The organism is Mycobacterium riyadhense (assembly GCF_963853645.1).
Classification (GTDB): domain Bacteria; phylum Actinomycetota; class Actinomycetes; order Mycobacteriales; family Mycobacteriaceae; genus Mycobacterium; species Mycobacterium riyadhense.
Window position 1 is genome coordinate 3042222 of the sequence record NZ_OY970456.1, and the last position, 57671, is coordinate 3099892.

Sequence of the window (57671 nt, forward strand, 5' to 3'; positions counted from 1 at the left end):
AACACCGTCGCCGTGTCAATGATTGGCCAGGGCTACTACGACACATTCACACCCCAGGTGCTGGTGCGCAACATCCTGGAGAACCCGGCCTGGTATACCGCATATACGCCCTACCAGCCCGAGATAAGCCAGGGTCGGCTGGAAGCCCTACTGAACTTCCAGACTATGGTCACCGATCTCACCGGCCTCGAGATCGCGAACGCATCGATGCTCGACGAAGGCACCGCAGCCGCCGAGGCCATGACGCTCATGCATCGCGCAGCGCGCGGCCCGGCCAACCGGCTGGCCGTTGACGTCGACGTGTTTACCCAGACGGCGGCGGTGCTGGCTACCCGCGCCAAACCGTTGGGCATCGAGATCGTGTCGGCCGACCTGCGCGACGGGCTGCCAGACGGTGAGTTCTTCGGCGTCATCGCCCAGCTTCCGGGGGCCAGCGGCCGGATCACGGACTGGGCCGCTTTGGTGGAGCAAGCCCACGACCGCGGCACGCTGGTGGCCATCGGCGCCGACCTGTTGGCGCTAACACTGATCACCCCGCCCGGCGAGATCGGCGCGGACGTGGCGTTCGGCACCACCCAACGTCTTGGTGTACCAATGGGATTCGGCGGTCCACACGCCGGGTACCTGGCAGTACATGCCAGGCATGCGCGTCAGCTGCCCGGTCGGCTGGTCGGAGTATCCGTCGACAGCGACGGCACGCTCGCATATCGCTTGGCGCTGCAGACGCGCGAGCAGCACATCCGCCGCGACAAGGCGACCAGCAACATCTGCACCGCACAGGTGCTGTTGGCGGTAATGGCCGCCATGTACGCCAGCTATCACGGTGCCGACGGACTCAGGACAATCGCTCGGCGGGCACACGCGTACGCGGAGCGCATCGCCGGCGCCCTCGGCGATGCACTGGTGCACGACAGGTACTTTGACACGGTGTTGGCCCGAGTGCCGGGGCGGGCCGATGAGGTGCTGGCCGCAGCCAAGGCGAACGGTGTCAACTTGTGGCGTGTCGACGCCGACCACGTGTCAGTCGCCTGCGACGAAGCCACCACCGACGCCCACGTGGCCATAGTCCTGGACGCGTTCGGCGTATCGGCGACCAACCCGGCGCGTGTCGATATCGCAACGCGTACATCGGAATTCCTGACCCACCCGGCGTTCACCCAATACCGCACCGAAACGGCGATGATGCGGTACCTGCGCACGCTGGCGGACAAGGATATCGCCTTGGACCGCAGCATGATTCCGCTCGGCTCGTGCACCATGAAACTCAACGCCGCCACCGAGATGGAGTCCATCACCTGGCCGGAATTCGCGCGTCAGCATCCGTTCGCCCCCGCGTCCGACAGTGCCGGGCTGCGTCGTCTGATCGCCGATCTGGAGAGCTGGCTGGTGGCGATCACCGGCTACGACGCGGTCTCGCTGCAACCCAACGCGGGCTCGCAAGGGGAGTACGCCGGACTGTTGGCGATCCACGAGTACCACGCCAGTCGCGGCGAGCCGCACCGCGACGTCTGCCTCATCCCGTCCAGCGCGCACGGCACCAACGCCGCGTCGGCCGCACTTGCCGGGATGCGGGTGGTGGTTGTGGGCTGTCACGACGAGCCTAGTCGGGCTGGCGACGTCGACCTCGACGATCTACGCGCCAAGGTCAGCGAACATGCCGATCGGCTGGCGGCGCTCATGATCACCTACCCATCCACGCACGGCGTCTACGAGCACGACATCGCCGATATCTGCGCCGCCGTGCACGACGCCGGTGGCCAGGTGTATGTCGACGGCGCCAACCTCAATGCGCTGGTCGGCCTGGCCCGGCCCGGCAAGTTTGGCGGCGACGTCAGCCACCTCAACCTGCACAAGACGTTCTGCATCCCGCACGGCGGCGGCGGCCCGGGGGTCGGGCCGGTCGCGGTGCGCTCGCACTTGGCCCCGTTCCTACCGGGTCACCCGTTCGCGCCGGAACTGCCTGCGGGACAACCGGTCTCGTCGGCGCCCTACGGTTCGGCATCGATTCTGCCCATCACCTGGGCGTATATCAGGATGATGGGCGCCGACGGCCTGCGCGCGGCGTCACTGACCGCAATCACCTCGGCCAACTACATCGCCCGCCGTCTCGACGAGTACTTCCCGGTGCTGTACACGGGCGAGAACGGCATGGTGGCCCACGAGTGCATCCTGGACCTGCGCGGTATCACCAAATCGACGGGCATCACCGTCGACGACGTCGCAAAAAGGTTGGCGGACTATGGCTTTCACGCACCAACCATGAGTTTCCCGGTGGCGGGCACGCTGATGGTCGAACCCACCGAGAGCGAGAGCCTGGCCGAGGTGGACGCGTTCTGCGAGGCCATGATCGGCATCCGCGCTGAGATCGACAAAGTCGGAGCCGGACTTTGGCCTGCCGACGACAATCCGCTGCGGGGCGCGCCGCACACTGCTGAATGCCTGCTGGTGTCCGACTGGAACCATCCGTATACCCGCGGGGAAGCCGCCTATCCGCTGGGCACGGCCTTCCGGCCCAAAGTCTGGCCGGCCGTGCGGCGCATCGACGGCGCCTACGGTGACCGTAATCTGGTGTGCTCGTGCCCTCCGGTGGAAGCCTTCGCCTGACTGGTCAACCGAAGCGCTCGATGATCGCCGTAGCGATACGATCCGGCGCATCCTCCTGGATGTAGTGCTTGGCGGTCGGTAACTCGACAAGGACGTGATCCGGAAACGCTTTGCGCATGCGGGGGATTGACGGACCGGGCCTGAACGCCATGTCCTTCATGCCCCAGACCAACAGAGCGGGCTTGGCACCCAACTTGGCGGGCACTTCCTGGGCGAGCCGTGCGAGCAATGGATGGGCGGCCAAGATCTGCTTGGGCATTTCGGCTACGCCCAGCCGTGCCGCGGCGTCGGGCTGCACCGCGCGGTAGTGGGTCATTACCGCGTCGCTTGGCCGGTGCTCTGATCCGGCGGGGATCAGCCGCTCGACGAAGAAGTTGCGCTTCAGGATTGCGTACTGCATCGGTGGGCTGGACATCACCCTGCTGAAGGCCTTCGTCGCCAGCGTGTCCGCCGGCCAGAACCACGTGTTGCCCAACACGACGCCACGTACCCGGTTGGCACGCTCGACGGCGACCGCCAGGCCGATCGGCCCACCCCAATCCTGGCCCATCGTGAGGTAGCCCTGGAGGCCCAGGTGATCGACGAATTCGCCGATCACCTGGGCGTGCTCGTCGATCTTGTACCCGAATCCCAAGGGGCGCTCCGATAACCCGAAACCCAGATAATCCGGCGCGATACAACGGAAACGGTCCCGCAGTGCGACGATGATGTCCCGATAGAGGAAACTCCACGTCGGGTTGCCGTGACACAACAGAATCGGGGGACCCTCGCCCTCGTCGACGTAGTGGACCCGCCCCCGCGAGCTATCGAACCAGCGCGACTCGAACGGATACAGCTGCGGATCCGGTGTGAATGTGACAGTCATTACCCTCCTCTGGTGCGTTCCCGATGGTATGCCCGAAGGGTGACATCAGCGAGTGTTCGAGACTGGCGGGACGGTGGCCGTTGGCTGCACACGCCGATTGGAAAAGTGTTTGTTCGGTCGGGACCAGGCGAAGCGCCGACCGTGCTGCTGTTGCACGGCTATCCGTCCAGTTCGTTTGACTTCCGGGCTGTGCTCCCACACCTGGCCGGGCATGCCTGGGTGACAATGGACTTTCTGGGCTTCGGCTTGTCCGACAAGCCGCGCCCGCACCGCTACAGCCTTCTTGAGCAGGCCGACCTGGTGCAGACCGTGGTCACCCAAACCACGACCGGCCCGGTGGTGGCGCTCGCCCACGACATGGGCACGTCGGTAACCACCGAGCTGCTGGCCCGCGATCTGGCCGGCCAGCTGCCGTTCGAGCTGCGACGCGCGGTGCTCAGCAACGGCAGCGTGATCCTAGAGCGCGCCAGCCTAAGGCCGATCCAGAAGGCATTGCGCGGCCCGCTGGGACCGATCGTCGCCCGGCTGGCTAGCCGCGGTGGCTTCAAGCGGGGGTTTGGCAGGGTCTTTTCATCCGCGCACCCGCTGTCGGCCGAGGAGGCGCAGGCCCAGTGGGAATTGTTGTGCTACAACGACGGCAACCGGATATCGCACCTATTGATCAGCTACCTCGACGAGCGGGTGCGGTACGCGCAGCGTTGGCATGGCGCCGTGCGCGATTGGCCCAAACCGCTGGGCTTCGTGTGGGGACTCGACGATCCGGTGGCAACAACCAACGTGCTCGATGGATTACGGGAATTGCGTCCCAGCGGTGCCGTCGTTGAACTGCCAGGTCTGGGTCACTACCCGCAGGTCGAGGCCCCCAAAGCCTACGCCGACGCCGCGCTGTCGCTGCTCGTCGAATAGCCGCACCCCGTCGCACATCACCAGGCCGCATCCGAGCCGCCGTTCACGATGAGACCACCCCGGCAGACGATCAGCTCAAGAATGTGTCGACCGCGGTGGCGAGCTCAGGGGTGGCCGACGTCGCCAGGTTCTGGTAGCTGCCGCCGCTGAGCCGGGCGACGGTTTCCCAGGTTGGTCGGTCCGGGTCGCCACCGAAGTCGATGACGTTGACCGCGACCGGCTTGGCGGGGTCCGCGCTGGTGCGAATGAAATCCTCTAGGCCCGGCCCGTCAAGGGTCTTGTCCGTGTGCGGCCCGGCGGTAATCACCAGCACCGAATTCTGTTGACCAGCACGGAAATTGGCCTGCATCTCCTGATAGATCATGCGCAGCGTGGTAAACGACACGGCGCCGCCGTTGGACGAATACTGCTTGTCCAGCGCGGCCAGCAGGGCCGCCGAGCGTGGCTGACCGTTGACCTGGTCGGCCAACGGCCCGGCGGACACCTCCGCGCGCCCCTCGTGGCCGTCGAACGTCCACAGCCCCACCACGGAGTTAGGGGGCAACGCCTTGATCCGGTTGTCGAGCGCCGTGACCACGTTGGCCAGCCGGGTCTTGCCGCCCTCATCGTTGGGCATCGACTGATCAAGCATGATCGTTGCGGCCACTCCGGTCGAGGGCATGGCCATCGTGTCGGCCAAGGTAGCCCGCATTCCGTCGTCACCGACGGACAACGTGCCGGGCAGTGCCGCAAAACTGGTGACCTGGCTGCTGGGCGGCTTGACTCCGTTGACGCGGAATCCCGCCTTGGCCAGCTTTGCAAGTTGCTCGGGCTTGTGCATGTACCTGGCGAAAGCGCTGGCCGCGGTGGTCTGCTCCTGCGATAGCCACGAGCCGCTGAGCAGCACGGTGGGGTAGTCAGCCAGTGCCACCGGCCCGGGCGGTAGCCAGGATCCCAGCTTGTTCTTGGCATCGGAGATCGACTGGCCGCGCTGGAACAGCTGCTGTTCGGTGGTGATCACCGCGTGCACTGGGGCCGCCGCCACATCGCCAGGCTTGAGCAGCGCGTTCATCGCCTCGCCCAGGGAGTCGTCGCCGAGCTCGGGTTGCGCGCCCATCAGTGTGCGCACCGCACCGGCGCCGGCGGTTGGTGGCGCACCGGCTGGTACCGACGCGGCTGCAATGGCTTCACCTGCCAGAAACGCGGCGTCGCCATTACCGGTGACCGGCAGCGACAGCCGCAATGATCCCCAGGTCGGCATGTTCAAACCGGCCAAGGAATCGGGGTTCGTTTGTAAGCCGGGCAGCGCGGCCCAGTTCTGGTTGGACAGGGCCTTCTGGAGTTCGGGCCGGATGGCGAGCAACACCGGCGACGTCGCCAGTGAACGGCTGTCGCTAATGATCTTCTGGCCCGCGGCGCCGGCGAGCCGCGCCGCAGAGATCGAACTACCGGGAACCCACAAGCCGGGTCGGCCGCCCAGTTCGGACGGCCATTTGCCGATGAAACCTGCGATCACGGCGTCGGAGCCGGCCGGTTTCACCGCCACGGCGACGCAGCGGTCACCGATTGGGCCGGCGGATGCGTTGTAGCTGTCGGCGAGATCCTTCACCTGGTCGGCGATCGTCGGGTCAGCGATGACAACGACTGTGTCGTTGCCGCCCACACAGCGCGCAGCCGCCGTGTGCGAGCGGTGCGACAACGCGTCACTGAAGAAGCCCCACAGGATCACCCCGGCCACTACCACCACGACAGCAACAAGAGCCACGACCACACCGGTGCTCACGCCGCGTCGTCCGCCTGGGCTTCGGTGACCGCCTTGCCATTCGCCGAGTCCCCGACGGCCGGCGGCACGGAACAAGGGCGGGGGTGCGGCACTTGGCTCCGGACTCGTCGGTTCGGAGCTTGGCGGGCGCGATCCAAAGTCGGGGTACTCGTCTGCACTGGGTGCCGAATACGCACCGAGCGTGGGGTAGTGGTCCTCGTCGGTGTACCACGGGCCGGGCGCACCCTCAGGGAACCCGGCGTCGGGGCCAGGCCCAGCTTCGTGGGCACCGCCCGGGCCTTCGGCTACCTCATCGCCCGCGCCCTGATGATCGGCAGGGTATTCATCAGACGGCTCGTCGGCGTAATCCTCAGGGTCGGGCTTACTGTGCCTACCCATACCGGCGTGTGCGTCCTCTCCTTCGAACGTTGCGCCCCGTCAAACGGAAATCATGCACCAGAGCGGGCCTTAAATTCGCGACGACGGCGATGCAGGATCGGCTCCGTGTACCCGTTGGGCTGCTGCCCACCGGACAAGATCAGATCCTGAGCGGCCAGGAAGGCGACGCTGTCGTCGAAATTCGGCGCCATCGGACGATATGCCGCGTCGCCGGCATTTTGCTGATCAACGAACGGCGCCATTCGTTCCAGGCCGGCACGCACGTCCTGGCTGGTGATGACGCCGTGGCGCAGCCAGTTGGCCAGCAATTGACTGGAGATCCGCAGGGTCGCGCGGTCCTCCATGAGCGCCACGTTGTGGATGTCGGGGACCTTCGAACAGCCGACACCCTGCTCGACCCAGCGCACCACATAGCCGAGGATCGACTGGCAGTTGTTGTCGACCTCTTCGCGGATCTCCTCAGGGGCCCAGGCCAGCTCCTTGGCCAGCGGAATCGTCAGCAGTTGGTCGACGGTGGTGCGGGTCTTGCCTTCGAGCTCCTGCTGCACGGCGAACACGTCCACTTGGTGGTAGTGCATCGCGTGCAGGGTTGCCGCGGTCGGCGAAGGTACCCAGGCAGTGGTGGCGCCGGCCCTGGGCTGGCCGATCTTCTGCTCGACCATGTCGGCCATCAGCTCGGTCATCGCCCACATGCCCTTGCCGATCTGAGCCTTTCCGGTGAAGCCGGCGGCAAGCCCGATGTCGACGTTGGCGTCCTCGTAGGCCTTGATCCACGTGGTGTTCTTCATCGCACCCTTGCGGATCATCGGGCCGGCCTCCATCGATGTGTGGATTTCGTCGCCGGTGCGGTCCAGGAAGCCGGTGTTGATGAACACCACTCGGTCGGCGGCGGCCTTGATGCAGGCCTTCAAATTGAGCGTCGTCCGGCGCTCTTCGTCCATGATGCCGACCTTGAGCGTGCCCTGCGGCAACCCCAGCACATCCTCGACGCGGCTGAACAGCTCGCAAGTAAAGGCCACCTCGTCCGGGCCGTGCATCTTGGGTTTGACGATGTAGATGGAACCGGTACGGCTATTGGTCAACGGCCCGTTGAGGTCACCGGTCTTGAGTCCATGGATCGCGATCAGGCCAGTGAATAGCGCATCCATGATGCCTTCGAAGACTTCATTTTCCTGGCCGCCGGCCTCGCTTACAACAATCGCATCGTTGGTCATCAGATGGCCCACGTTGCGGACGAACAACACGCTGCGTCCCGGCAGGGTCAATTCGCCGCCGTCGGGGGTGCTGTAGGTGCGGTCCGCGTTGAGCACGCGAGTGAAGGTCTTGCCGTCCTTGGTGACTTCCTCGGCCAGGTCGCCCTTGTTCAGGCCGAGCCAGTTGCGGTAGCCGAGCACCTTGTCGTCGGCGTCGACGGCTGCCACCGAGTCCTCGAAGTCCATGATCGTGGTGATCGCCGATTCCAGGATCACGTCCTTGACACCAGCCCGGTCCGTTGCGCCGATCGGTGATTCCGGGTCGATCTGGACCTCGATGTGCAGACCGTGGTTGACCAGCAGCACCGACCAGTTGGGGGAGCCGAGTTCGCCGGTGTACCCGAGGAACTTCTCCGGGCTGGCTAACCCGCTGGCCTCCGCACCGATGGCGATCTGCAGCTGCCCGTCGACGATGCTTACACCCGTCGCGTCGGCCCAGGAGCCCGACGCCAACGGTACGGCCTGATCGAGGAACTTGCGTGCGTAGGCGATGACCTTGTCACCGCGAACCTTGTTGTAGCCGCTGCCCTTTTCAGCTCCATCGTCTTCTGAGATGACATCGGTCCCATACAGGGCGTCGTAGAGGGAGCCCCAGCGTGCGTTGGCCGCGTTCAGCGCGAATCGTGCGTTGAGGACCGGCACCACAAGCTGGGGACCGGCGGTGGTAGTGATCTCGTCATCAACCCCGGATGTGGTGATGGTGAAGTCGTCGGGTTCGGGTAGCAGGTAGCCAATTTCGGTGAGGAACTGACGGTAAGCCTCCACGTCGAGCGGCGCGATAACCCGATGCCGGTGCCATTTGTCGATTTGGGCTTGCAGCTCGTCGCGGGTGTTCAACAGCGCCTGATTCTGCGGTGTGAGGTCGGTGACGACCTTTTCGACGCCAGCCCAGAAGCTGTCCGGGTCAATGTCGGTGCCAGGAAGGGCCTCTTTATTCACGAAGTCGTAGAGCACCCGAGCGACGCGCAAGTTGCCCGCCGACACGCGATCAGTCATGGTTCTCCTCCGTCATGGCCGTCCCCGGCTCCTCCACTGGCTACTACGTCAGCCTACCGAGCTGCAGCCCGACGAGCGTATCCGGCCGACCCGCAACAGCAGGTCACGCCGCGCTAGCAGCTTCGCGCGCGGCGACCCGGTGGGCCACGCGAACCGCTTTCTGGCAACACATGTACATGGGATCGGTACGTTTTCCCCACGCTCCCGTTACCGATGGCCGCCGTTACCCATGGCCGCTCAGATCATACGGGCTGCACACGATGGCGCCCGGCGGCCAGGGCGTCAGTCTCGGTCTATCCCGTCGCGCATGGTGCCAACCAAGTCATCCACCAGATCCTCCAACGCCAACATGGCAACCACCGCGCCGTCTTCGGCAGTCACCAATGCCAGATGGCTGTTGCTGCGACGCAGGTGTGACAAGGCGTCGGGCAGCCCCAGCGAACTGGGAACAAGCGGCAGCGGACGCACCAGGGCAAGGTCGATCACGGTTTGCGGATCATCACCGAGCGCCAGCACGTCCTTGATGTGCAGGTATCCGACGTACCTGCCATCGCGACCCACCACCGGAAACCGGGAGTAACCGGTCTGGGCGAGGGCCTCTTCGATCGCGCCGATAGTAGGCCCGGACCCCGGGGCCGCAACCGGCACTGCGTGTACGTTGACCAGCGGCACCGCAACATCGCCAACCACCCGGGTGCGAACCCGCAACGCCCGGGTTAGCCGCGTGTGCTCCTCGGGATCCAGCAGACCTTCGGACACCGATTCGGCGATCATTTCGCTCAGCTCGACCGTGGAGACGGTGATGTCAAGCTCGTCTTTGGGCTGCACCCCAAGCGCCCGCAGTATCGCTTTGGAACTCCTGTCGTAGAGCCAGATGAACGGGCGAGCGGCCCGCATGTAGATCAGGTACGGCGGCACCAGCAGCATCGCTGTCTTCTCCGGTCCGGCGATGGCGATATTCTTCGGCACCATCTCACCGAGCAGCACGTGCAGGGCGACCACAATCGCCAGTGCGACCGCGAAGGCCAGCGGATGCCGCAGCCCGTCCGGCATGCCGACTAGGCGCAACGGCGTCTCCAGCAGATGGGCGACAGCTGGCTCGCCGATTCGGCCAAGCAGGATCGAGGCCACTGTGATACCCAACTGAGCTCCCGTCAGCATCAGCGCGAGCTGCTCATTGGCCCGGATCACCGTGACAGCGCTGGCCCGGCCCTGCTCGGCCAACGCCTCGAGGCGGTCGCGCCGGGCCGAGATGAGCGCGAATTCTGCGCTGACCAACAACGCGTTGGCGCCCAGCAGCAGGATCGTCAGCGCGACTGCCAGCATGACGTTCATCGGTTGCCCTCGCCCAACCCGGACTTATCACGCCGGCCCAATTGAGTCAGCTCCAGGAGGTCGATCCGGCGGCCGTCCATCTGGACTACCGTGGCCTGCCAGCGCGCCGAATCATCCGGTAGGCCATCGGTATTCAGGGCGGTCAGCTCAACGGTTTCGCCGGCAACCGGGATGTGGCCCAGCTCCCGAAGAACCAACCCGCCGATCGTCTCGTACGGCCCCTCGGCGGCTCGATAGCCGGTGGCGGTTGCCACCTCGTCGATGCGCAACAGTCCCGATACTCGCCAGCCATTTTCCGCCGCCTCCACATGCGGCGTCGCGTCATCGTGCTCATCGCGGACGTCGCCGACGATCTCTTCGATCACATCCTCGACGGTGACCATGCCCGCGGTGCCCCCATATTCGTCGACAACCATCGCGGTCTGCAACGCGTTGGCACGAATTTGCGCCAGCACTGCGTCGCCGTCCAGCGTCGAGGGCACAACCGCAACGGGCTTGGCGACCGTGGTCAACAACGTGTGCGCACGAGCGGCCGGCGGTACCTCGAACACCTGCTTGACGTGCACGATGCCGACGGTTTCGTCGAGGTCAGCCCGGACCACCGGGAATCGCGAGAACCCTGTCGCAGCGACTGCCGCAACCAGATCGGCGATGGTGTCGTCGGTCTGCAATGCCACGACCTTCGACCGCGGCGTCATCAGCTCCTCGGCCGTCAAAGCGCCGAACTGCAGCGAGCGGTGCATCAGCGAAGCGGTGGCGTCATCAAGCGAGCCCCTGCGTGCCGAGCTTCGTACCAGCGACACCAGTTCCTGCTGGGTGCGGGCCGACCGCAATTCCTCGGCCGGCTCGATGCCGAGTCGACGCAAGATCCAGTTCGCCGCGCCGTTCGTCAGCCGGATCGCCGGCGTGAACAGCACCGAGAACAGCCACTGGGGAAGCGCGACCGCGCGGGCGGTCCGCAGCGGCCGAGCCACCGCGAGGTACTTGGGGACCAGCTCGCCGAACACCATCGACACCGAGGTCACGATGACCAGTGCCAGGAACGTCGTAATCGTGTCGGAGATCTTGTCCGGTATCCCCATGGCGTCCAGCCACGGATGCGGCAGCTCTGCCACCAGCGGCTCGGTGAGGTAACCGGTTGCCAGCGTGGTGATCGAGATACCCAACTGGGCCCCGGACAGCTGGAAGGACAACCTGCGGTGGGCACGTTGGATGAAGCGGTCGCGGCTGGCGCCGCTTCGGGCGTTGGCCTCAACCGTGCTGCGGTCCAGCGCGGTCAGGGAGAATTCCGCCGCGACGAACACCGCGGTGCCGAATGTGAGCGCCAAAATGGCCAGCACGCTGACCACGGTGCCGATCAAGATCATGGGCCGCCCGGATGTCGCGCTGCCGCAGCAGCTCGCGGCGTCCCGGATGGCCGCTCGTCCCGGAAGCCTACGGCCTCGACGGGTGCCTGCGGCACGTCATACCTTTCCCTCGATGCCGCGCAACGCGTTGCTGCGGGTGAAATTCACATGGTAGCGAAGATAGACCCGAACCCCGCGGGGACGCAGTCACCAGCCGGTGGGCAGGGGATGCCCTTCGGCGAAGCCGGCCGTCGACTGCACGCCGATCACGACCCGCTCATGTAGCTCGGCGAGGTTCGTGGCACCGACATACGTGCAGGTGCTGCGCACGCCGGAGGTGATGTGGTCGATGAGGTCTTCGACCCCGCCGCGGTCGGGGTCAAGGCCCATCCTCGATGTCGAGATGCCTTCTTCGAACAATGCCTTGCGGGCTTGGTCGAAGGGGGTGTCCGCGGCCGTACGGGCGACGACCGCCCGCTTGGACGCCATCCCGTAGCTCTCCTTGAACGGCTGATCGTCGCGGTCACGCATCAGGTCACCGGGGGACTCGTAGGTACCGGCGAACCAGGACCCGATCATCACGTTCGACGCGCCGGCCGCCAACGCCAGTGCCACGTCGCGCGGATGCCGGATTCCGCCGTCGGCCCACACATGGCCACCGAGTTGTCTTGCAGCAGAAGCACATTCGAGCACCGCGGAGAACTGCGGACGGCCCACACCGGTCATCATTCGGGTGGTGCACATGGCGCCGGGGCCGACACCGACCTTGACGATGTTCGCGCCGGCCTCGAGCAGATCCCGAGTTCCCTCCGCCGACACCACATTTCCCGCCGCCAGCGGCACACCCAAGTCCAGAGATGAGACCACGCTGATTGCGTCCAGCGTCTTGACCTGGTGTCCGTGAGCGGTGTCGATGACCAGCAAGTCGACGCCGGCCTCGACGAGAGCACGGGCCTTGGCGCCCACGTCGCCGGTGATGCCGACGGCCGCGCCAACCCGGAGCCGGCCCGCATCGTCGGTGGCCGGGGTGTAGATGCCGGCGCGGATCGCTCCAGTGCGACTCAGCACTCCCGCCAATGTGCCGTCGGCGCTGGTCAGTACCGCGACGTCGATTGGGGCGTGCTCGAGCAGGTCGAAGATCTTGCGCGGTTCGGTCCCAGCGGGGGCGGTCACGAAATCCGCCACGGCGATATCGCGCACCCGGGTGAAGCGATCCACGCCCATGCACGACGACTCGCAGACCAAACCGATTGGGCGGCCCTCGAAGACCACTACCGCGACACCGTGCGCGCGCTTGTGGATCAGGGCCATCGCATCCGACACAGAATCGTCCGGCGCCAGCATCACCGGGGTGTCGAGCACCAGGTCTCGGCTCTTGACGAAATCCACCGTCTGCTGCACCGCAGGAATCGGCAGATCCTGGGGGAGGATCACGATGCCGCCGCGGCGGGCCACCGTCTCGGCCATCCGTCGTCCGGCTACCGCGGTCATGTTGGCGACCACCACCGGGATGGTGGTGCCCGACCCGTCGGTGGTGGACAAGTCGACGTCGAACCGCGATGCGACGTCGGAACGGTTCGGCACAATGAACACGTCGTTGTAGGTCAGGTCGTACCAGGGTCGGTGCCCGTCTAAGAACCTCATCGCTGCTGCAATTCGTTAGGCCGGTACTTCGCTGCGGTCTCCACTCCATAATGTGTGGAATTTGCCCGGCTCGTCGATCCGCCCGTAGGTGTGCGCACCGAAGAAGTCGCGCTGGGCCTGGGTAAGCGCCGCGGGCAACCGCTCGGTGCGCAACCCGTCGTAATACGCGAGGGCCGACGAGAATCCGGGAGTTGGAATACCCAGTTGAGTCGCCGTGACTACCACCCGCCGCCAACTGTCGATGGCCGCCTCTACGGCGCTGCGGAAATACGGCGCGACGATCAGGCTGGCCAGGTTTGGGTCGGCGTCGAAGGCTTCCTTGATGCGGTTGAGAAACTTGGCCCGAATGATGCAGCCACCGCGCCAGATGGTCGCCAAATCGCCCGGGGTGATGCCCCAGCCGTATTCGGCGCTGCCTGCCTGAATGTGGTTGAAGCCTTGTGCGTAGGCCACGATCTTGGAGGCATACAACGCCTGGCGGACGTCTTCGGTGAAGGTCTCGTGATCGGTGGGTTTCTCGCCGAGCTTGCCCGACGCCAGCCCGATGGTGGCCTTGCGTTGCGCCACCGAACCGGACAGGGCGCGGGCGAATACCGCCTCGGCTATTCCGGTTACCGGCACCCCGAGATCCAGGGCTGATTTGACCGTCCAGCGGCCGGTGCCTTTTTGTTCGGCTTCATCCAGAATCACGTCGACCAGCGGCTTACCGGTCTTGGCGTCGTTCTGGCGCAGCACCTCTGCGGTGATCTCGACCAGGTAGCTGTCCAGGTCGCCCTTGTTCCAGCCGGTGAATACGTCGGCGATCCGCGGTGCATCCAGGCCCAGTCCATCGCGCAGCAGCTGATAGGCCTCGCCGATGAGCTGCATGTCGGAGTACTCGATGCCGTTGTGGACCATCTTGACGAAGTGTCCGGACCCGTCGGGGCCGATGTGGGTACAGCACGGGACGCCGTCGACATGGGCGGAGATCTCCTCGAGCAGCGGGCCCAGCGACTCGTACGACTCGGCGGGACCGCCCGGCATGATCGATGGACCGTTCAGGGCCCCCTCTTCGCCGCCGGAGATGCCGGCGCCGACGAAGTGCAGCCCACGCTCACGCATCGCCTTCTCCCGGCGCATGGTGTCGGTGAACAGCGCATTACCGCCGTCGATGATGATGTCGCCGGGTTCCATGGTGTCGGCGAGCTCGTTGATGACGGCATCGGTGGGGTCACCGGCCTTGACCATGATCAGGACCCGACGCGGCGTCTGCAGTGCGGCAAGGAATTCCGGGATCGTTTCGGCACGGACAAACTTGCCCTCGGACCCGTGTTCTTCGAGCAGGGCATCGGTCTTGGCGATGGACCGATTATGCAGAGCCACGGTGTACCCGTGCCGGGCGAAGTTTCGGGCGATGTTCGAACCCATCACGGCCAGGCCGGTGACGCCTATCTGTGCGGTCGCGGTGTTCGATTCCGACGAGCTCATATCCTGCCTTTCGGTCGGGCGTCGTATTCGAGAATCTTGCCTAGCGCATTTTCGAACGCCATTCGGACACACTGTGGCACAGCGGACTAGTGGTACCCCAAAGTGTCGCGACGCTTTAGATGGTGATCAGCCGTTGCAGCTCGGTGAGCCACGGTACGGCCAGCGCAATGGTGGGCACCACCAGCACCGCAGCGGCGGCGAGGTAGGCGGCCACCGACAGCGCCAGGCTGTTGCCGCGGCCCGAGAGCCGGCGCACCCGTAGCACGGTGGACGGACCTCCCGCCGCCAACGCACCCGATGGCGCCCGCCCGGATGCACACGCCACCAAGGCGCGGGCCAGGGGGGTGCGCCCGGCGGCGCGCACCGCCGCGTCGTCGGCCAGCAGCTCGACGAGCAGCTGCACCGCGCCCAGCGCGTTTGCACTGCGCACCAGACGTGGAAAGGCCGCGTGTACCGCGGTGAACGCCTCCAACACAAGGTCATGGCGGGCCCGCAGATGAGCCCGCTCATGGGTGAGGATCGCCGCGACCTCGGCGTCGCCCAGGGTGTTCAGCGCCCCTTCGCTGACCACCACCCGGCTACGCACCCCGGGCAGGCAGTAGGCAAGCGGCTCGGCCACGTCCAAGACGCGAAGGTCGCGAGTCCGCGTGCCCGGCTGGGCCAGAGCACCGTCGTGCCCGACGTGAACCAGATCAATCACCATGCGGTGATGGGCTCGCCGCCGCCGAGTGGCGATGGCGCCCCTCAGCACCGCGGCCACCAGCCGGACCCCCACCAGCACCGTGAGCGCGAAGACGGCGATGTATGCCGTCCACAACGGCCAGCCGAGCCGGCCCTCGGCTCCGAGAATGGTGGCGGTGGGGCGCCCGTCGGGACCGGGCATGAGCACCCGGCTGGCAATCGCGATGCCTGCACTGAATGCCGATAGCGCTGCAGCGAGCGCAATGGCCTGCCAGAGCACCATCGCGGCTCGTGGGGCGCGCAACGGCCACGTCGCTCGTGCTAGTAAGGCTGGGGTTGGGCCAGCCAGCAGCACCGCGAGGATGGTGAAGGCCAGCGCGGACACGCTGCTAGTCTCTCTCAGTCCTCCGCTGGAGCGCCAGCAGATGACGAATTGCGATGACTTGCTTCCAATTCGGCGAGTGCGCGGCGGAGTGCGTCCGCCTCGTCGGCGCCGACCCGCTCTACGAAGTGCACCAGTGCGGCCTGCCTACTGCCGGAGTCCTCGGCCTGGGCCAGTGCATCGACCATAAGCCCGGCGACTAGTTCGTCGCGGCCATGTACGGGGGCATAGCGGTGCGCCCGATCGTCGCGAATTTGAGAGACCAGATTCTTCTTGGCCAACCGTTGCAGCACGGTCATCACCGTCGTATAGGCGAGGTCGCGCCGCGCCGACAACGCTTCGTGGACTTGGCGAACGGTTTGAGGTTCCGCCGTGGACCACAAGTGATCCATCACGGCGCGTTCCAGATCCCCCAGCCGCGTCAGCTTGGCCATAGTTCACTCATCTCCATCAGGTTGAAACCAGCGTACTCCGGCTTACTACCGACCGTCGTATCCAAAACCGGTCGGTGCCAAACCGAACCCTGCTAGACCGGCACCCGGCAGCCGCTCTCTGTGACCGGCGTCACGGCCGCTCACATCCGAGAATCGGTCCCTCACGTTCGCAACACTACGCACCCGGCGCTTGCGAAATTAGGGCAGCCTTGCCTATTCTAATACCGGTCGAGCGAACAAATGACCGTGGCAGAGTCCTGAGGGCTGCAGCGACCCCCGGTCCACTCGATCGGCGAGCCCCGTGCCTGGTGCACGGGGCTCGCCCGTTTTCGGGGATGGTGTAGACACAAGGTCGTGCAACCGCCGGACACGGTCATCCCGCCAAACTTCACCGCCCCGTTCGACACCGAGTTGGGGCTGCAATTCACCGAACTCAGCCCCGACGGCGCCCGCGCGCGGCTGGAGGTCAAGCCCAAACTCCTGCAGCCGATGGGAATCGTGCACGGCGGTGCCTACTGCTCGATGATCGAGAGCATTGCCAGCGCGGCCGCCTTTACCTGGCTCGCCGCGAACGGCGGCGGAAACGTTGTTGGCGTCAACAACAACACGGACTTCCTGCGCGCGATCAATTCCGGGATGGTGTTCGGCAAGGCTGAACCGGTGCACCGCGGTCGGCGTCAACAGCTGTGGTTGGTCACCATCACCGATGATCGCGACCGGGTGGTGGCCCGGGGCCAGGTGCGGTTGCAGAACCTCGAGCCGTAACCCAACGACGGCTGAGGTTGGCTCGGCATGTGCTGAAGTCGGCGGCGTGGCAGGATCGCAGAGCATGCGCCTGACGCCGCACGAACAGGAGCGATTGCTGCTGTCCTACGCCGCCGAGCTGGCCCGCCGGCGTCGGGCGCGCGGCTTGCGCCTCAACCATCCGGAAGCCGTCGCGGTCATCAGCGACCACATCCTCGAGGGCGCCCGTGATGGCCGCAGCGTCGCCGAACTGATGGTCAGTGGTCGCGAGGTGCTCAGCCGCGAGGACGTGATGGAGGGCGTGCCGGAAATGCTTACCGAGGTGCAGGTGGAGGCGACGTTTCCGGACGGAACCAAGTTGGTCACCGTACACCACCCGGTAGCATGATTCCCGGCGAAATCCTCTACGGCAGTGGCGATATCGAGATCAATGCAGCAGCACAGCGACTTGAGATGCAGATCGTCAACACCGGCGATCGCCCGGTGCAGGTCGGTAGTCATGTGCACCTCGCGCAGGCCAATGCGGCGCTGTCGTTCGACCGCCTCGCGGCCCGCGGTTACCGCCTGGACATTCCGGCCGCCACGGCGGTCCGTTTCGAGCCTGGTGTGTCGCAGACCGTTCGGTTGGTTCCGTTGTGCGGACGGCGCGAAGTGTACGGATTGACCCTGACTCCGCCCGGACAACTGGACTCCTGATGGCAAAGCTAACTAGGGAGCGCTACGCGCAGCTATTCGGACCAACCACCGGAGACCGGATCCGGCTGGCCGATACCAACCTGCTGGTACAAGTCACAGAAGACCGCAGCGGGGGGCCTGGATTGGCCGGCGACGAGGCGGTGTTCGGTGGCGGCAAGGTGCTGCGTGAGTCCATGGGCCAGGGGCGGGCGACCCGCGCCGAGGGCGCGCCCGACACCGTGATCACCGGCGCGGTGATTATCGATTACTGGGGAATCATCAAGGCCGACATCGGAATTCGCGATGGCCGCATCGTGGGAATCGGAAAGGCCGGCAATCCCGACATCATGACGGGTGTGCATCGGGATCTGGTCGTCGGACCGTCTACCGAAATCATTGGCGGCAACGGCCGAATCGTCACCGCCGGCACCGTCGACTGCCACGTCCACCTGGTTTGCCCACAGATCATCGTCGAAGCGCTCGGAGCGGGGACGACCACGATTATTGGCGGCGGCACCGGGCCCGCCGAGGGAACCAAGGCCACTACCGTCACCCCCGGCGAGTGGCACCTGGCCCGGATGCTGGAGTCACTGGATTCCTGGCCAGTGAACTTTGCTTTGCTCGGCAAGGGAAACACCGTGAGTGCCGACGCGCTGTGGGAGCAATTACGCGGTGGCGCATCGGGTTTCAAACTGCATGAGGATTGGGGATCCACACCCGCGGCCATCGACGCCTGCTTGACTGTCGCCGAGGCCGCCGGTGTGCAGGTCGCGCTGCATTCCGACACCCTCAACGAGCTGGGGTTCGTCGAGGACACCATTGGCGCGATCGCCGGACGCTCAATTCACGCCTACCACACCGAGGGTGCCGGCGGCGGGCACGCCCCGGACATCATCACCGTCGCCGCACACCGGAATGTGCTGCCTAGCTCCACCAATCCCACCCGTCCGCACACGGTCAACACCCTCGACGAGCACCTCGACATGCTGATGGTGTGTCACCATCTCAACCCCCGGATACCGGAAGACCTAGCGTTCGCCGAGAGCCGGATCCGGCCGTCGACCATCGCAGCCGAGGACTTGCTGCACGACATGGGCGCGATCTCGATGATTGGCAGCGACTCACAGGCCATGGGCCGCGTCGGCGAGGTGGTGCTGCGCACCTGGCAGACCGCGCATGTGATGAAGGCGCGTCGCGGGGCATTGGAAGGCGACCCGTCTGGCAGCCAAGCCGCCGACAACAATCGGGTCCGGCGGTATATCGCGAAATACACCATCTGTCCGGCCATTACACACGGCCTGGACCATCTGGTCGGTTCGGTTGAGGTGGGCAAATTGGCCGACCTGGTGCTGTGGGAACCGGCATTTTTCGGAGTCCGTCCGCACCTCGTGCTCAAGGGCGGCGCGATCGCCTGGGCGGCGATGGGTGACGCGAACGCGTCCATCCCGACGCCCCAACCCGTGCTTCCGCGGCCGATGTTCGGCGCTGCCCCGCCCACCGCGGCGGCCACCTCGGTGCACTTTGTCGCACCACAAGCGATCGAGGCGCGCCTGCCCGAGCGGCTCGCGGTCAACCGTCGAGTGGTTCCGGTGAACGACGTGCGCGCCGTCAGCAAGGCTGACCTGCCACTCAACGATGTGCTGCCCAACATCGATGTCGAGCCCGACACCTTCACCGTGCGCATCAATGGGCAGGTGTGGCAACAGCAGCCGGCCGCCGAACTTCCCATGGCGCAGCGGTATTTCCTGTTCTGATGGCTTCGCTCGCAACGCTTCTCGCGCTGGCCGACTCACGGCTGCCCAGCGGCGCGCACGTGCACTCCGGTGGCATCGAAGAAGCTGTCGTCAGCGGGATGGTAACCGACCTGGCCACCCTGGAGGCGTTCCTTACACGGCGAATCCGCACGCACGGACTGGTCACGGCGTCGATTGCCGTCGCGGTACAGCGAGGCGATCTAGCCCTCGATGACGCCGATCATGAGACCGATGCGCGCACCCCGGCGCCGGCCGCCAGACAGGCGTCGCGCAGCCAGGGCCGGGGGCTGGCGCGTCTGGCGCGCCTGATCTGGCCCGACGCGCAATGGGATGCGCTGGGCAGGCGCCCGCATCTTGCGGTTGTCGCCGGGCGCGTGGGAACGCTGAGCGGCCTCGCCCCCGACCACAACGCCCTGCACCTCATCTACACCACGATGACCGGCTCTGCCACCGCCGCGCAGCGCCTGCTGGCGCTCGACCCCGCCGACGTGGCCGCTCTGACCTTCCGACTCTGCGACCTATGCGAGGCCATCGCCATCGAGGCAATCGCCGGACTCGCCGACTTATCCGACCCGTTGCTCGACACGCTCGCACAGCGCCATGCCGAACGCGAGCGTCCCCTGTTCGCCTCCTGAAAGGTAAGAAATGACACGGCATTTCCACTCTGACACCCACTCCCACCCACACGTGCACACCGATCGCCCAAAGCGGGTCCGCCAGCCCGGCGAGCCGCTGCGCATCGGCGTCGGCGGCCCGGTCGGCTCCGGAAAGACCGCGTTGGTCGCCGCCCTTTGTCGGCAGTTACGGGACGAGCTGTCGGTGGCGGTACTGACCAATGACATCTACACCACCGAAGACGCCGACTTCCTGCGCAAGCATGCGGTGCTGCCCGACGATCGGATCGCGGCCGTGCAGACCGGCGGTTGCCCGCACACCGCGATCCGTGACGACATCACCGCGAATCTGGACGCGATCGACGACTTGATCGCTGCACAAGATCATCTGGACCTGATATTGGTCGAATCCGGTGGCGACAACCTCACGGCCACCTTCTCTTCGGGCTTGGTGGACGTGCAGATCTTCGTGGTCGATGTGGCCGGCGGCGACAAGGTACCGCGCAAGGGCGGACCGGGAGTCACCTATTCGGATCTGTTGGTAATCAACAAAACTGACCTGGCTCCGCTGGTGGGCGCAGACCTGCAGGTGATGGCACGCGACGCCGACGTGGTGCGCGGGGGGCGCCCGACCGTGCTGCAATCGTTGATCGAAGACCCAGCCGCAAGCCAAGTTCTGGCCTGGGTTCGCACCCAGCTGGCCAGCTGATGGACATTGATGCATTCTAAGGTACTGGTTGTCGCGTCACGAAACCGCTTGCCGCGCATCGACTGCCGTGGCGGGGTCCAGGCGCGCTGCACCGCACCGGATACGGTGCACCTGGTGTCGGCAGCCGCCATCCCATTGGGCGGCGACACCATAGACATTCGGGTGATCGTCGAGGAGGGCGCGCGGCTCAAGCTGCGTAGCGCCGCCGCCACCGTCGCCTTGCCCGGTCCACGGACCCCGGCGTCGCACGCCCGCTGGCGGATCGATGTGAGCGGAACCCTGGATGTGGATCTCGAGCCGACGGTTGTCGCTGCGTCAGCCCGGCATTGGTCCTGGGTAGTTTTGGCGCTGCACGACGATGGCCAGATTCGCTTCCGGGAGCGGGTGCAGGTCGGCAGATGCAATGAGCGCGAAGGGTTTTGGTCGGGATCGCTGTGGGCCGACCGGCGTGACCGGCCGCTGCTGCGTCATCGGGTCGAGCTGGGAGCCGGGTCGCTGGCCGACGACGTCCTCGCCGCACCGTGCGCCACCATCAACGAGTTATATTATCCGACAACGTCATTCGCTGATTGCTTCGAGCCGGGGTCGACGGTGTTGGCGTTGGCCGATGGCGGGACGCTGCGCACCTGGCAGGGCGACCGGTTAGCCGGTTAGCCGTTCAGCTCGAAGTGGACCCGTGGCTCGGCGCCCGCGTAACGTCGCTCAACTTAGCGTCACTGTAGCCGCAAGTGAACCCGGTTGCGCCGTAATCACAGCAGGCCCCACTGCGCCCCAGGGGCCAAGCCCAAGGCTGACCGTGGCTGACGTAATTGCGCCTGACGATAATTGCTGCACCAGCGCATCAGGCAATGGCAGGGTTACCGTAAATGTTCCGTTAATGCCGTCGTTGATGGCGATAAGGGGAGACATCAAGAGCGTCTGGAGGGCGGCCGGCACCTGTCCCCCTAGGAGTTGGCTGACAGCTGTTGCGGCGGAATTTTGGAACGAGACCACCATGTTGGCCGGTATAGCCCCCAAAGTAAGCAGCCTAAAGGGGGCCAGTACGGCCTCCCCGACGGCAAGATTGCCCGAAAAGGAGACGGCCCCTGAATCCGATACCACCTGGTTCATCGTCAGCGTCCCCGGAAACCACGGAATCGGACCATTGTAGATCTGGGTGGCTGCCGCGGGGGCGGCAGTCGAGCCGGTCCCGATCAACGGGTGACCCAGCAACGCCTCGGTGTGGGCATTGGTCACGGCAAGCACGTCCTGCCCCAGGGTCTGCAACCGCGAGGCGTTGGCGGCCTCGACTGCCGTGTACTCCCGCGCACCGGCAGTCAGCGCCTGCACAAACTGGGCATGAAACCTCGCCGCCTGGGCACTCAGCGCCTGATATTCGTAGCCGTAGGTGCCAAACAGCCTCGCGATTGCCGCCGACACCTCGTCGCCGGCCGCGGTCAGCACGTGCGTTGTCGAGCTGGCCGCCGACGCATTTGCCGCCCTAATCGCCTCCTCGAGCCCGGTCAAACCCTCCGCCGCCGACGCCAAACTCCCAGCAGTCGCTATCACAAAAGATGACATCAACAGCCCCGATCCGACGAGGTCAACACGACCCACGAAGAACTTCCGACTGTGCGATCGTCGACCAACAACCGCATGCGGGGGCCCGTAGCCGACTACCTAACCTCCACCCCTCGACACCCATCGAACTACCCCACTCAGACCAGCCGAGGGCGGTTGGAACCTGCACTTCACGCCGACCTCGAGTTCCTGGCTAAACCTCATCGCCAAAGTCCAACGCGGACGTGACGCCCTCCGCCAGACCAAATCGCGAACGGACCTCTAGCCGCCGGGTGGGCTGGTATCTATCTGATCGTCGATTCCCTGCGCTAAAACGACGTCATTGATAGCGTCGGTGGCCCAATACCATTCGGCAGCGATATGGAGGAGCTGCACGAACTGGGCGTAAAACGCAGCCGCCTGAACGCTAATCTCCCGATAGGTCTGACCGAACGCGTTGATCAGCGACGTGACCGCCTCCGACACCTCGTCGAGACCCGGCGCACCCACCCCAGTTATCGCCGTCGCCGCTGTATTGGCCGCTTGCAGCCCCGAGCCGATGTCCAGCAGGTCCCGGACCGCCGCCTGGACCGTCTCCGGTGCCACGACCACAAGCGACACGCGATCCTGCCCTTCACACCAGCCCGACTGCTAGCACACGTGGCGAATAATGACTAAATCAGAATACGAAATTCCGGCATGAAAAATCAGAAAGTCCGCCGACGGGTCCGCGTATTCAGAAAGAGTTCATCTATAAAAATTAGAATTTGATTTGAACCCCGAGAGAATTGACGTTGAGTGCCATCTCATTCGGGTATGTAGCCGGCGAATGACATCCTGTTGGCTGTCGAACCGCGTGTCCTAGCTGGCTTTCCAGGCCATCGAGGATTTGGCCTCGGCGGCCAGCTCCGCCAACTGTTCGAGCCGGGTGCGCGCGAACGCCTGCTGGTCGGTGATCGTCAGCTGGCCGCGCCGGGTGCTCAGGAAGGTCACCGTCCAGGACAGCAGCGTGGTGATCTTGGTCTTGAACCCGATCAGGTACACCAGGTGCAGCACCAGCCAAATCAGCCATGCGATAAAGCCACTGAACTCCAGTGGGCCGATCTTGGCCACCGCCGAGAACCTCGAAACCGTGGCCATAGAACCCTTGTCGAAGTACTGGAAGGGCTCTCGCTCCGTCGGGTCGGCCCCGGCCAGTTCGGCCTTAATGGTGCTGGCGACGTACTTGGCGCCCTGAATTGCGCCCTGGGCCACACCCGGCACACCCTCGACGGCGGCCATGTCGCCGACGACGAAGACGTTCGGATGTCCGGGGATGGACAGGTCAGGTAGCACTTGGACGCGCCCGGCCCGGTCGAGCTCGACGTCGGACTGGTCGGCGAGATCCCGGCCGAGCCGGCTGGCCTGCACCCCGGCAGACCACACCTTGCACGCCGACTCGATGCGCCGGATGGTGCCGTCGGAGTCCTTGACGGTGATGCCGTTGCGGTCCACATCGGTGACCATCGCGCCCAGCTGGATCTCCACGCCCAGCCTCTTCAGCCGTGCGGCCGCGCGCTCACCGAGTTTCTCACCCATCGGTGGCAGCACCGCGGGCGCGGCGTCGAGCAGGATCACCCGTGCTTTGGTCGAGTCGATGTGCCGGAACGCGCCCTTGAGGGTGTGTTCGGCCAATTCGGCGATCTGCCCGGCCATTTCGACTCCGGTGGGACCGGCTCCGACGACGGTGAAGGTCAGCAGCTTGGCGCGTCGTTCCGGATCGCTTGACCGTTCGGCCTGCTCGAAGGCGCTCAGGATGCGGCCCCGCAATTCCAGCGCGTCATCGATTGACTTCATGCCCGGCGCAAACTCGGCGAAGTGGTCGTTTCCGAAGTACGACTGCCCGGCGCCCGCGGCGACAATCAGGCTGTCGTAAGGGGTTTCGTAGGTGTGGCCAAGCAGCTCCGAGACGACGGTCTGGTTGGCCAGGTCGATGTGGGTGACGTTGCCCAGCAACACCTGGACGTTGCGCTGCTTGCGCAGCACGACGCGGGTGGGCGGCGCGATCTCACCCTCCGAGATGATCCCGGTGGCCACCTGATACAGCAACGGCTGGAACAAGTGATGAGTGGTGCGAGCGATCAGCTTGATGTCGACGTCGGCGCGCTTGAGCTTCTTTGCCGCATTGAGTCCGCCGAACCCTGATCCGATGATGACAACTCGATGCCGACCGCCCTGTTGTGCTGCGGGTTCTGGCTGGGGACTCATGTTCCGCTGCTCCTGACGGGGTCTCCTTGACGGGCGGGCTGCAGTTAGCTACTAACCCCTTGAGCGTAGCCAATCGCGCCCTCACAAACCCAGGCGCGGGCATGTGTAATTAGCCACACTTACGGAATCGCCCTGGTCGCAGGGCCGCACATAGGGCGCTACAGACCGAGCAGCGGACCTAGCGCCTCGGCGGCGGTGGTGATGACGCCGGGGGTGTAGCCGTGTGGCGACAGGTTGATGATCAATCCGTCGACACCGACGTCGAGAACTTTGGTCTGTACCTGCTCGGCGATCTGTGCCGGACTGCCCACCACCATGCGCCCACTAACCTGCTGGGGAAGCTGGTCCGGCTTGAGGTTCTCATCGATCATCACCGTCAGCATCAGGCTGGTCTCCAGCGTCGTCCGGTCCCGGCCGGCCTCCTCGCACCGGGCCGCCAGCGCCGCCACCTTGCGCGGCAGCTCGCCGAGTGAGGCGACGATGTTGAGATGGTCGGCGTAGCGGGCGGCAATCGCGAAGGTCTTTTTCTCGCCGCCGCCACCGATCAGAATCGGGATTCGGTCGCGGTAGCGCGGCTCGGCCAGTGCGGATTCGGTGGTGTACCAGTCACCGTCGAAGGTCGGACGCTCACCCTTGATCATCGGATCGAGGATCTGCAGCGCCTCCTCAAGCCGGTGGAAACGATCGGTGAAAGTGCCGAACTCGAAGCCTAGTTGGCGATGTTCAAGCTCGAACCAGCCGGCCCCGATGCCCAGGACCGCGCGGCCGGCGCTAACCATGTCGAGGGTGGTGATGATCTTGGCGAGCAGCGCCGGATTGCGGTACGTGTTGCCGGTCACCAACGCGCCCAGCTGCAGCCGTTCGGTCGCGGTTGCTAGCGCGCCGAGGGCGGTGTAGGCCTCCAGCATCGGATCTTCGGGCGGACCCAGCATGGGTAGTTGATAGAAGTGGTCCATCACAAAAAGCGAGTCGTAGCCCGCCGCCTCGGCCTCACGGGCCTGCGCGATGACCGACGGGAAAAGCTTCTCCACGCCCGTGCCGTAGGAGAACTTAGGAATTTGGAAGCCAAGCCTGATCGCCACGGTGTCTACCGTAGCGACGGGCGCGTCACACTACCGAAACCGAGAGATGGCTTAGGCGAAGTGAGCCAGCGCGCCGTGGCTGACGTGCAACGTCTGCCCGGTGATGTGGCGAGCCGCGGGGGTGGTGAGGAACTTCGCCAACCGCGTGATCTCTGCCGCGGCGGACGCGGGGGTCCGCGAAAGTCCTTCGTAGCCGTCCTGGACGCTGCGCCCACAGGCGACCGCGTTAACGGTGATGCCGCGGGTGCCGTACACCTCGGCCTGCCCCCCCACCCAATTGGAAAGTGCTGCTTTGATCGCCGCGTCCACGCTGCCCGCCGGCGGGTTTTCCGCGACCACGCTGATGATGGAGCCGCCGGAGCGTAGGTGGTCACCCACCGCCTGCACGGTGAGCACGGCCGAAAGGACTGTGGCATCGAGCGCCCTGCGCCACGCGGTGGCCGTGTCGGATAGCGCGTAGGTGCGTGGGTCGCCGGCGTCCCACGTTGGGGCAGGCACGTTGACGATGGTGTCCAAGTGATGGGGGAACAAGCGACGAGCTTCGCTGAGGCTCGCCGGGTCGGTTGTGTCGCAGACGATCGCATCCACGTCGAGTTCCTTGGCAACGACCTCCAGGTCGCCGCGGCGGGCGCCGACAAGGGTCACGTTGTGACCGTCGTCGCGAAACCCCTCGGCTACTGTGCGTCCCAGATCGGTGTCGCCGCCAGTGACCACAACCTCCACTGCCATGACCTCCTCGTGTTCAACGTTGAACCCAGACCCTGGCATTTTCGATGGTCGCACACCACAGCAGTGTCGCCTGGGATCTCAGCGTGTTATGGCGTCAATCCCTACAGATGTTACTGGACAGTAGCAATTTGGCGAAACTCCCGACACCACGCCACGCAGCCGATTTGCGTTACGGACTGGCCACGGCCTGGCATCCGCCACGGCTTAGGGTTTGACCCATGCGTCGTGTCGCAGTGCTAGCCGGTGTGCTGGTCTGGAGCCTGGTAGCTGGCCTTGTGGGGTGCAGTTCGAACGCACCGCCATCGCAGCGCTCCCTCACGCTCGTGGTGCTTGCGGCAGCCTCCCTTAAGTCGGCGTTCAACCAGCTCAGTGAGCCATTCAAGGCCGACAACCCCGGCGCGGACATTAGCTTCGAGTTCGGTGGTTCCGCGGAATTGGCGGCTCAGTTGACTCAGGGGGCGACCGCCGACGTCTTCGCCTCGGCGGACACCGCGCAAATGGATACGATCACCAAGGCCGGCTTATTGGCCGCTGATCCGACCAACTTTGCGTCCAACACGCTGGTCATCGTCACCGCGCCGGGGAACCCGAAGAAGGTCGGATCGTTTGCCGACCTCGCCAGGCCCGGGCTGAGCGTGGTCATCTGCCAACAGCCGGTGCCATGCGGATCCGCCACCCGTCGCATCGAAGACGCCACCGGGATCCGCCTCAACCCGGTCAGCGCGGAACTCAGCGTGACCGATGTCCTCAACAAGGTCACTACCGGACAAGCCGACGCCGGGCTCGTTTACGTCACCGACGCGCTCAACGCCCGAAGCAAGGTGACGACCGTGAAGTTTCCCCAAGCCGCCGGCGCGGTGAACGTCTACCCGATTGCCGTCCTGAAGAAGGCGCCTCAACCAACGCTCGCTCGGAATTTCGTCGCGATGGTGATGTCTGAGACCGGTCAACGGATCCTGAAGCAGTCGGGCTTCGCTAAGCCCTGAGAGCCAACCCGTGCACCGGCCTGCCGATCTACCCCGCTGGGTCTATCTGCCCGCCACCGCGGGGCTGGCCTTCGTGGCATTGCCGCTGGCCGCAATAGCGATCAAGGTTGATTGGCCGCATTTCTGGGCGCTAATCACGAGCTCCTCCTCGCAGACGGCGCTCTTGTTGAGCCTGAGAACCGCCTCGGCCAGTACGGTGCTGTGCGTCCTGCTGGGGGTTCCGATGGCGCTGGTGTTGGCTCGCGGCCGGACCCGGCTGGTGCGGTTGCTCCGTCCGCTGATCCTGGTGCCGCTGGTGCTGCCGCCGGTGGTAGGTGGCATCGCGCTGCTCTATGCATTCGGCCGGCTCGGGTTGTTAGGGCATTACTTGGAGGCCGCCGGAATCAGCATTGCGTTTAGCACCACGGCCGTTGTGTTGGCGCAGACCTTCGTTTCGTTGCCGTTCCTGGTGATTTCCCTGGAAGGCGCGGCGCGCACCGCCGGAGCCGACTATGAGGTGGTGGCCGCGACGCTCGGGGCGCGGCCTAGCACGATCTGGTGGCGGGTCACCGTGCGGCTACTGCTGCCGGGCATGGTCTCGGGAGCGGTGCTGGCGTTCGCTCGGTCGCTGGGGGAGTTCGGCGCGACGCTGACGTTTGCCGGTTCCCGGGAAGGCGTTACCCGCACACTTCCGATCGAGATCTACTTGCAGCGGGTAAGTGATCCGGATGCCGCTGTGGCTCTGTCGATCCTGCTCGTAGCGGTGGCGGCATTGGTTGTGCTGGGAGTGGGGGCTCGCAGACTGACCGGGACCGACGCAAGGTAGCCGGCCGTGACCGAATTGCAGCTGCGCGCGGTGGTCGCAGACCGCGGTCTGGACGTGGAGTTCACGGTGCCGGCGGGCGAGGTGCTCGCTGTGCTGGGACCCAACGGCGCCGGCAAGTCCACCGCCCTGCACGTCATCGCGGGGCTGGTTCGCCCCGATGCGGGCCTGGTGCGTTTGGGACACCGGGTCTTGACGGACACCGCCGTCGGGCTGCATGTGGCTACCCACGACCGCCGAGTCGGCTTGCTATTACAGGACCCGTTGCTGTTTCCGCACATGAGCGTGGCCGCCAACGTCGCGTTCGGACCGCACAGCCGTCGCAACGTGCTCCGCTCCACCCGGTCCACCCGTGCTCGCGACAGGAGGTCGGCCCTGCGCTGGCTGCGTGAAGTGGACGCCGAGCCACTTGCCGACCGCAAGCCACGCCAGCTGTCGGGTGGACAAGCCCAGCGGGTCGCAATCGCGCGGGCGCTTGCCGCCGAACCCGATGTGTTGCTCCTAGACGAGCCGTTGACCGGACTCGACGTGGCCGCCGCCGCGGCAATTCGTGGGGTGCTGCGCGGCGTGGTCAACCGCAGCGGCCGTGCGGTCATCCTGATCACCCATGACCTGACGGACGTGTTCACCCTGGCCGATCGGGTGCTGGTGCTCGAGGACGGGAAGATCTCCGAGATCGGTCCGGCGGCCCGAGTGCTCGCCGCACCGCGCAGCCATTTCGGAGCCCGGATCGCCGGCGTCAACTCGGTCAACGGGTCCATCGGTCCCGACGGCTCATTGGTCACCGCGTCCGGACAGCACTGGCATGGCACCGCGGAGTCCGGCGAAAAGCTCGTCGAAGGGGTGCAGGCGGTTGCGGTGTTCGCGCCGGCGACGGTGGCCGTGTATCAAGACCGGCCGCATGGCAGCCCGCGCAACACCGTCGAGGTGACAGTGGCCGAGCTGGATACCCGCGGGCCCGCGGTCGTGGTGCGCGGCCACGACCAGCCCGATCGCGCACCGGGTCTGGCCGCAACCATCACCGTCGATGCCGCCGCAGAGTTGCGGCTGACGCCAGGTAAGCGGGTGTGGTTCAGCGTTAAGGCTCACGAAGTGGCGCTGCACCCGGCACCTCACCAGCACGCCCGCCCCTCAGACGATCTTCGGACCGGTTACTGATGAACTGCCTAGCCCGAAGGCATCGAAGCCTTCATGGCGCAACCAGGTGGTTGGTGATGTCAATCCCGTTGGTCTTGCCGTCATTGTGGTGGTTGGTCGTATTGCGGCACTCGCCATACAGGTAGATCGTTCCGTAACCCGGGTAGTCGGTGTTGCGCATCATATTTGCGGTCACGCCGTCTTTGTTAAGGGTTGTGCCGTGGTAGCGCTGTCCTGGTAGGGCGCCGTCGTTCCAGCCGTGAGCGATCATCGCTGCCCGAACTTTCTGAAAATAAGCATCCGGTTCACCGACCAGCAGAAAGTCCATCGTGACGGTGCCTTGATACGGCGGGTCGCCTTGGTCGTTGCAGGAGGCGAACGAGAAAACGCCGCTGACGCCCTGAAGGTCGGCGGCGGCGACGATCTGTTTGGCTGGCTCGACGACTTGGGCCATGGCTTGATCGTCGGTGAGCGGATGGGCGGAATCGTCCCATGGATTAGAGGAACCCGAGGAATGCGGTTTGTGCATCACCAGCGCACATCCTCCTAACAGCATGGCGACGAGCACCGTCACGGCAAGCAGTGCTTGCCGTGACACCGAGTGCGGTCGATCAGTGGTTGTGTTGGTCATCGAAGACATGATCGTCGGTAATAGATCCCCCGGGGGGGCGGTTCCATTCCGGATCAACGCTGGCCATCCAACTGCCCCAGCATGGTGATCGGATCCGTGGAGGCCGCGCACACATACACCCCCGGCCGTCGTCAAGATGAAAGCTCGCGGCGCTGCGGGCCAGGTCGGTTTCCGGGCAGCCCAACAGCACGGCGTGGTTGGCGTGCATGCGCCCCAGGGCGAAAGCGTCGGCCACGGTGGTCAAGCCGTAAGTCCGAAGACGTCGAAGCCTTCATTGCGCAACTATTTGGTTGGTGATGTCAATGCCGTTCGTCTTGCCGTCATTGTGGTGGTCGGTCGTATTGCGGCATTCGCCATCAAGGTGGATTTGTCCGTAATTGTGGTCGGACGGGACGAAGCCCATATTTGCGGTCACGCCGTCCTTGTGCAGGGTTGTGCCGTGGAAGTGCTGTCCTGGTGGGGCGCCGTCGTTCCAGCCGTGTGAGAGCATCGCGGTGCGGACGTGCTGGAAGTACGTGTCCGGGTCGCCGTGCAAGAGAAAGCTGATCGTGACGGTGCCTTGATAGGGCGGATCGCCTTGGTCGTTGCAGGAGGCGAACGAGAATCCGCCGCTGACGCCCTGAAGGTCGGCGGCGGTGACAATCTGCTTGGCTGCGTCGATCACTTGGGCCATGGCTTGATCGTCGGTGAGCGGATGAGCGGAGTCATCCCATGGATTGGAGGAACCCGCGGAATGTGGTTTGCGCATCACCAGCTCACATCCTCCTAGCAACATGACGGCGACCACGGTCATGGCAAGCAGTGCTAGCCATGACCGCAGGCGGCGTCGATCAGTGGTGGTGTTGGTCATCGAAGACATGATCATCGGTAATAGAACCCGGGGGGCGGTTACATTCCGGGTCAATGCTGGCCGGTGTGCCCGGTATGTCGACGCCGACCGAACCCAGGCCCGGAAGGTTGAGTTTGACGCTGGGCTGGTGGCGAGGTTGGGCCAGCATGCCATCGGATGCTAGTGCGTCGCTGTGGCCTGAGACGATGTCGGCCATGCCGTGCAGGGCCTCGCTGCCCCGGTGGTAGTAATACGAATGGTCGTGGGGGTTAATGCCGTTAGAGCCGGGGATCTCGGCGCGGAATCGGACCGAGCCAAATCCGTCGCCGACGGGATCGGTACCCAGGCCGGCGGTTAGACCAAGCAGCTGACCGCCGATGTTGTTTCGGTTCACGTATGTGCTGAGGCCATCCAGCTGCCCGAGCATGGTGATCGGATCCGTGGAGGCCGCGCCCACATACACCCGGCCGCCGTCTAGATGAAAGCTGGCGGCGCTGCGGGCCAGGTCGGTTCCCGGGCAGCCCAACAGCACAGCGTCGTTGGCGTGCATGCCGCCCAAGGCGAAAGCGTCGGCCACGGTCGTCGAGCCATACGAGTGGCCCAGCACGGTGACATGCTGGCCGGCACCGAGGTGCGTTACCCACAAACCGTTGACGTCTTGCGCCAGTGTCGCACCGCCGGTTCGGGCCAGCATCGGCGTGGCGATCCGCGGGTCGGTGAAGTCGTTGGGGGCGTCATATCCCATCCACGCGATCACCGCCGTGGGGTTGTTCGGGTCCGCAAGGTTGGCCTGGCTGTAGAGGTTGAGCGCGTCGTTGTGGCCATCGTGCAGCCACCCACCTTTCACGCTACTGCTGGTGCCGGGCACAATCACGGCAGTGCTTTTTGCGGTGTCGGGGTTGCCGATGGCGATCGCGGCTCGTCCCTTACCGCCGAACGCCAGCGGATCGTAAGCGAACAGATACACCGGGTTGGGGTGGAGAGAATTGTTACCGACGTCGTGGTCGAGGCCTTGCTTCGTCTGATCGGCGTTCTGGTAGCGGGTGATGTCGCTCGCCGACAGACCGTATTTCGCAGGATTACCCAGCGCGTCGTCGACCGACACGCCGTAGCGGCTGGCGATGTCACGCACCCGATTCAGGTCCTGAGTCATCACCGCGATATTGGCGTCGCTGCGCGCGCTGACGGGAACGCCGTTGAGATTGCCGATCCGATCCGGGTGCTCGGCGAGCAGGCGTTGCCGTTCCTCGGGCGTCAGTGACGTCCACCACCGATGCACATCCTCCGCACTGGTGTCCGGTGGCGGAATCTGAACCTGCTCTTCGGGTTTCACCGGCGACTGAGGCGCGTCCAGTCCCTGGATAGCTGCAGGGTCGTAGCCGTCGGTGCGCAATGTGGCCAGGGATCTCTCCAGATACCCTGCATAGCCGGCGCGTATTGACTTGAGCTGACCCAGGGCTGACGCGGTGTCATCAATGGCGTGCTGTTCAAGACTAGAGATCAGCGCGTCGAGCGCCGATCTATCGGCCGCGGTGAGGTGCGGGACTTTCTCAAGTTCCAGCGCTTGACCGAGCTGGTTGTCGATCTGCTGCAACTGGCCCTCGAGGGTCGCAATCTGCCCAGCCGCGGTTCGCTGCGCCTCGGCTAGCGCGGCGGCGATGTTCTCCAAGTCGACGCCGATCTTGGGCAACTGTAGGGACTGCGCGCCCAGTGAGGCGGTCACGCGCTGCACTTCGGCGGAGTCGTTGATCGGGTGCTCGCCGTTCTCGCGATTCCATGCTGCGTCGAAGCGGCGACGGGCATCCTCGAAGGCGGCGTTGGACTCGGCCGTGCATCGGCCCGCGGCATGAAACGCCTCCGCCAGATCAGCAATTTGTGCGGGCCGACCCGCTTGCAGGCTTTGGTTGATTGCCCATGGGTCACCGCCGGCCTCGGCGATCAGCGCCGGGATGCTTATGTATCGGAGTTGCATTGCACGGCCCGCACTTTGGCGGCGTTGCCGTGATCCATCTCGGCAAACTCCGCGGCGGCCTGGCGCGCCCTACCGCCGACCGCGGTCAGCGCCTCCTGGTGGGCGCGCAGGGTTCGCACATGCTGGGCCTGCGCCGCACCGACCGCGTCATGAAAGGCTTCGGCCGCGGCGAAGTCACCGAACATCCGCGACAACAGCGGTCCCCGCGACAGGCGGTCGGTTCCGTCTTGTGCATGCTCGCCCGCGCGGTGAGAGTCGTCGCCCGCCGAGTGCAGCAATCCAGTATCAACGAACATCGCCACCCTTTCCGCGCACTCAGCGCTCCGATACCGCAACGGCGATAAGCGATCCCGTGTCTTCCTTGAGCTGCTGGCGAGGCTAACCACTCCGACGATGGCGGGTCAATTCAGCGCACCCACCAGAGCCGTGAACGTTGTCGCGGTTGAACGCGGCGGCGGAGAACCAATCGCTTAGCAACGTGGCACGGTGGTGTCGAGGTTGCGGGCCGCCAGGAACTCCTGGACGTCAGCTCCCGGGCGGTACACCTCGACGAGGCGTTGGGTCTGTGCGTTGATTTCGTCTACCCCGAAGGCAACACGTTTGAGGACCTCTGTTCGGGTGGTGCTCGCTTCGCTTAACGCCGCGGACCCGGCGGCAAGCAGACGTAGGTCCGCGCGAAGCGGAACCATTAGCTCGAAGATGCGCTCATAGCCTTCTTGGGCAAGCTTTTTCATGTCAGTGCAGTAGCGGGCATTGAGGTCCGCCCTTGCCATTTCGAGGTTCAGGTTGTCGATTATCTCGGGGTCGGCGGGGCCCCCTTCGGTTTCGAGGCGGGCGATCTCGGCGATGTAAATCTTCTGTCGGCACTCCCAGCTGACCTCGCAGTCATACTCGGCATCCCAGATGACCAAATTGACGGCCATGACATACCCGGCGACGGCTTGATCGACCGGCGAACAGCCGGGCGGGATTTCCTCGCGTGTTGAGGTGGATGGTCGAGGGTCCGCGGCGGCGGCGGCCCGCAGGCTTTCGAGGTCGATATCGGTCAACGCGCGATACCTTTCGCTGCGCTGCTGTCGCAGGCAAGAAACCACGCGAGGTGATAGTTAGCGGTGGTTCGGTCGCCCGCCACCAGCGCGTCGATGGCGGCCAGCAACTGCCAGTTTCCGACTTCGTGAGCGTCGACATGGTCGGGGTAGCTGTCCAGCACGCACGCAGTTACCTCAGCTAACTCGATGCGCAGCGTCTCGACTTCGGAGTCGAGCACCCCGGTGCCGCGGGAGATGGCTTTGGCGAGAGTATGGGCGAGTTGAGGCAGTCCGTCGCGCCAGTGGGTGGCCTGGCTGAGTTCCCAGCCGAGCTCTTCGACGTCGGGTGCGCGCCGTGGCCGCGACGAGGTCGGTACCGGTTCGTCGTCCTCGTCGGGCAGGTAGTGGATGGGGGAGTAGCTGGCGGTAACGCTGACTTCACCCAACAGGGATTCCAGATCGCCACGCCTGCGCGCCGGATCGAGCAGTGTGATGGCGGCGGGCAAGTCGATGCCTGGAGGGATCCAGCCGCTGGCCAGATCGGTCACCAGAACGGTGGTGTTGTCGGGGCGGTCGCCCGCGGCCCAGGCGAGCTTGGGTTGCTGGCGGGCAACGGAATCGACAATGCGCTTCAGTCGTGCCCGCGCGGTGGCGTCGGCTGACGCGGCCCCGGCGATCGCCCCGCCGGCGGTGGCCGCGACGGCTTGGGTTCCCACGCCCGACGGTGACGGTGGTGGTGTCGGCGAGCCTGGTTGACGCACGACAGCGGGCTGGCCCACGCCGCCCTGCCCGGATGCAGGAAGCACCGGCGCCGAGCCTGGCGAGGCCGCCCCCGTTGGTGTGCTAAGCGGCACGGCCGGTGTTGAGGCCGCCGTCACCGAAGGTCGCAGGTCGGCGCCATAGGCGGGCAACGGGCCGGCCGGCGTGGGGGTGGCGGGAGCGGACGGGGTGGCGGGTGCGGCAATCATCGGTGCCGCCGTCGACGCCGTCGGCGCTTCCGGCGCGGGCGGTGGGGTAGGAGGGACGTCAAACGCCGGCGCGTGCACCGGGACGCCTGCGCCCGCCATCGGTGCCGTCGGCGCGGAGGGCGCGACATGCGACGGCTGCATTTCCATCGACGGGTGCGGCAACGCGTTTGCAGGCGCCGAAGCAAGAGCCCCGGCTTGCATCCCGGCGTCGAAACTCTGCAGCAGGCTCGCCGGAGTCATACCTTGGGCCGCACCGGTCGGCGATGCGACGGTAGCGCCAGATAGCGGCGAGGCTGGAACGCCCGGTAGCGATGGCGTGCCAACCCCAGGCGGTGCGGGAGCGCCGGGAAGCGATGGCGTCGACGCGCCGGCTACAGACGGCGCTGGGGACACCGAGACCGGCGGAGCGGCGGGCGCGGGTGGCCGTAGCGGTGCGGGTAGAAGTGTAGGTCCTGCTGGCCTGAAGCCGGCAGGCGCGCCAAATGTCGAGCCAGGTGCTCCAGGAGCCGACGGCGGTGCGGCCAGCGATGTTGCAGGTGTGAAGCCCGCAGGTGCACCAAACGTCGAGCCGCTCACCGCAGCAGCCGGTGGCACTCCCGACGCGGCAGGTTGCATTCCAGTGCTGTTGAAGCCAGGAGGAGCGCCCATCGCTGAGCCGGGATTATCGAGCATTCCCCGAACTTGCTTCTCCAGATCCCTATGGTCGTCGGGTTGTCGGAACATCTGGCTGACGTCGACGCCATGGGCCTTGGAAAACTGGCGCGATGACTGCCCGGTTCCCCCCACGTCCAGAATCGATTGCATCGCGTCAAGCACGTTGCCGCCATACTTCGCCGCCGCGAGATTGGCGAGCGCCCGATGTCGGCGTATGACGCTGACAATCTGTGTCACTTTCGTATCCACGGGCTGATCGGAATCTTGGATGGCTTTGATTTCGTTATTGCCCTCATCGGCCAGACCAGTCAGATCCTGCCGCAGACACACCATGCTGTCGTAGGCGGCGGCATACGCACTTTTCTTGATGCCGTTCTTCTCGGCCACCCGACGATGGTGCTCCTCCCAGCGGCGGAAGGCGTCACGGATGTCGTCGGCGGTAAATCCCTGCTGATCGACGAGCGGACCCGTTTGGGCATGGCGCAGTAAGTCCGCGAAATTGTCGTTCTCGCTTCCGACCTTTCCGCGATTCTCCTTGCCATGGTTAATGGCACCCATCGCCGGGTCAGTTGGCCATTGATGACCGACGAGCGATGGTGACCATTCACCCGGAGGAAAACTGGTCATTTGCACAACCTTTCAATCGTCACGTGCGCCTCGTCCCCCGCGCGCAGCAATGGATTTAGCTCAGAATCACCAGCTTCAGCGAGGTAATCAACAACCAATTCTTGGTAGGTATTGGCGAGCTTGCGAACCGCGACTGCCAGCTCAGGTGGGGTGGCCGGCTCTTCGGCGAGCTTCGTCGTGAGGTACCGACTCCCCACACCAAGTACTTGCCGAGTGCTCGTTGCGGTTGCGAGGGTCGCTGTCGGATCACTGCCGCCATTGCGTGTCCCGGCGATGTCTCCTGCTTTGCGCACTTTCGCGTACGCAGCGCAGACAGCCGCCTTCGCACTGGCGACCTGTGAGTCCGTATACGTTGGCGCGGGCGGGGTAGGCGAGGGCTTGTTGTCTGCCGTAGGCCGAAACCATGCCCCGATTGCAACGCCGAGTGCGACGATGGCGATCAGCAGCGCGGCGATCAGCGGCGACCGCGATGGGCGTTTGGAGGCGTATGGCACGGCTGGCGGCCGGGGAGGCGGGGCGGACGGCGTAGGAATCGATGGAGGCGGATTCGACACCGGCTGATGGTATCGCCTATCGGTGATCGCGCTAGTCACTCTTGAAGCTGCCGATATGTGCCTCTGACCAGCGCACACCAATTCGCCATCCGGCCCTACGGCGCACCTTGGCTGCGTCCCGAATTCGGCAGCGACCTGAGCACCAACGATCTGGATCACGGGGTCGTCACGGCAGGGTAAAGGGGGCTTCTCCTGCCGCAACATGACCCCAGTCCGGCTCAGATCTCTTGAAACATCCTGCGGAACAGCAACTTTGGAGATCGACTTGGCCGGTCGACCAGCTACACCATCGGTGTGCTTGACAGGACTGGAGCCGGAGTCGCGGGAGTAAATCCCCGCCGATCGACAAGCGGGCCAGTTTGGGCGTTGCGCAACAAGTCCGCGAAATTGTCGTTCCCACTTTCGATGTTTGCGCGGTTCCCCTTGCCACGGTCAATCGCCCCGATCGCCGGGTCACTTGGCCATTGATGACCGACAAGAAGTGGAGACCATTCACCCGGAGGGAACCTCATTTACAGAGTCTTTCGATTGCTAATGTTGCATCATCTCCCGCACGCAATGTCGGTTCTAACTCAGCGTTACTATGTCCATTCAGATAGCCAACGGTAAGTTCTTGAAAAACACTAGCGAGGTTTCGCACCGCCGTTGCCAGATCGGGCGGAGTCGCCGGCTGATCAGCCAGCGTCCTGGTGAGGTAGACGCTGCCCGCCAATAGCGCTTGCTCCACAGAAACCGTGACGGCAAGTTGCTGGGTTGGATCCGTGCCCTGATCTCGAGAAAAATTCGCCTTGACTGCACGGTGCACTTTCGCGTACGAAGCGCAGACAGTCGCCTTCGCACTGGCGACCTGTGAGTCCGTATACGTTGGCGCGGGTGGCGTAGGCGAAGGTTTGTTGTCTGCTGTAGGCCGGAACCATGCCCCGATTGCAACGCCGAGCGCGACGACGGCGATCAGCAGCGCGGCGATCAGAAGCAATCGCGATGGGCGTTTGGAGGCGTATGGCGCAGCGGGCGGCCAGGGAGGCGGTGCAGACGGCGTAGGAATCGGTGGAGGCGGATTCGACACCGGCTGATGGTATCGCCTATCGCTGGTCGCGCTAGTCATCCTTTCAGCTGCCAATGTGAGCCTCTGACCAGCACACGCCAATTCGCCATCGGCGCTCGAATTCAGCAAACGGCCTGCGCGCCAACGATCTGGCACGCAGGTCATTGCCGACGGTCGCTCGCCGAACGCGGTTATCACAGTGCGGGCACCGTCGAATGGTCGATCACGGGGTCGCGATTGCAGGGTAGGGCGGGCCTACCCTGCCGCACGTGACGCGGCGTTGCCCGTGCCCGACTCGGTGAACCCCGCTGCGCCGCAACATCTTTTGCCATCGAATGTGCCGCGCGTCTGCCGGTGAGCCCCAGGGCCTTGGTGTGCTGATCGTGAGCTGTCCCGACTGCTTCGTGAAATAGCCTAGCCGCGGAATAGCCACCGAAGATATTGCCGCACATGGCAATCCGCTGTCGACGGACCTCGCATCTGGGCACGACCCAGCGCCGGGGAACGACGGTCGCTAACGACTCGAGTCAGCGTCGTCGTCGGGCTTTGTTCCAGGCAGCACGATGCGCCGGCTGGCCACCGGTTTGCCCTCCACTCGCTTGGTCACTGTGGGCACAGGCGATGCCGGTGGTGGGGTGGTGATGCGTCCTTGAACCGGGGCGCCGTTTTTCACTGTCGGCCCCACCACGCGCTTGGTGTCGGGCTTCGTGTCCGTACCCGCCCCAGGTGCACCATGCATTGCACCAGGGGGCACCATCGGCATCCCGCCCATCCCACCGCGCGGCGGCGTCGCCGACTCGGGTGCATTCGATGCCGCCGATGGCACGGTCGGCGTCGATGTCGGGACCGTTCCCGCTGACGGTGTCGGTGGCGGGCCCAGCAACGCCGTCGGCGTGGTGCCCGCGATGCCACCCCCACCCGCCCCGCCGGCCTCGGCGAGTTCGCCCGCGGCGCCGTCAGCGCCGAGCAGCTCGCCGGGTAGGGCTTCGCCGGCCTCCGCCGCGCCCCCAGCACCGTGCTGTAGCGCACCCATGCCCGCCTGCATGGCCTGCTGGCCCATCTGAGCGACCTGCTGCGGGATCTGGGAAAGCGGGTTCATTAGACCGCCGAGCGCGCCAGCGACCGACTGTGCGACGCCGGTGGCCATCTGCGGCAGCTGCTGGGCCATTTGCGTCATCTGGTTAGGGTCACCAACGGCGGCCAACTTCGCCGCCGATTCCTGCTCATTGGCCGGGAACTTCGCAAGAGCATCGTTGAGCTTCAGTTCGCGCTCCGATTGTCCGGCCTGCGTGTCGGCGTTGTCGGCGAGGTCGCCGGAATTAGCGGCCATGCCCAACATCGCAAGTAGGTTGTCGATGATCGAGCCGGCCCCAGCCACCGCATCCGGTGTAGTGAGCGGCGGCGGCGGTAATCCGCGGGCCTGCGCGAGCTCCTCGAGGAGGATTCTTAACTGCTGGTCGCTGTCTCCGCTCATTGTGTTCTCCCGCCCGCTGTCGAAGTTGCCGCCGTGACGCGCAAGCGTGGGTCGGTCTCGGCGCCCAGCAATTCAGCGTGAACGAACAACGTGCCACCCCAATGTGAGCCGCTGGTGAGGCTAACCACAGCCTGGTCGCCGGTCAATTCAGTGGCTCCCCGCAGGCCTTCGGTGGTGCCACGGTGTTATCAGGTGAGGTGTGGTGGTCACTAGTCGTGATTTAGCGTGCGGCGATCTTTGGGTGAATACCGGCGGCGCGCAGCTAGGCCAGAATTCCGCGCATGGCTCCCCTGAGGGTAGCGCCAGAGGCGCTGCCCACTGCGGGCAACGCCGTGGTTTGCCGCTGGTGATGGTGCCGCAGCGACGCTGGCCGTGTTGACGGCCGGTTTCGGCCCCAACACCGGCCAGGATGTGGCCGGCGAGATGTCCGGTCGGGCGCATCAACAGGTGGCCGAGTCGTTGCTGAAGGCGGCGGCTAGCGGCAACTGCTCACCGCCGGGCACTGGCCAGGTGCGCGTGGCCAGCGCGGCCAGCACCCGCCGGTACACTGCCGCCGGTGGCCGGAAGCGCCCCGTGGCGCAACAGGTCCATGCCATCGATGTCATCAGGGCCGTCCCGGCAACAATTTCGTCGGTGGATTCAGGCTTGGACAAGGGCAGGTCATCCTTGCTTCACGGCTGTAACACGGTAGGTTCGTCGCCATGCATGAGGTGGACCCGAACTCGACACGTCGCAAAGGACTCTGGGCCGCGCTGGCGACCGCCGCGGTGACCAGTGCCAGCGTCGTCACCATTGCGTTGCCGGCAACTTCGAGCGCCGATCCCGAGCCGGCGCCGGCGCCAACCACGACTGCGGCCCCGGCGCCCGCTACGGCGACACCGCCGCCGGCCGACCCGAACGCGGCGCCGGCACCCGTCGTCGACCCGAACGCAGCGCCGGCACCCGTCGTCGACCCCAACGCACCACCGCCACCGCCCGTCGACCCGAACGCACCGCCGCCACCCCCCGCCGACCCCAACGCACCCGAGCCCGGCCGCGTCACCAACGCCGTCGGTGGATTCAGCTTCGTGGTGCCCGCCGGCTGGGTGGAGTCGGACGCCTCGCACCTTGACTATGGATCGGCGCTACTGAGCAAGTCGATCGGCGAGCCGCCGTTACCGGGGCAGACGCCACCGGTAGCCAATGACACGCGCATCGTGCTAGGCCGGCTGGACGCAAAGCTCTACGCCAGCGCCGAGACCACCAACCCCAAGGCGGCCGTGCGGCTGGGCTCCGACATGGGTGAGTTCTTCATGCCGTACCCAGGCACCCGGATCAACCAGGAAACCATTCCGCTCAACGCCAACGGAATATCGGGCAGCGCGTCGTACTACGAAGTGAAGTTCAGTGATACCTCCAAACCCAACGGCCAGATCTGGACGGGCGTAGTGGGTAGCCCGCCGGCCAGCACCCCCAACGCCGGACCCCCGCAGCGCTGGTTCGTGGTGTGGCTTGGGACGGCGAACAACCCGGTTGACAAGAACGCGGCCAAGACTCTGGCCGAGTCAATCCGACCCTGGACATCGCCACCAGCCCCCGCGCCGGCACCGGGAGAGCCCGCGCTAGCGGGTCCCGCTCCGGCACCGGGAGAGCCCGCGCCGGTTGCGCCCGCTCCGGTTCCGGGCCAAGCGCCCGCTGGCGGAACCGCACCGCCAGCTACGCCGACACCGCAGCGAACCGTGCCGGCCTAACCGCCCGGGCCTGCCAAATCGACGGCCAAATCGTTACACAGACGCGGTATACCGAAAAGCACGGCCCGGTTTCTGAGCTGGGCTTCCCATAGTTGCAAGGAGACCCCGATGGACGTCATGGCGGCTACCGAATACCTAGCCCGGTCAACGACGTTGACCAGCGTCGGCTGGATCGGCTACATCATCATCGGTGCCATCGCGGGCTGGATCGCCGGCAAGATCGTCAGGGGCGGTGGCGCCGGGATCCTGATGAACATCGTGATCGGCGTCACCGGTGCGTTGATCGGCGGCTTCCTGTTGAGCTTCTTCGTCGACACCGCGGCCGGCGGCTGGTGGTTCACGTTGTTCACCGCGATCCTCGGCTCGGTGATCCTGCTCTGGATTGTCGGCATGGTGCGACGGACGTAACTGAGCGTTAACCCGTTGTGGCCCTTGTGATCAGAGGGCGGAGCAAGGAGAGATGGTGTCGACCACCGCCACGATGACGGCGTGGCAGGTCCGTCGGCCCGGTCCGATGGCGACCGGTCCGCTGCAACGAGTTACCACCGAAGTGCCGCGGCCCGAACAGTCCGAACTGTTGGTGGCCGTGCGCGCATGCGGGGTCTGCCGCACCGACCTGCACGTCACCGAGGGCGACCTGCCGGTGCACCGCGACCGGGTAACGCCCGGCCACGAAGTGGTGGGCGAGGTCCTGGAGCTGGGTTCCGAAGCCGGCGAGGAGTTCACGGTGGGGGACCGGGTGGGGATTGCCTGGCTACGGCACACCTGCGGAAGGTGTAAGTACTGCGTTCGGGGCGATGAGAACCTGTGCCCGGAGTCCCGTTACACAGGCTGGGATGCGGACGGTGGATACGCCGAATTTTCTACGGTCCCTGCGGCTTTCGCGCACCGACTGCCGACCGGCTACAGCGATAGCGAGCTTGCGCCGTTGCTGTGCGCCGGCATCATCGGATACCGTTCCCTGCTGCGTGCCGAGCTGCCGCCAGGTGGCCGATTGGGCCTTTATGGGTTTGGCGGCAGCGCCCACATCACCGCGCAGGTCGCTTTGGCACAAGGCGCCGAGGTGCACGTGATGACCCGTGGAGCCCGGGCGCGTGAGCTGGCGCTGGCGCTTGGCGCCGCATCGGCACAGGGCGCCGCTGACCCGCCGCCGGTGCCGTTGGACGCCGCGATTCTGTTCGCGCCGGTGGGTGACCTGGTGCTGCCCGCGCTGGCAGCGCTGGACCGGGGCGGTACGTTGGCGGTGGCCGGGATTCATCTGAGCGATATTCCGGTCATGAACTACCAGCGGCACTTGTTTCAAGAGCGTCAGGTCCGGTCGGTGACGTCGAACACCCGGGCCGATGCGCGCGCGTTTCTCGACTTCGCTGGCCGGCATCACATTGCGGTCAGCACGCCCGAATACCCGCTCGGACAAGCGGATCTCGCATTGAGCGACCTCAGCGCGGGGCGAATCGCCGGGGCGGCTGTGCTGCTGGTGTAGCGGGGTTCAGCTGCAATTCAGCAGGTTCAGCTGGACAGGTGCCAGACCAGCGCGGCGGCCAGCGCGCCCATCCCGTTCAGCGACCAATGCAACGCGATCGGCGCGATCAGGCTGCCGCTGCGGCGGCGCAGCCAGCTGAACACGAAGCCCGCCGCGCCGGTGGCCAACACGGCTAACGTCACGCCCGCCAGCATCCCGAGGATCCCGCCGCCGAACAGCCGCGTGAAGCCCACATTGCCACTCGTCAGGCCCAACGACGTGCTCACATGCCAAAGACCGAACAGCAGCGAGCCCGCCACAGCGACACCGCGAAATCCCCAGGCCCGGTTCAGCGCCCCGTGCAGCACACCGCGAAAGGCCAGTTCCTCGGGAATGACGGTTTGCAGCGGAATGATGACCATTGAGGCGATCAGCGCGCCGGAGATCGTCGCGTAGTGGTTGTTCAGAAACAGTGGCCGGGTCATCGGGAGCAGCACACCGATCGAGATCACCGAGATGACGACGGCCACCGCCGCAAGCGCATATCCCAGGCCGGACTTCCAATGTTCTCGGCCCAGACCGAGGTCGGCCCAGCCCAGGCCGTTGCACCGGACCAGGATCACCAGTCCGACGGCAGCGGCCGGGACGGTGGCAATACTCGCCCAAAGGGTGGTGAAGTGCGCAATCAGGTTGGTCAGCACCAGCACCACAACCACGACGGCAACGTCGACCTGAATTCGGAAGCGGTGCAGCGCCGACAGCTGCGACAGCAGCGGATGGGTGTCGGCGGTCGCGGGGCGCATCCGGCAAGTTTACCTGCGGGCGGGCCACCGGCCGCTCACTTCTACGGTTGACCGTCCTGCGACGCTAGCCGGCGGCGCACGTCGGCCTTGATCTCTGCCGAGAGCGCGTCCGCTGCCAACAGCCGGGGGAGCAGCTCGGGTTCGGACATTCGGGCACGAAACACCAGCCCGATGGTCACGTCATGATCAGGGCGGTGCTCAACTGTGACGACGTCACCGACGCGAACCTTTCCGGGCGAGATCACCCGCAAGTAGGCGCCGGGTTTGGCCGCCTGGGTGAAGGTCCTGATCCAATGGCTCACATCCAGGAAGGCCGCGAACGTGCGACACGGTATCCGGGGGGCGGAGACTTCCAGCACCAAACCGTCGGTGCCGACGTACCAGCGCTCACCGATCCGCGCGCCCGTCACGTCGATGCCCAAAGTGGTCAGATTCTCCCCGAACATTCCGGGGGTGAGCGTGCGCTGCAATTGAGCTTCCCAAGCGTCGAGATCTTCTCGCGCATACGCATAGACGGCCTGATCGTCACCGCCGTGAACCTTCTGATTGCCAATGGTGTCGCCGACGAGTCCGCTGCCGAGACCCCCGTGCATCGGCCCGGGTGCTCGCACCATCACCGGGTCCGTCGTGGCCACCTTGTCGATGCCGGTCAACGTCGACCGCGCGTGCGGATCTGGATTTGTTCGGCCACGAGCCAAGTTGACCGATAACACCTTCGACACCCGCACAGGCTAGCGCGTACGTGCGGTGTCACTCGCCACGCCAGGTCCACCCGCTGATCTGGGGGTCGTCCTCGCCGTGTTCGCGTGTGTAGCGGCGCGCGGAGAGCCGGGCATCGGCCATCCGCTGACGTAGCACCGCGGCTCGGCTCGCCAACCCATCAACCCGGTCGATGACATCCATGACCAGGTGGAACCGGTCGAGATCGTTGAGCATCACCATGTCGAAAGGCGTGGTCGTGGTGCCGCGCTCCTTGAATCCGCGCACATGGATCTGCGGGTGATTGGTGCGGCGGTAGGTCAGTCGGTGGATCAGCCAGGGATAGCCATGGTAGGCGAAGATGATCGGCTTGTCCCGAGTGAACAACGCATCAAATTCCCTGTCTGGCAGCCCATGCGGGTGCTCGGAGTCCGGCTGCAGGCGCATGATGTCGACGACATTGACCAGCCGCACTGCGAGGTCGGGCAGTTCGCGACGCAGGATGTGGGCGGCGGCCAACGTCTCCTGCGTGGGAATGTCGCCTGCGCAGGCGAGCACCACGTCGGGCTCGCCGGTCGCCGTGCTCGCCCACTGCCAGATCCCCAGCCCGCGGGTGCAGTGGGCTATCGCCTCACCCATCGAAAGGTAGGCAAGCGCCGGTTGCTTGCCGGCGACGATGACATTGATGTAGTCGCGGCTGCGCAGGCAGTGGTCTGCCACCGAGAGCAGTGTGTTGCCATCGGGCGGCAGGTAGACCCGCACCACCTCGGCACGCTTGTTCGCCACCAGGTCGATGAATCCAGGATCCTGATGCGACGCGCCATTGTGGTCCTGGCGCCACACATGCGAGGTCAGCAAATAGTTCAACGACGCGATCGGACGCCGCCACGGCAGTTCGCGGCTGGTGGACAACCATTTCGCATGCTGGTTGAACATCGAGTCGACGATGTGCACGAAGGCCTCGTAGCAGTTGAACAGGCCGTGGCGGCCGGTCAGCAGATACCCTTCCAGCCAGCCCTGGCACAGATGCTCGGACAGCACCTCCATCACACGACCGTCGGCGGCCAGGCGCTCGTCGTCGGGCAGGGTTTGCGATAACCAGACCTTGTCGGTCGCCTCCAAAACCGCTCCCAGGCGGTTGGATGCGGTTTCGTCGGGCCCCATGAGACGGAAGCGGTCGGGGTTGCGTGCGATCACATCGCGCAGGAACGTTCCCAACACACGGGTGGCCTCGTGCGTCGCGACTGCGGGTTGCGCGACCGGCACCGCATAGTCGCGGAAATCCGGGAGGTCCAAGTCGTGCAGCAGCACCCCGCCGTTGGCGTGCGGGTTGGCGCTCATCCGGCGATCACCTTTAGGTGCGGCGGCCTTCAGCTCCGGGCGCAGCGCGCCGTGCTCGTCGAACAACTCCTCGGGACGGTAACTGCGCAGCCACTCTTCAAGCTGGGCGCGGTGCGCGGGGTTGTCGTGCGTCCCGGCAAGCGGAACCTGGTGCGATCGCCAGCTGCCTTCTACCCGCTCGCCGTCGACCACTTTCGGCCCGGTCCAGCCTTTGGGGGTGCGCAGCACGACCATCGGCCACACCGGCCGCTCGGTCTGCTCGCCGTGGCGCGCCGCCCGTTGAATTGACGCAATGTCGTCGAACGCGTCGTCAAGAGCCGCGGCCAGCTGCTGGTGCACGATCGCCGGCTCTTCCCCAGTCACTGTGATCGGCCGATAACCATATCCGCGCAACAGCGATTCGAGCTCGGTGTGCGGGATCCGCGCCAACACGGTCGGATTGGCGATCTTGTAGCCGTTGAGGTGCAGAATCGGCAGGACCGCCCCGTCGACCGCCGGGTTGAGGAATTTGTTCGAGTGCCAGCTGGCCGCGAGCGGCCCGGTCTCGGCTTCACCGTCCCCGATGACACAGGCAACCACCAGATCCGGGTTATCGAAAGCCGCGCCAAAGGCATGCACCAGCGCGTACCCCAGTTCACCACCTTCATGGATCGACCCCGGAGTCTGAGCGGCGACGTGGCTGGGTACGCCGCCGGGGAAGGAGAACTGCCGAAACAGCTTGCGCAGACCTTCGGCGTTTTCTTCGATGCCGCTGTACACCTCGCTGTAGGTGCCCTCGAGGTAGGCGTTGGCGACCAGTCCCGGGCCGCCGTGGCCGGGCCCGGTCACGTAGATGACGTTGACGTTGCGGTGGCGGATGATCCGGTTGAGGTGGGCGTAGATCAGGTTGAGCCCCGGCGTGGTGCCCCAGTGTCCCAAGAGCCTAGGTTTGACGTGTTCGGCCGCCAGCGGTTCGGTCAGCAGCGGATTGTCCAGCAGGTAAATCTGCCCGACCGACACGTAGTTGGCGGCACGCCAGTACGCGTCGATGAGGGCAAGTTCGCTATCGGACAGGGTTGCGGGAACAGTTTTTGTTGCAGTCTGGGTGTTCATTAGGGCGACGCTTACTCCTCTTCACCGCGAGCGCGCGCCTCATAGGCCCGGCGCTTTGCGACATCGACGTCATCGGTGAAAACGTGTTCGCCGCCGAGTATCCGGTTCAGACCTTCGGCAAACGCGCGGGGCATGAACTTCTGGGATACCACCATCGCGCCGGCCGCCTTGGTCACCCGTACCCGCGGCTTGGGGCGAACGATCAGCCCAACGATCGCGTCGGCGATGTCGGAGGGCTCGGCGTTCTTAAATCCCTTGGCTCCGGTGGTGCCCGCAGTGAGTTCGGTGTTGACGAACGTTGGCAACACGGTTGAGAACTTCACGCCGGCCGAGCGGTACTCGAGTCTGGCCGAGTCAGTGAACGCGACCACGGCGTGCTTGCTGGCGCAGTAGGTCGCCAGCCCGACGATGTGGAGTTCGCCAGCAAGCGAGGCGACGTTGATGACGTGTCCGGATCCGCGAGAAACCATGCGCTGCGCCGCCAGCTTGCTGCCCAGGATGACGCCGTAGACGTTGATGTCCAGGATGCGTCGGGTGACCGCGTCCGGCTCGTCGACAATCCGGCCGACGGGCATGATCCCGGCGTTGTTGATCAGCACGTCGATCGGGCCGAGTTGGCGCTCGACCTGGTCGAGGAAGTCCGAGAACGAATTTCGGTCAGTGACATCGAGTTTGCCGTACACCTTCAGGCCGAGGTCGGCGCCCGACTCCTTCACCGTCGCCTCGTCGATGTCGCCGATCGCTGTCTTGGCGCCCAGCATGTGCAGTGCGGTCGCCGTGGCCAGTCCGATTCCCCGTGCCCCGCCGGTGATCACAATTACTTTGTCCCGAACCTTGAGACCAATGGATGCCGTGTCTGCCATGCAGCAAGCACAGCACTCCACGTCAAGGCCGCGCAATCGTCGCGGTCGATACTGCAGTCGATACTGCATAGGTGGCTCAGGTGCGATCAGCCGTCCCGGGAGACGTGCTCGACGTGGCCCGAGTGCACGTCCGGTCGTGGCAGTCGGCCTACCGAGGGCTTCTCGCCCAGGACTACCTCGACAACCTGAACCCCGAAGTCTGGGCCAGCCGATACACCTTTGGTCGCAGGGGGATTCAACGACCATCCACCCTGGTCGCGGTCGATGGCTCGACGATCTGCGGTCTCGCTACCACAGGCCTGTCTCGGGACGAAGACTTGCCGAACTTCGGTGAGCTGATGGCACTCTACGTCGATCCCGCACACATCCACACCGGAGTTGGGCGTTTGCTGATCACCGCCGCGCGCAAGCAGCTGCGTCGGGTTGTCATAAACGCTTCGCTATGGGTGCTCGACAAAAATGTGCGGGCCCGGCGGTTCTACGAGCGCGATGGGTGGTGGTTCGACGGGACACGCCGGACGGCGACGTACGGCAGCGTTCCTCTGGAACAAGTGCGCTATCGACGCACGCCGGTCTAGTCAGAGCGGGCTCCGGCGAACGACTCAATCAGCGGTCCGAGAGCGGGCCGCCACCGGCACACTGTCGTGGTGAGGCTCGGTTGGGAGTTGCATGGAGCCACTGGTTTTATACCCGCGCCACCGTAGCGCTTCTAATGCGACGCCAACACGGACCGTGGTGTATTCAAGGGGGCGGGGAAGAAGTCGTTCGGCGATGCCAAGCCGATGCAACAGGGTATTGCGGTGGATATAGAGAGCCTTGGCGGTCCGGGAGGTATTGCACTGCTCATTGATATAAGTCAACACCGTTGCGTGCAGTGTTGGGCTGGCCGACTCGAAGTCGCCCAGGGTGTTCTTGATGAAGTTGCCAGCGGCGGGGTTTTGGGTGAGCAGCGCAACCAACTCGACATCGTCGAAGCAGGCGATTCTTTGGGGTGACTTCAGTCGAGCCAGCATGCGTTGCGTGGTAAGTGCATCGTTGTGGCTGCTCCGGAAGCCGTCGATGCCTTCGGCAACGGTTCCGATTGCGACGCGCGTGTGCGGTGCGAGATCCAGTGCCTGCCGGACCCTGTCCAGGTCGTACGTGGCAACGTCTCCGAGCCATACCCAACGAGTCGCGCTGCTGGCGAAGACCGTTAGTGTTTGCGGGCTTTCCATCGAATCGCCCAGTCCGTCAGCGGCTTCGTCAAGATCGTCGTGCTGGCTGTCGGGGTCGTCGGACCAGATGATGGCGGCAATGTGGGATCGGTTCAACGAATAGCCCAATTGGAGTTCGGCCCGGTCAGGGTCGGTGGCTGCGCCGTCGAGGATGAGCTCAACGAACTTACGACGTTCGGCGCGCAGGTCGCGGGTCAGCGCCTCGTGCTCTTTCGCCATCCGCGCAGCGAGCTTGGCAAGCGTGGCGTCGACATATTCGTTGGCAGTCAGGAAGGGAGCATCGATTAGGTCGCGCAATTCGTGAGGGTCAGAAGTGAGCCCGAACGCGATTTCGGTCCAGCGCCGCAAGGCCACGTTGTGTCCGATGCGATAGATCTCAAGCGCCAGCGTATCGAGACCGCGACGCACTAGTTCGCGCGCCATATGCAGCTGTTCCTCGCCGAGGTGCGGCGGCACCGGGGCGCCCGGGTCACGCAAGTGGGCCGCGGCGAAGTGGATCAGATTAGCGCGGTTACTGCGGCTGACGACGGCGGCTAATTCGGGGTCGTCGGCAATGGACGGGTGGGCGGCCAGCGTGGCGCGGTCCAGGTCTTCGAGCCATTCCGGACTGGGATTGAGGGCTATCCAGGAGCCCTCGCGAATCAGATCGCGAACTCGCGGTGAGAACTTGCGCCGACTCACACGGCGATCGTAGAGCAGCTGTGCATCTTTCACAGCGTGTCGGCATACCGCGATGGATATTGCTGTGCGTTTGGCACAAAGGTTCCCCGGTTGCTGGGCATTATGTCTGAACTGGCGTTGATTTGGCTGTGGTGTGGGCGGGTGGGCTGATTGCTCAATGTTTGTTTGTCGGTCCGCCGGCGTCGGGCTGGATTGTGTTGGGAGGCTTCGGATGTCGTTTGTGAGTGTGGCGCCGCAGTCGGTGGCGGCGGCGGACTTGGTAGGCCGCTAGTCGTACCCGTGCCGCGTGACCCGGTGCGTTCGCCTCGACGTTGAGCCTGGTCGTGCAGCTACGGTATGCAGATGGTCGACAGGCTGCTCGATGCGGTACGCGTCCTCGACCTGTCCGGTGCCGACGCCGACGCGGTGACCCGCCTACTCGCGGACCTGGGTGCCGACGTCCTCAAGGTGGAGCCGCCCGGCGGTAGCGCGGCGCGTCAGGAGCTGCCCACGTTGGCCGGAACGAGCATCGCGTTCGCCGTGCACAATGCGAACAAGCGCAGCGCGGTGCTGGACCCGCTCAACCAGGACGACCGCCGCCAGTTCCTCGATCTGGCCGCCACAGCAGACATCGTCGTCGACAGCGGCCTTCCCGGGCAGGCCGCCGCGTATGGGACGTCGTGCGCCGAGCTCGCCGATCGCTACCATCACCTCGTGGCGCTGTCCATCACCGATTTCGGGGCGGTGGGTCCGCGATCGTCATGGCGCGCAACCGATCCCGTGTTGTACGCGATGTCAGGATCGCTGTCGCGGTCGGGTCCCACCACCGGCACCCCGGTGTTGCCGCCGGACGGAATCGCTTCGGCAACCGCTGCCGTGCAGGCGGCGTGGGCCGTGCTGGCCGCTTACTACAACAGATTGCGTTGCGGGGTAGGCGATTACATCGACTTCGCGCGCTTCGACGCCGTTGTCATGGCCCTTGACCCGGCATTCGGCGCGCACGGACAGGTCGCCGCCGGCATCCGCGGCAGCGATCGGTGGCGCGGCCGTCCCAAGAATCAGGACGCCTACCCGATCTATCCATGCAAGGACGGCTACGTCCGGTTGTGTGTGATGGCGCCGCGGCAATGGCGCGGACTGCGCCGTTGGCTGGGCGAACCGGACGACTTTCAAGACCCCAAATACGACGTCATCGGCGCGCGGTTCGCCGCGTGGCCCCAGATCAGCGTGTTGGTCGCGGCGCTGTTCGCCGAACGGACCATGAAGGAGCTGGTGGCCGCGGGACAGGAGCACGGGGTGCCGATCGCCGCGGTGCTGACGCCGTCGCGAATCCTGGCCTCCGAACACTTCCAGGCGGTGGGTGCCATCACCGACACCGAGCTCGTTCCAGGCGTGCACACCCGCGTGCCGTCGGGATATTTCGTCGTCGACGAGCAGCGCTGCGGTTTCCGCGCTCCCGCCCCCTCGGCCGGGCAGGACGAACCGCGCTGGCTGGCTGCCCCAACACCGACACCGGCGCCGTCCGGTCGGGTGGGCGGGTATCCGTTTGAGGGTCTGCGAATTCTGGATCTCGGGATCATCGTCGCCGGCGGCGAGCTGAGCCGGCTGTTCGGCGACCTGGGCGGTGAGGTCATCAAAGTCGAAAGTGCGCAGTATCCCGATGGACTGCGGCAGGCCCGCGCCGGCGACGCGATGAGCGAGTCGTTCGCCTGGACGCATCGCAATCACCTGGCCCTTGGCTTGAATCTGCGCCACACCGAGGGCAAGGAGATCTTCGGCCGGCTGGTCGCCGACGCCGACGCGGTGTTTGCCAATTTCAAACCGGGAACCCTTACCTCCCTTGGGTTTTCTTACCAGGAACTGCACGCGCTCAACCCCAGGATCGTGCTCGCCGGCAGCAGCGCGTTCGGCAATCGGGGGCCGTGGAGCACCCGGATGGGCTACGGACCGTTGGTCCGCGCCGCCACCGGTGTCACCCGGCTTTGGACCTCCGGCGCGACCAGCAGCGACGCCTTAAGACATGCCTTTTTTGACGCGACGACGATTTTCCCCGACCACGTGGTTGGGCGCGTCGGCGCCGTGCTTGCGCTGGCAGCGCTGATCCACCGCGATCGAACCGGCGCCGGCACCCACGTCCACATCTCGCAAGCTGAAGTCGTCGTGAATCAACTGGACACGCTGTTCGTGACCGAGGCCGCCCGGGCGGCCGGCGTTGCCGAGATCCGCAACGACACCAGCGTGCACGCGGTCTACCCATGCGCCGGCGACGACGAATGGTGCGTCATCTCAATCCGTTCTGACGACGAATGGCGTTGTGCTACATCTGTTTTCGGCCAGCCGCAACTGGCGGACGACCCGCGCTTCGCGACAAACCAGTCACGCGTCGCACACCGGGCGGAGTTGATGACACTGGTGTCGACCTGGACTGGTGCTCGCAGCCCGGTGCAGGCGGCCGAAGCACTCCAGTCGGCTGGAGTTCCGGCCGGCCCGATGAACCGCCCGCCGGACATCCTCGAGGACCCCCAACTGATCGACCGGAAACTGCTGGCCGACATGGTTCATCCGCTCATCGCCCGTCCACTGCCAGCGGAGACGGGGCCGGCGCCGTTTCGCCAAATCCCGTCGGCGCCGCAACGCCCGGCGCCGCAGCCCGGTCAGGACACGTGGGAGATCTGCCGGCGGCTGCTGGGCATGAGCCCCGATGAGACCGCGCGCTTGATCGACGACGGCGCGCTGTTCGGGCCGACAGCCGCCGGTACCCGGCCCGATTCATAGTCACGCTAAGTTAAGGCCATGCCCGTCGACCCCAGGACACCGGTATTGATCGGCTACGGCCAGGTCAACCATCGCGACGAAATCGACCCGGAAAAGCGGTCCATCGAACCGGTCGACCTGATGGTCTCCGCGGCCCAGCGAGCCGCGGACCCCCGGGTGCTCGAGGCCGTGGATTCGATCCGCGTGGTGCACATGCTTTCGGCGCACTATCGAAATCCCGGCCAACTCCTCGGCGAACGTCTCCACGCCAAGGAATTCGTCGCTAGCTACAGCAGCGTCGGCGGCAACAGCCCACAATCGCTGGTCAGCCAGGCCTGCCTGGATATCCAGCAGGGACGAGCCGCAGTGGTCCTCATTGCCGGCGCCGAATCCTGGCGTACTCGCACCGGGCTCAAGTCCCAGGGCAGCAAATTGGTGTGGACAGTTCAGGACGAATCCGTTGCGCTGCCCGAAATCGCCGGCGATGACGTACCCATGGCCGGTGAGGCTGAGCTGAAGATCCGCTTAGACCGGCCCGCCTATGTGTATCCACTCTTCGAGCAGGCGCTGCGAATCGCCAATGGCGAATCGATGGCAGACCACCGCAAGCGGGTCGGCCAGCTGTGGGCACGGTTCAACGCGGTCGCGGTCAACAATCCCAACGCCTGGATCCGCAAGCCGGTGACCGCCCAGGAGATCTGCCAAATCGGTCCGCAAAACCGCATGATCAGTTGGCCCTACACCAAGCTGATGAACTCCAACAACATGGTTGACCAGGGCGCTGCCCTGATTCTGTCCTCGGTCGAGCAGGCGGCACGCCTCAAGATTCCTGCCGATCGCTGGGTTTACCCCCACGCGGGCACCGACGCCCACGACACCCCCGCCATCGCCGAGCGCGCCGAGCTGCACCGGTCCGCGGCAATCCGGATCGCCGGTGCGCGGGTGCTGGAACTGTCCGGCGTAGGCATCGACGACGTCGATTACGTCGACCTGTACTCGTGTTTTCCCTCCGCCGTTCAGGTGGCGGCGGGCGAGCTAGGCCTCGACCCCGACGATCCCACCCGACCACTAACCGTCACCGGTGGACTGACCTTCGCCGGCGGCCCGTGGAGCAACTACGTCACGCATTCCATCGCCACCATGGCCGAGCTGCTGGTGGCAAATCCGGGACGACGAGGCCTGATCACCGCCAACGGCGGCTATCTGACCAAACACAGCTTCGGCATCTACAGCACCGAACCGCCGCCAACGGACCGCGCATTCCGCTGGGAAGATGTGCAATCGGTCGTCGATCGGGAACCCACCACTACCGGCGTTCTCGATTGGGAGGGCGTCGGAACCGTCGAAGCGTGGACGACACCGTTCAATCGGGACGGCGAGCCGGAGAAGGCATTTCTGGCGGTCCGCACGCCAGATGGATCGCGCCGCTTGGCCGTGATCGCCGACCCCGCATCGGCCGCGGCTACCGTGAGCGAGGACATCGCGGGCGCCAAGGTTGCCGTCGCCGCCGACGGCAGCGCGCAGCTGCACTAGCCGGGCGCTGGGCGGCACAGCAGGATGAGGTCCTGCTGCAAAGTCGCGGTTAAAGTCACGTTCAAGCGTCAATAGTCGCGGAAGCGACGCCGACGTGCCTATTGTCATGGAAAGAGGTTGGGGGAGGTGAGGCCAGCTGCAGGTCCTAGTTACCGACGCCACAAGCACCGTCGGGCGGTTGGTCACACGCCAATTGATCGCGGCCGGACACACGGTCAGTGGCATAGCGCCCTACCCGCACGACTGCCTGGACGCGGGCGTCGATTTCGTTTGCGCATCGCTGCGCGAGCCGGTGCTGCTCGAGTTGGCCGCCGAAGCTGACGCGGTGATCCATCTCGCGGCGATCGACACCAGCGCGCCGGGCGGAGCCGGCATCAACGGCCTAGCCCATGTGACCAACGCGGCCGCCCGAGCCGGTGCCCGGCTACTTTTCGTCTCCCAAGCCGCGGGGCGCCCGGAACTCTACGCACAGGCGGAGACGTTGGTGTCCACCGGTTGGGCGCCCAGCTTGATCATTCGGATCGCGCCTCCGGTCGGTCGGCAGCTGGACTGGATGGTGTGCCGTACGGTTGCCACGCTCATGCGCAGCAAACTCTCGGCGCGGCCGATGCGGATGCTCCACCTTGACGACCTGGTCCGTTTCCTGGTGTTGGCGGTGAACACCGACCGCCATGGTGTGGTTGACCTGGCCACCCCGGACACCACGAATGTGATCACCGCCTGGCGGTTGCTGCGCTCAGTCGACCCGCGGTTGCGGCTGCACGGTGTTCGCGCCTGGGCCGAGCTGATTCCGCAAATCGATATCACGACGGCACAAGAAGATTGGCAGTTCGAATACGGCTGGCAAGCGCTCGACGCGATCGTCGACACCGGGCGAGGACTCGTCGGCCGCAAACTCGGGCCCGCCGGCGCGACCAGCGGGTCGGGCCAGCTGTCGCTACCGGTAGACACCATCCCGCGGTTCGAGCCCTCCGACGGCGCACCTTTGAGCTGCGTGACGCCCGATGGCCTGGAGGGCGAGTTCGACGACCGGATCGATCCGCGGTTCCCGGTCTTCAGCGCCGCGACACTATCCGAGGCGCTGCCGGGACCACTGACCCCGATCACACTGGATGTCCAGTTGAGCGGCCTGCGGGCGGCCGGTAGGACGATGGGTCGGGTGTTAGCGCTTGGCGATGTGGTTGCCGATGAATGGGGGAGTCGCGCGATCGCGGTTTTCGGCCATCGCCCCTACGTCGGGGTGTCGGCCAACATCGTCGCCGCCGCCCAGTTGCCCGGATGGGACGAGCGGGCCGTCGCCGAACGCAGCCTGGGCGCGCAACCACAGCCCTCCGATCTGCTGCCGTTCGGCCGGCCTCAACTGGCGACGGGACCGCTCGGGTCGGTCGCCAAAGCGGTCGTAACGGCGCGGTCGCTGGCCCTGCTGCGCCACCTCCGGTCCGATACCCAGGCCTACGTTGCCGCCGCAACAGCGGAACATCTCGATGCGGGGCAACTCGCCTCGCTGCCGGACGCCAGCCTCGAAGTTCGGATACGGCTGCTGCGGGATCGGATCCACCAGGGCTGGATTCTCACGGCGCTGTGGGTGATCGACACCGGCGTCACCGCTGCGACGCTGGAACACACTCGCGCGCGATCCAGCGTGTACGGAGTTGGGGTAATCATGGAAAGCGACCGCATCGCGGCCGAAACCGCCTCGCTGGCAGCGGTATTGCGCACCGATCCCCTCCTATCCGGCCTGGCGTCCGAAGGCAACGTCGCCAGCATCCGGGCACTGTCTCCGGCGGCCGCCGCGGCCCTGGACACAGCGGTAACCCAGCTCGGACACCGCGGGCGCGGGGAAGCCGAGCTGGCCAATCCGACGTTTGGCGACGATCCGGCACAACTGCTGATGACTGCGGCCGAATTCGCCGCGGCACCCCCCGAGCCGGCGCCACCGCCAAAACTGTCGCAGCGATTAGCCGCCAGCGCTCGCAGTTCCCGCGAGCTGGCACATGACACCACCATCCGGTTTACCCATGAGCTTCGGATGACATTGCGCGAGCTGGGATCTCGCCGAGTCGCAGCGGACCTGATCGACGTCGTTGACGACGTGTACTACCTGACCTGCGATGAGCTAGTCACCATGCCGGCCGACGCCCGCCTCCGAATCAAGCGCCGCCGCACGGAGCGGGAACGTCTGCAGGCGCAACAGCCGCCCGACATCATCGAGCACACCTGGAATCCCGCTGGTTAGTGGTCAATTCAGCAACTCGGCTAGCGGCGACTGCGGATCGGCCAGACGCGCGGCGTCAACGGGAGTCCTCGACTGAATCAGGCCTTTGACGTCGTCAAGCACATCCCAGATGTTGACGTTCATCCCGGCTAGCACCCGGTTGTCGCCGTCGAGCCAGAAGGCGACAAACTCGCGCTTGGCGACGTCGCCGCGGAAAACCACCCGGTCAACATTGGGCGCATGCCCCGCATACTCCATCCCCAGGTCGTACTGATCGGTGAAGAAGTAGGGTAGCTCGGCGTATTCTCCTGGCCGGCCAAGCATCCCGGCCACCGCCACCGCGGGTTGCTTCAGCGCATTGGCCCAATGCTCGGTGCGGATCCGGGTGCCAAACAGTGGATGTTGCGCGGCAGCGATGTCGCCGACCGCGTAGATGTCGGAATCGCTGGTGCGCAACGACGTATCGACCAACACGCCGCCTGCATCGAATCCTGATCCGAGCGCCAGTCCGGCCTGTTCGGCCAATTCGATATTGGGCTTGGCGCCAACGGCGACCAGCACGGCGTCGGCGGCGACGGTTGATCCATCGCCCATCCTGAGCCCGGTGGCCTTGCCGTCAGACGTGGTGATTTCGGTGACCTGCGCCTGCAGTCGCAGGTCCACGCCGTGGTCGCGGTGCAGGTCGGCGAAGACTTTGCCGACGGTTTCGCCGAGTGCGGCCAGCAGCGGCTGTTTTGCGGTTTCGACTACGGTGACCTCGACGCCACGCTGACGAGCCCCCGCGGCCACCTCCAGACCGATCCAGCCGGCGCCGATCACCGCCAGCGAAGACCCTTCGGCCAGTACCGAATTCAGCGCATGCGCGTCGTCATAGGTGCGTAAGTAATGAACTCCAGCGGCGTTGGATCCGGGTATCGGCGGGCGACGCGACCCCGATCCCGTCGCTAGCAACAGCTTGTCGTAGTGCACCGTGGTGTCGTCGGCCAGTCCGAGAATGTGGGCCGCGGGATCCAGCGATGTCGCCCGCAAGTTGAGTCTCACGTCGACCTGATTGTCGCGGTACCAGTCAGAATTGTGCACCGTGAAGTCATTCAGTCACTTCTTACCCGCCAGGTATTCCTTGGACAGCGGCGGACGCTCATAAGGCAGCTGCTCCTCCTCGCTGACCAGGACAATTTGACCGTCGAAGTCGTTGTCCCGCAGCGCTTCTACTGCTTTGGCCCCGGCAAGTCCGCCGCCGACTATGACGAATGTTGTCGAGCTGGTCATGCACCCAGACTACTTAGGTCAGAAGTTCCCGCAACGACAACGCGTTGCGGACGGCGTGACCGCCCAGGTCGTTGTTGAAGTACATCCACACGTCGCGGCCTTCGGCATTCCAGTTGTCGATACGCTCGGCCCACCGCCGCAACTCGTCGCCCTGGTAGCAACCCGCGTACATCGCGTTCTGATCCGGGCCGTGCATGCGGACATACACGATGTCGGCCGTGGCCCGCGGAATACACGCCAGGCCGGCGCCGCTCATCACCACATATGCGGCGCGGTGGTTTTCGAGCACCGCATAGACCGCCGGGTCGTCCCAGGACTGGTGTCGCAGTTCGACGGCAACCCGGATCGGCGACGGCACGGAGCGCAGGAAGGAGTCCAGGCGAGCATCATCGCGGTGCTGCTCGGGATGCAGTTGAACCAGTAACACCCCGTGGCGGTCGCCCAACACCTGCCAGCAGCGTGCGAATCGTTCGATCCACGGTCCGGGTGACGCCAACCGGCGGTAGTGGGTGAGCCCGCGGTGTGCCTTGACCGACATGGTGAACCCGTTCGGCACCTGGTCGCGCCACGCGGCGAATGTCGAGTCCGTGGGCCAGCGATAGAAACTGGCGTTCAACTCCACGGTGTCGAACACCTCGGCGTAACGCGCTAGCCGGTCCCCAAGCGGCAGTCCCGGTGGGTACAGCACGTCGGTCCAGTGGTTGTAGGACCACCCGGAGGTGCCGATCCGCAGGGTCACGAGCGCCGCTCCTCTCCCCCGCAAGCGGGCGGTGCCCCCACATCGCTTCCTTGCTCTGCATCGTCGCCGGCGCGGTCATGGCCGGATCAACCGGCCACCTGCCGGCATATCTCGTCATCCAGTGACGCCCGCACGAGCGCGGCCGCAAGCCGCGCGTTGGCGCGCGGCGCCAAGGTGGAAAGCTTTGCTGGATCGGTGGGCAGGCGCAGCGCCTCGGCCGCGGCGATGGCACGGTGGTCGAAGTATGGGCGCACCCAGGTCCACACATCCTGCACCTCGCGCAGATAGATGTCGGCAGCTGTGTCGCCAATCCCGTTGAACTGCTTGAGGGTTCGTCTAGCCGCCGCCGGATCATGCTGGCTGCGCCGAGGGATTCGCCGCAAGTCTCCGGCGAATTCGTCTCGCACCCGCTCGGCCATGTCGGTAAGCCGGGTGGCGGAACTC

The 57671-nt window shown here is 65.3% G+C and carries 50 protein-coding genes and 3 pseudogenes (2 of these 53 cut by a window edge); 20 read left to right on the top strand and 33 right to left on the bottom strand.

What is annotated here, in order from left to right:
- Nucleotides 1-2604: the 3' portion of an aminomethyl-transferring glycine dehydrogenase gene (gene gcvP / locus AADZ78_RS13610; protein ID WP_085249354.1), read on the top strand. Its footprint begins 258 nt before the window's first position; only the last 2604 of its 2862 coding nucleotides appear in the window; its start codon lies off the left edge, out of view; its stop codon occupies nt 2602-2604.
- 4 nt (nt 2605-2608) lie between these two features.
- Here the strand turns inward: gcvP and AADZ78_RS13615 are convergent, their stop codons facing one another.
- Nucleotides 2609-3469 (bottom strand): haloalkane dehalogenase, encoded by an 861-nt coding sequence (locus AADZ78_RS13615; RefSeq protein WP_085249355.1) that lies wholly within the window; start codon nt 3467-3469, stop codon nt 2609-2611.
- A gap of 39 nt (nt 3470-3508) precedes the next feature.
- Here AADZ78_RS13615 and AADZ78_RS13620 point away from each other — a divergent pair, with 39 nt between their 5' ends.
- On the top strand, nt 3509-4375 hold the full coding sequence (locus tag AADZ78_RS13620; RefSeq protein ID WP_085249356.1) for an alpha/beta fold hydrolase: 867 nt from the start codon (nt 3509-3511) through the stop codon (nt 4373-4375).
- A 70-nt stretch (nt 4376-4445) separates the two neighbouring features.
- Here AADZ78_RS13620 and AADZ78_RS13625 read toward each other — a convergent pair.
- The 8 genes and pseudogenes from AADZ78_RS13625 to AADZ78_RS13660 all read right to left on the bottom strand — a co-directional run.
- Nucleotides 4446-6335 (bottom strand): annotated as a pseudogene (locus tag AADZ78_RS13625) (substrate-binding domain-containing protein); the annotation flags it as partial.
- A gap of 230 nt (nt 6336-6565) precedes the next feature.
- Nucleotides 6566-8764, bottom strand: a complete 2199-nt coding sequence (locus AADZ78_RS13630) for a malate synthase G (protein WP_085249358.1) — start codon at nt 8762-8764, stop codon at nt 6566-6568.
- Between the two features lie 282 nt (nt 8765-9046).
- Nucleotides 9047-10099 carry a hemolysin family protein gene (locus AADZ78_RS13635; protein ID WP_085249359.1) on the bottom strand — a complete coding sequence of 351 codons (1053 nt, stop codon included), beginning with the start codon at nt 10097-10099 and terminating at the stop codon, nt 9047-9049.
- A complete protein-coding gene (locus tag AADZ78_RS13640) occupies nt 10096-11466 on the bottom strand; it encodes a hemolysin family protein (RefSeq protein WP_085249360.1) in 1371 nt (456 codons plus the stop codon). The genes AADZ78_RS13635 and AADZ78_RS13640 overlap by 4 nt, the downstream gene beginning before the upstream one ends.
- 186 nt (nt 11467-11652) lie before the next feature.
- Nucleotides 11653-13089 carry a GuaB1 family IMP dehydrogenase-related protein gene (locus AADZ78_RS13645; protein WP_085249361.1) on the bottom strand — a complete coding sequence of 479 codons (1437 nt, stop codon included), beginning with the start codon at nt 13087-13089 and terminating at the stop codon, nt 11653-11655.
- Between the two features lie 15 nt (nt 13090-13104).
- Nucleotides 13105-14556: an NADP-dependent phosphogluconate dehydrogenase gene (gndA, locus tag AADZ78_RS13650; RefSeq protein WP_085249362.1), complete on the bottom strand. Its 1452-nt coding sequence runs from the start codon at nt 14554-14556 to the stop codon at nt 13105-13107.
- A 115-nt stretch (nt 14557-14671) separates the two neighbouring features.
- Complete coding sequence (locus AADZ78_RS13655) at nt 14672-15622, bottom strand: M56 family metallopeptidase (protein ID WP_085249363.1); 951 nt, start codon at nt 15620-15622, stop codon at nt 14672-14674.
- A 14-nt stretch (nt 15623-15636) separates the two neighbouring features.
- On the bottom strand, nt 15637-16053 hold the full coding sequence (locus tag AADZ78_RS13660; RefSeq protein ID WP_085249364.1) for a BlaI/MecI/CopY family transcriptional regulator: 417 nt from the start codon (nt 16051-16053) through the stop codon (nt 15637-15639).
- 354 nt (nt 16054-16407) lie between these two features.
- Between AADZ78_RS13660 and AADZ78_RS13665 the strand changes: the two genes are divergently transcribed.
- The 7 genes from AADZ78_RS13665 to AADZ78_RS13695 all read left to right on the top strand — a co-directional run bounded on the left by AADZ78_RS13665 (nt 16408) and on the right by AADZ78_RS13695 (nt 21203).
- Nucleotides 16408-16818 carry a PaaI family thioesterase gene (locus AADZ78_RS13665; RefSeq protein ID WP_085249365.1) on the top strand — a complete coding sequence of 137 codons (411 nt, stop codon included), beginning with the start codon at nt 16408-16410 and terminating at the stop codon, nt 16816-16818.
- A 64-nt stretch (nt 16819-16882) separates the two neighbouring features.
- Complete coding sequence (locus AADZ78_RS13670) at nt 16883-17185, top strand: urease subunit gamma (RefSeq protein ID WP_085249366.1); 303 nt, start codon at nt 16883-16885, stop codon at nt 17183-17185.
- Nucleotides 17182-17493, top strand: coding sequence for an urease subunit beta (locus tag AADZ78_RS13675; protein ID WP_085249367.1), 312 nt, complete (start codon nt 17182-17184; stop codon nt 17491-17493). Before AADZ78_RS13670 ends, AADZ78_RS13675 begins: the two co-directional genes overlap by 4 nt.
- Nucleotides 17493-19226 (top strand): urease subunit alpha, encoded by a 1734-nt coding sequence (locus AADZ78_RS13680; RefSeq protein WP_085249368.1) that lies wholly within the window; start codon nt 17493-17495, stop codon nt 19224-19226. Before AADZ78_RS13675 ends, AADZ78_RS13680 begins: the two co-directional genes overlap by 1 nt.
- A complete protein-coding gene (locus AADZ78_RS13685; protein WP_085249369.1) occupies nt 19226-19861 on the top strand; it encodes an urease accessory protein UreF in 636 nt (211 codons plus the stop codon). The genes AADZ78_RS13680 and AADZ78_RS13685 overlap by 1 nt, the downstream gene beginning before the upstream one ends.
- 10 nt (nt 19862-19871) lie before the next feature.
- Nucleotides 19872-20549, top strand: coding sequence for an urease accessory protein UreG (ureG, locus tag AADZ78_RS13690; protein ID WP_085249370.1), 678 nt, complete (start codon nt 19872-19874; stop codon nt 20547-20549).
- Nucleotides 20550-20558: 9 nt separating this feature from the next.
- Nucleotides 20559-21203: an urease accessory protein UreD gene (locus tag AADZ78_RS13695; protein ID WP_085249371.1), complete on the top strand. Its 645-nt coding sequence runs from the start codon at nt 20559-20561 to the stop codon at nt 21201-21203.
- A gap of 48 nt (nt 21204-21251) precedes the next feature.
- On the opposite strand, the gene AADZ78_RS13700 is transcribed toward AADZ78_RS13695, so the two are convergent.
- The 5 genes from AADZ78_RS13700 to AADZ78_RS13720 form a co-directional block, all read right to left on the bottom strand.
- The gene (locus AADZ78_RS13700; RefSeq protein ID WP_085249436.1) at nt 21252-22109 is read right to left on the bottom strand and encodes a PE family protein; all 858 of its coding nucleotides are present in this window, start codon (nt 22107-22109) and stop codon (nt 21252-21254) included.
- 261 nt (nt 22110-22370) lie between these two features.
- A complete protein-coding gene (locus tag AADZ78_RS13705; RefSeq protein ID WP_085249372.1) occupies nt 22371-22709 on the bottom strand; it encodes a PE family protein in 339 nt (112 codons plus the stop codon).
- 240 nt (nt 22710-22949) lie between these two features.
- Nucleotides 22950-24335, bottom strand: coding sequence for an NAD(P)/FAD-dependent oxidoreductase (locus tag AADZ78_RS13710; RefSeq protein WP_085249373.1), 1386 nt, complete (start codon nt 24333-24335; stop codon nt 22950-22952).
- Nucleotides 24336-24493: 158 nt separating this feature from the next.
- Nucleotides 24494-25417 carry an LLM class F420-dependent oxidoreductase gene (locus AADZ78_RS13715; protein ID WP_085249374.1) on the bottom strand — a complete coding sequence of 308 codons (924 nt, stop codon included), beginning with the start codon at nt 25415-25417 and terminating at the stop codon, nt 24494-24496.
- A 51-nt stretch (nt 25418-25468) separates the two neighbouring features.
- Nucleotides 25469-26146, bottom strand: coding sequence for an SDR family oxidoreductase (locus tag AADZ78_RS13720; RefSeq protein ID WP_085249437.1), 678 nt, complete (start codon nt 26144-26146; stop codon nt 25469-25471).
- A 218-nt stretch (nt 26147-26364) separates the two neighbouring features.
- Between AADZ78_RS13720 and modA the strand changes: the two genes are divergently transcribed.
- Genes modA through AADZ78_RS13735 form a run of 3 tightly spaced genes read left to right on the top strand, consistent with a single transcriptional unit; the run spans nt 26365 to nt 29092 of the window.
- Nucleotides 26365-27132: a molybdate ABC transporter substrate-binding protein gene (modA, locus tag AADZ78_RS13725; protein ID WP_085249375.1), complete on the top strand. Its 768-nt coding sequence runs from the start codon at nt 26365-26367 to the stop codon at nt 27130-27132.
- 10 nt (nt 27133-27142) lie between these two features.
- Nucleotides 27143-27937, top strand: a complete 795-nt coding sequence (locus tag AADZ78_RS13730) for an ABC transporter permease (protein WP_085249376.1) — start codon at nt 27143-27145, stop codon at nt 27935-27937.
- A gap of 6 nt (nt 27938-27943) precedes the next feature.
- Nucleotides 27944-29092 carry a sulfate/molybdate ABC transporter ATP-binding protein gene (locus AADZ78_RS13735; RefSeq protein WP_085249377.1) on the top strand — a complete coding sequence of 383 codons (1149 nt, stop codon included), beginning with the start codon at nt 27944-27946 and terminating at the stop codon, nt 29090-29092.
- A 31-nt stretch (nt 29093-29123) separates the two neighbouring features.
- Here the strand turns inward: AADZ78_RS13735 and AADZ78_RS13740 are convergent, their stop codons facing one another.
- The 7 genes and pseudogenes from AADZ78_RS13740 to AADZ78_RS13770 all read right to left on the bottom strand — a co-directional run bounded on the left by AADZ78_RS13740 (nt 29124) and on the right by AADZ78_RS13770 (nt 35780).
- Nucleotides 29124-29702, bottom strand: coding sequence for a hypothetical protein (locus tag AADZ78_RS13740; protein ID WP_085249378.1), 579 nt, complete (start codon nt 29700-29702; stop codon nt 29124-29126).
- 65 nt (nt 29703-29767) lie between these two features.
- Nucleotides 29768-29955: pseudogene (locus AADZ78_RS13745) on the bottom strand (alpha/beta hydrolase); the annotation flags it as partial.
- An 18-nt stretch (nt 29956-29973) separates the two neighbouring features.
- Entirely contained in the window at nt 29974-30552 is a 579-nt protein-coding gene (locus AADZ78_RS13750; protein WP_085249379.1) for a hypothetical protein, read from the bottom strand.
- Nucleotides 30533-32503: an alpha/beta hydrolase gene (locus tag AADZ78_RS13755; RefSeq protein WP_085249380.1), complete on the bottom strand. Its 1971-nt coding sequence runs from the start codon at nt 32501-32503 to the stop codon at nt 30533-30535. Before AADZ78_RS13755 ends, AADZ78_RS13750 begins: the two co-directional genes overlap by 20 nt.
- Nucleotides 32485-32799: a DUF2563 family protein gene (locus AADZ78_RS13760; RefSeq protein WP_085249438.1), complete on the bottom strand. Its 315-nt coding sequence runs from the start codon at nt 32797-32799 to the stop codon at nt 32485-32487. The genes AADZ78_RS13755 and AADZ78_RS13760 overlap by 19 nt, the downstream gene beginning before the upstream one ends.
- A gap of 174 nt (nt 32800-32973) precedes the next feature.
- Complete coding sequence (locus AADZ78_RS13765) at nt 32974-33552, bottom strand: hypothetical protein (protein WP_085249381.1); 579 nt, start codon at nt 33550-33552, stop codon at nt 32974-32976.
- Nucleotides 33549-35780, bottom strand: coding sequence for a DUF5632 domain-containing protein (locus AADZ78_RS13770; protein ID WP_139828547.1), 2232 nt, complete (start codon nt 35778-35780; stop codon nt 33549-33551). The genes AADZ78_RS13765 and AADZ78_RS13770 overlap by 4 nt, the downstream gene beginning before the upstream one ends.
- 432 nt (nt 35781-36212) lie before the next feature.
- Between AADZ78_RS13770 and AADZ78_RS13775 the strand changes: the two genes are divergently transcribed.
- Nucleotides 36213-36341, top strand: a complete 129-nt coding sequence (locus AADZ78_RS13775) for a hypothetical protein (protein WP_264033396.1) — start codon at nt 36213-36215, stop codon at nt 36339-36341.
- Between the two features lie 501 nt (nt 36342-36842).
- Here AADZ78_RS13775 and AADZ78_RS13780 read toward each other — a convergent pair.
- From AADZ78_RS13780 to AADZ78_RS13790, 4 genes are all read right to left on the bottom strand, one after another.
- Nucleotides 36843-37310: a hypothetical protein gene (locus AADZ78_RS13780; protein ID WP_139828548.1), complete on the bottom strand. Its 468-nt coding sequence runs from the start codon at nt 37308-37310 to the stop codon at nt 36843-36845.
- A gap of 263 nt (nt 37311-37573) precedes the next feature.
- Complete coding sequence (locus AADZ78_RS29055; protein WP_139828549.1) at nt 37574-37831, bottom strand: DUF2563 family protein; 258 nt, start codon at nt 37829-37831, stop codon at nt 37574-37576.
- A 62-nt stretch (nt 37832-37893) separates the two neighbouring features.
- Nucleotides 37894-38853, bottom strand: a complete 960-nt coding sequence (locus tag AADZ78_RS13785) for a hypothetical protein (RefSeq protein WP_239656733.1) — start codon at nt 38851-38853, stop codon at nt 37894-37896.
- Nucleotides 38854-39293: 440 nt separating this feature from the next.
- Nucleotides 39294-39506, bottom strand: coding sequence for a hypothetical protein (locus AADZ78_RS13790; RefSeq protein WP_139828550.1), 213 nt, complete (start codon nt 39504-39506; stop codon nt 39294-39296).
- 48 nt (nt 39507-39554) lie between these two features.
- On the opposite strand from AADZ78_RS13790, the gene AADZ78_RS13795 reads away from it, so the two are divergent.
- The 3 genes from AADZ78_RS13795 (at nt 39555) to AADZ78_RS13805 (ending at nt 42066) form a co-directional block, all read left to right on the top strand.
- Entirely contained in the window at nt 39555-40583 is a 1029-nt protein-coding gene (locus AADZ78_RS13795) for an alanine and proline-rich secreted protein Apa (protein ID WP_085249385.1), read from the top strand.
- A 108-nt stretch (nt 40584-40691) separates the two neighbouring features.
- A complete protein-coding gene (locus tag AADZ78_RS13800; RefSeq protein ID WP_085249386.1) occupies nt 40692-40991 on the top strand; it encodes a GlsB/YeaQ/YmgE family stress response membrane protein in 300 nt (99 codons plus the stop codon).
- A gap of 73 nt (nt 40992-41064) precedes the next feature.
- Complete coding sequence (locus AADZ78_RS13805) at nt 41065-42066, top strand: zinc-binding alcohol dehydrogenase family protein (protein ID WP_372510575.1); 1002 nt, start codon at nt 41065-41067, stop codon at nt 42064-42066.
- A gap of 26 nt (nt 42067-42092) precedes the next feature.
- Here the strand turns inward: AADZ78_RS13805 and AADZ78_RS13810 are convergent, their stop codons facing one another.
- Genes AADZ78_RS13810 through AADZ78_RS13825 form a run of 4 tightly spaced genes read right to left on the bottom strand, consistent with a single transcriptional unit; the run spans nt 42093 to nt 46843 of the window.
- Nucleotides 42093-42848 carry a CPBP family intramembrane glutamic endopeptidase gene (locus AADZ78_RS13810; RefSeq protein WP_085249388.1) on the bottom strand — a complete coding sequence of 252 codons (756 nt, stop codon included), beginning with the start codon at nt 42846-42848 and terminating at the stop codon, nt 42093-42095.
- A gap of 41 nt (nt 42849-42889) precedes the next feature.
- Nucleotides 42890-43561, bottom strand: coding sequence for an MOSC domain-containing protein (locus AADZ78_RS13815; protein ID WP_085249440.1), 672 nt, complete (start codon nt 43559-43561; stop codon nt 42890-42892).
- A 37-nt stretch (nt 43562-43598) separates the two neighbouring features.
- Entirely contained in the window at nt 43599-45980 is a 2382-nt protein-coding gene (locus AADZ78_RS13820; RefSeq protein WP_085249389.1) for a phosphoketolase family protein, read from the bottom strand.
- A gap of 11 nt (nt 45981-45991) precedes the next feature.
- On the bottom strand, nt 45992-46843 hold the full coding sequence (locus tag AADZ78_RS13825; RefSeq protein ID WP_085249390.1) for an SDR family oxidoreductase: 852 nt from the start codon (nt 46841-46843) through the stop codon (nt 45992-45994).
- Between the two features lie 80 nt (nt 46844-46923).
- On the opposite strand from AADZ78_RS13825, the gene AADZ78_RS13830 reads away from it, so the two are divergent.
- Nucleotides 46924-47421 (top strand): GNAT family N-acetyltransferase, encoded by a 498-nt coding sequence (locus AADZ78_RS13830; protein ID WP_239656732.1) that lies wholly within the window; start codon nt 46924-46926, stop codon nt 47419-47421.
- A 24-nt stretch (nt 47422-47445) separates the two neighbouring features.
- On the opposite strand, the gene AADZ78_RS13835 is transcribed toward AADZ78_RS13830, so the two are convergent.
- Nucleotides 47446-48738 (bottom strand): PucR family transcriptional regulator, encoded by a 1293-nt coding sequence (locus tag AADZ78_RS13835; RefSeq protein WP_085249441.1) that lies wholly within the window; start codon nt 48736-48738, stop codon nt 47446-47448.
- 336 nt (nt 48739-49074) lie between these two features.
- On the opposite strand from AADZ78_RS13835, the gene AADZ78_RS13840 reads away from it, so the two are divergent.
- The 3 genes from AADZ78_RS13840 to AADZ78_RS13850 all read left to right on the top strand — a co-directional run bounded on the left by AADZ78_RS13840 (nt 49075) and on the right by AADZ78_RS13850 (nt 55240).
- Nucleotides 49075-51492, top strand: coding sequence for a CoA transferase (locus AADZ78_RS13840; protein WP_085249392.1), 2418 nt, complete (start codon nt 49075-49077; stop codon nt 51490-51492).
- 18 nt (nt 51493-51510) lie between these two features.
- Complete coding sequence (locus AADZ78_RS13845; protein WP_085249393.1) at nt 51511-53004, top strand: acetyl-CoA acetyltransferase; 1494 nt, start codon at nt 51511-51513, stop codon at nt 53002-53004.
- 136 nt (nt 53005-53140) lie between these two features.
- Nucleotides 53141-55240 (top strand): hypothetical protein, encoded by a 2100-nt coding sequence (locus tag AADZ78_RS13850; protein ID WP_085249394.1) that lies wholly within the window; start codon nt 53141-53143, stop codon nt 55238-55240.
- A gap of 3 nt (nt 55241-55243) precedes the next feature.
- Here AADZ78_RS13850 and AADZ78_RS13855 read toward each other — a convergent pair.
- From AADZ78_RS13855 to AADZ78_RS13865, 3 genes and pseudogenes are all read right to left on the bottom strand, one after another.
- A pseudogene (locus tag AADZ78_RS13855) lies at nt 55244-56488 on the bottom strand (NAD(P)/FAD-dependent oxidoreductase).
- 13 nt (nt 56489-56501) lie between these two features.
- Nucleotides 56502-57227 carry a DUF72 domain-containing protein gene (locus AADZ78_RS13860; protein ID WP_085249395.1) on the bottom strand — a complete coding sequence of 242 codons (726 nt, stop codon included), beginning with the start codon at nt 57225-57227 and terminating at the stop codon, nt 56502-56504.
- A gap of 86 nt (nt 57228-57313) precedes the next feature.
- Nucleotides 57314-57671 carry the 3' portion of an endonuclease gene (locus AADZ78_RS13865; protein ID WP_085249396.1) on the bottom strand. Its footprint extends 278 nt past the window's final position, so only the last 358 of its 636 coding nucleotides appear in the window; the start codon falls outside the window, past its right edge; the stop codon is at nt 57314-57316.

Excerpts from the sequence above, each read along its gene's own strand:
- AADZ78_RS13820 (WP_085249389.1), bottom strand. The coding sequence starts at position 45,980 with ATGAACACCCAGACTGCAACAAAAACTGTTCCCGCAACCCTGTCCGAT.
- AADZ78_RS13700 (WP_085249436.1), bottom strand. The coding sequence starts at position 22,109 with ATGTCATCTTTTGTGATAGCGACTGCTGGGAGTTTGGCGTCGGCGGCG.
- AADZ78_RS13720 (WP_085249437.1), bottom strand. The coding sequence starts at position 26,146 with ATGGCAGTGGAGGTTGTGGTCACTGGCGGCGACACCGATCTGGGACGC.
- AADZ78_RS13710 (WP_085249373.1), bottom strand. The coding sequence starts at position 24,335 with ATGAGTCCCCAGCCAGAACCCGCAGCACAACAGGGCGGTCGGCATCGA.
- AADZ78_RS13750 (WP_085249379.1), bottom strand. The coding sequence starts at position 30,552 with ATGACCAACACCACCACTGATCGACGCCGCCTGCGGTCATGGCTAGCA.
- AADZ78_RS13840 (WP_085249392.1), top strand. The coding sequence starts at position 49,075 with ATGCAGATGGTCGACAGGCTGCTCGATGCGGTACGCGTCCTCGACCTG.
- AADZ78_RS29055 (WP_139828549.1), bottom strand. The coding sequence starts at position 37,831 with ATGTGCGGCAATATCTTCGGTGGCTATTCCGCGGCTAGGCTATTTCAC.
- AADZ78_RS13760 (WP_085249438.1), bottom strand. The coding sequence starts at position 32,799 with ATGTTCGTTGATACTGGATTGCTGCACTCGGCGGGCGACGACTCTCAC.
- AADZ78_RS13615 (WP_085249355.1), bottom strand. The coding sequence starts at position 3,469 with ATGACTGTCACATTCACACCGGATCCGCAGCTGTATCCGTTCGAGTCG.
- AADZ78_RS13640 (WP_085249360.1), bottom strand. The coding sequence starts at position 11,466 with ATGATCTTGATCGGCACCGTGGTCAGCGTGCTGGCCATTTTGGCGCTC.
- AADZ78_RS13695 (WP_085249371.1), top strand. The coding sequence starts at position 20,559 with ATGCATTCTAAGGTACTGGTTGTCGCGTCACGAAACCGCTTGCCGCGC.
- AADZ78_RS13775 (WP_264033396.1), top strand. The coding sequence starts at position 36,213 with ATGGCGATCAGCAGCGCGGCGATCAGCGGCGACCGCGATGGGCGTTTG.
- AADZ78_RS13630 (WP_085249358.1), bottom strand. The coding sequence starts at position 8,764 with ATGACTGATCGCGTGTCGGCGGGCAACTTGCGCGTCGCTCGGGTGCTC.
- AADZ78_RS13645 (WP_085249361.1), bottom strand. The coding sequence starts at position 13,089 with ATGAGGTTCTTAGACGGGCACCGACCCTGGTACGACCTGACCTACAAC.
- AADZ78_RS13770 (WP_139828547.1), bottom strand. The coding sequence starts at position 35,780 with ATGACCAGTTTTCCTCCGGGTGAATGGTCACCATCGCTCGTCGGTCAT.
- AADZ78_RS13805 (WP_372510575.1), top strand. The coding sequence starts at position 41,065 with ATGACGGCGTGGCAGGTCCGTCGGCCCGGTCCGATGGCGACCGGTCCG.
- AADZ78_RS13800 (WP_085249386.1), top strand. The coding sequence starts at position 40,692 with ATGGACGTCATGGCGGCTACCGAATACCTAGCCCGGTCAACGACGTTG.
- ureG (WP_085249370.1), top strand. The coding sequence starts at position 19,872 with ATGACACGGCATTTCCACTCTGACACCCACTCCCACCCACACGTGCAC.
- AADZ78_RS13825 (WP_085249390.1), bottom strand. The coding sequence starts at position 46,843 with ATGGCAGACACGGCATCCATTGGTCTCAAGGTTCGGGACAAAGTAATT.
- gndA (WP_085249362.1), bottom strand. The coding sequence starts at position 14,556 with ATGAGCTCGTCGGAATCGAACACCGCGACCGCACAGATAGGCGTCACC.
- AADZ78_RS13740 (WP_085249378.1), bottom strand. The coding sequence starts at position 29,702 with ATGACCAACACAACCACTGATCGACCGCACTCGGTGTCACGGCAAGCA.
- AADZ78_RS13845 (WP_085249393.1), top strand. The coding sequence starts at position 51,511 with ATGCCCGTCGACCCCAGGACACCGGTATTGATCGGCTACGGCCAGGTC.
- AADZ78_RS13785 (WP_239656733.1), bottom strand. The coding sequence starts at position 38,853 with ATGAGCGGAGACAGCGACCAGCAGTTAAGAATCCTCCTCGAGGAGCTC.
- AADZ78_RS13810 (WP_085249388.1), bottom strand. The coding sequence starts at position 42,848 with ATGCGCCCCGCGACCGCCGACACCCATCCGCTGCTGTCGCAGCTGTCG.
- AADZ78_RS13675 (WP_085249367.1), top strand. The coding sequence starts at position 17,182 with ATGATTCCCGGCGAAATCCTCTACGGCAGTGGCGATATCGAGATCAAT.
- AADZ78_RS13660 (WP_085249364.1), bottom strand. The coding sequence starts at position 16,053 with ATGGCCAAGCTGACGCGGCTGGGGGATCTGGAACGCGCCGTGATGGAT.
- AADZ78_RS13680 (WP_085249368.1), top strand. The coding sequence starts at position 17,493 with ATGGCAAAGCTAACTAGGGAGCGCTACGCGCAGCTATTCGGACCAACC.
- AADZ78_RS13635 (WP_085249359.1), bottom strand. The coding sequence starts at position 10,099 with ATGAACGTCATGCTGGCAGTCGCGCTGACGATCCTGCTGCTGGGCGCC.
- AADZ78_RS13795 (WP_085249385.1), top strand. The coding sequence starts at position 39,555 with ATGCATGAGGTGGACCCGAACTCGACACGTCGCAAAGGACTCTGGGCC.
- AADZ78_RS13685 (WP_085249369.1), top strand. The coding sequence starts at position 19,226 with ATGGCTTCGCTCGCAACGCTTCTCGCGCTGGCCGACTCACGGCTGCCC.
- AADZ78_RS13755 (WP_085249380.1), bottom strand. The coding sequence starts at position 32,503 with ATGCAACTCCGATACATAAGCATCCCGGCGCTGATCGCCGAGGCCGGC.
- AADZ78_RS13670 (WP_085249366.1), top strand. The coding sequence starts at position 16,883 with ATGCGCCTGACGCCGCACGAACAGGAGCGATTGCTGCTGTCCTACGCC.
- modA (WP_085249375.1), top strand. The coding sequence starts at position 26,365 with ATGCGTCGTGTCGCAGTGCTAGCCGGTGTGCTGGTCTGGAGCCTGGTA.